At 41.0% G+C, this 56746-nt stretch carries 59 protein-coding genes and 2 tRNA genes (2 of these 61 running past the window's edge); 31 read left to right on the top strand and 30 right to left on the bottom strand.

From position 1 onward, the window contains the following. Both SOI84_RS04910 and SOI84_RS04905 read left to right on the top strand, forming a co-directional pair. Nucleotides 1–989, top strand: partial view of a glycosyltransferase family A protein gene (locus tag SOI84_RS04910; RefSeq protein WP_320675297.1) — the 3' portion only. 109 nt of this gene lie to the left of the window's left edge; 989 of the gene's 1098 nt are visible here — the last part of the coding sequence; its start codon lies off the left edge, out of view; its stop codon occupies nt 987–989. A gap of 331 nt (nt 990–1320) precedes the next feature. Next, nucleotides 1321–1902 (top strand): peptidoglycan recognition family protein, encoded by a 582-nt coding sequence (locus tag SOI84_RS04905; protein ID WP_320675295.1) that lies wholly within the window; start codon nt 1321–1323, stop codon nt 1900–1902. Nucleotides 1903–1908: 6 nt separating this feature from the next. On the opposite strand, the gene SOI84_RS04900 is transcribed toward SOI84_RS04905, so the two are convergent. Further along, the gene (locus tag SOI84_RS04900) at nt 1909–2964 is read right to left on the bottom strand and encodes a hypothetical protein (protein WP_320675294.1); all 1056 of its coding nucleotides are present in this window, start codon (nt 2962–2964) and stop codon (nt 1909–1911) included. 429 nt (nt 2965–3393) lie between these two features. Here SOI84_RS04900 and SOI84_RS04895 point away from each other — a divergent pair, with 429 nt between their 5' ends. Continuing rightward, entirely contained in the window at nt 3394–3537 is a 144-nt protein-coding gene (locus tag SOI84_RS04895; protein WP_320675293.1) for a hypothetical protein, read from the top strand. A gap of 329 nt (nt 3538–3866) precedes the next feature. Then, a complete protein-coding gene (locus SOI84_RS04890; RefSeq protein ID WP_320675291.1) occupies nt 3867–4823 on the top strand; it encodes an NAD(P)/FAD-dependent oxidoreductase in 957 nt (318 codons plus the stop codon). Between the two features lie 54 nt (nt 4824–4877). Here the strand turns inward: SOI84_RS04890 and SOI84_RS04885 are convergent, their stop codons facing one another. The 3 genes from SOI84_RS04885 to SOI84_RS04875 form a co-directional block, all read right to left on the bottom strand. Then, nucleotides 4878–5159: a P-II family nitrogen regulator gene (locus SOI84_RS04885; protein WP_320675289.1), complete on the bottom strand. Its 282-nt coding sequence runs from the start codon at nt 5157–5159 to the stop codon at nt 4878–4880. Between the two features lie 2 nt (nt 5160–5161). Continuing rightward, nucleotides 5162–6157, bottom strand: a complete 996-nt coding sequence (locus SOI84_RS04880) for a sodium-dependent bicarbonate transport family permease (protein WP_320675288.1) — start codon at nt 6155–6157, stop codon at nt 5162–5164. Between the two features lie 148 nt (nt 6158–6305). Further along, complete coding sequence (locus SOI84_RS04875; RefSeq protein WP_320675284.1) at nt 6306–7997, bottom strand: SulP family inorganic anion transporter; 1692 nt, start codon at nt 7995–7997, stop codon at nt 6306–6308. Nucleotides 7998–8183: 186 nt separating this feature from the next. On the opposite strand from SOI84_RS04875, the gene SOI84_RS04870 reads away from it, so the two are divergent. The 6 genes from SOI84_RS04870 (at nt 8184) to SOI84_RS04845 (ending at nt 14507) form a co-directional block, all read left to right on the top strand. Further along, the gene (locus SOI84_RS04870; RefSeq protein WP_320675280.1) at nt 8184–9137 is read left to right on the top strand and encodes a J domain-containing protein; all 954 of its coding nucleotides are present in this window, start codon (nt 8184–8186) and stop codon (nt 9135–9137) included. Between the two features lie 35 nt (nt 9138–9172). After that, nucleotides 9173–10180: a porphobilinogen synthase gene (gene hemB, locus SOI84_RS04865; RefSeq protein ID WP_320675278.1), complete on the top strand. Its 1008-nt coding sequence runs from the start codon at nt 9173–9175 to the stop codon at nt 10178–10180. A 112-nt stretch (nt 10181–10292) separates the two neighbouring features. Beyond that, nucleotides 10293–10691 carry a VOC family protein gene (locus tag SOI84_RS04860; protein WP_414153620.1) on the top strand — a complete coding sequence of 133 codons (399 nt, stop codon included), beginning with the start codon at nt 10293–10295 and terminating at the stop codon, nt 10689–10691. Nucleotides 10692–10723: 32 nt separating this feature from the next. Next, entirely contained in the window at nt 10724–13117 is a 2394-nt protein-coding gene (locus SOI84_RS04855; protein ID WP_414153619.1) for an endonuclease MutS2, read from the top strand. Nucleotides 13118–13265: 148 nt separating this feature from the next. Then, a complete protein-coding gene (gene obgE, locus SOI84_RS04850; RefSeq protein ID WP_320675275.1) occupies nt 13266–14255 on the top strand; it encodes an Obg family GTPase CgtA in 990 nt (329 codons plus the stop codon). 69 nt (nt 14256–14324) lie between these two features. Continuing rightward, nucleotides 14325–14507: a hypothetical protein gene (locus SOI84_RS04845; protein ID WP_320675363.1), complete on the top strand. Its 183-nt coding sequence runs from the start codon at nt 14325–14327 to the stop codon at nt 14505–14507. Between the two features lie 95 nt (nt 14508–14602). Here SOI84_RS04845 and SOI84_RS04840 read toward each other — a convergent pair whose 3' ends face one another. Beyond that, complete coding sequence (locus SOI84_RS04840) at nt 14603–14821, bottom strand: CP12 domain-containing protein (protein WP_320675274.1); 219 nt, start codon at nt 14819–14821, stop codon at nt 14603–14605. Nucleotides 14822–14832: 11 nt separating this feature from the next. On the opposite strand from SOI84_RS04840, the gene SOI84_RS04835 reads away from it, so the two are divergent. Then, entirely contained in the window at nt 14833–15000 is a 168-nt protein-coding gene (locus SOI84_RS04835) for a hypothetical protein (protein WP_320675273.1), read from the top strand. Nucleotides 15001–15503: 503 nt separating this feature from the next. Here the strand turns inward: SOI84_RS04835 and SOI84_RS04830 are convergent. After that, complete coding sequence (locus tag SOI84_RS04830) at nt 15504–16157, bottom strand: DUF2301 domain-containing membrane protein (RefSeq protein WP_414153613.1); 654 nt, start codon at nt 16155–16157, stop codon at nt 15504–15506. A gap of 17 nt (nt 16158–16174) precedes the next feature. Beyond that, nucleotides 16175–17167 (bottom strand): glutathione S-transferase family protein, encoded by a 993-nt coding sequence (locus SOI84_RS04825; RefSeq protein WP_320675271.1) that lies wholly within the window; start codon nt 17165–17167, stop codon nt 16175–16177. A gap of 59 nt (nt 17168–17226) precedes the next feature. On the opposite strand from SOI84_RS04825, the gene SOI84_RS04820 reads away from it, so the two are divergent. Next, nucleotides 17227–18141 carry an aspartoacylase gene (locus SOI84_RS04820; RefSeq protein WP_320675361.1) on the top strand — a complete coding sequence of 305 codons (915 nt, stop codon included), beginning with the start codon at nt 17227–17229 and terminating at the stop codon, nt 18139–18141. 12 nt (nt 18142–18153) lie between these two features. On the opposite strand, the gene SOI84_RS04815 is transcribed toward SOI84_RS04820, so the two are convergent. Then, nucleotides 18154–18588, bottom strand: a complete 435-nt coding sequence (locus tag SOI84_RS04815) for a hypothetical protein (protein ID WP_320675270.1) — start codon at nt 18586–18588, stop codon at nt 18154–18156. Between the two features lie 617 nt (nt 18589–19205). On the opposite strand from SOI84_RS04815, the gene aroC reads away from it, so the two are divergent. Beyond that, nucleotides 19206–20294, top strand: a complete 1089-nt coding sequence (aroC, locus tag SOI84_RS04810; protein WP_320675269.1) for a chorismate synthase — start codon at nt 19206–19208, stop codon at nt 20292–20294. Nucleotides 20295–20421: 127 nt separating this feature from the next. Here aroC and SOI84_RS04805 read toward each other — a convergent pair whose 3' ends face one another. The 6 genes from SOI84_RS04805 to SOI84_RS04780 form a co-directional block, all read right to left on the bottom strand. Next, the gene (locus SOI84_RS04805; RefSeq protein ID WP_320675268.1) at nt 20422–21072 is read right to left on the bottom strand and encodes a bifunctional 4-hydroxy-2-oxoglutarate aldolase/2-dehydro-3-deoxy-phosphogluconate aldolase; all 651 of its coding nucleotides are present in this window, start codon (nt 21070–21072) and stop codon (nt 20422–20424) included. Between the two features lie 21 nt (nt 21073–21093). Beyond that, on the bottom strand, nt 21094–22941 hold the full coding sequence (gene ftsH3 / locus SOI84_RS04800; protein WP_320675267.1) for an ATP-dependent zinc metalloprotease FtsH3: 1848 nt from the start codon (nt 22939–22941) through the stop codon (nt 21094–21096). 46 nt (nt 22942–22987) lie between these two features. Further along, nucleotides 22988–24160: a sulfate adenylyltransferase gene (gene sat / locus SOI84_RS04795; RefSeq protein ID WP_320675265.1), complete on the bottom strand. Its 1173-nt coding sequence runs from the start codon at nt 24158–24160 to the stop codon at nt 22988–22990. Nucleotides 24161–24303: 143 nt separating this feature from the next. Next, on the bottom strand, nt 24304–25104 hold the full coding sequence (psbO, locus tag SOI84_RS04790; RefSeq protein WP_320675264.1) for a photosystem II manganese-stabilizing polypeptide: 801 nt from the start codon (nt 25102–25104) through the stop codon (nt 24304–24306). 422 nt (nt 25105–25526) lie between these two features. Further along, nucleotides 25527–26801 carry a bifunctional phosphopantothenoylcysteine decarboxylase/phosphopantothenate--cysteine ligase CoaBC gene (gene coaBC, locus SOI84_RS04785; RefSeq protein ID WP_320675263.1) on the bottom strand — a complete coding sequence of 425 codons (1275 nt, stop codon included), beginning with the start codon at nt 26799–26801 and terminating at the stop codon, nt 25527–25529. Further along, nucleotides 26791–27030, bottom strand: a complete 240-nt coding sequence (locus SOI84_RS04780; RefSeq protein ID WP_320675262.1) for a DUF2555 domain-containing protein — start codon at nt 27028–27030, stop codon at nt 26791–26793. Before SOI84_RS04780 ends, coaBC begins: the two co-directional genes overlap by 11 nt. 61 nt (nt 27031–27091) lie before the next feature. Here SOI84_RS04780 and SOI84_RS04775 point away from each other — a divergent pair. The 4 genes from SOI84_RS04775 (at nt 27092) to SOI84_RS04760 (ending at nt 28181) form a co-directional block, all read left to right on the top strand. Beyond that, nucleotides 27092–27164, top strand: a tRNA-Ala gene (locus SOI84_RS04775). A 131-nt stretch (nt 27165–27295) separates the two neighbouring features. After that, complete coding sequence (locus SOI84_RS04770) at nt 27296–27493, top strand: hypothetical protein (RefSeq protein WP_320675261.1); 198 nt, start codon at nt 27296–27298, stop codon at nt 27491–27493. 9 nt (nt 27494–27502) lie between these two features. Further along, nucleotides 27503–27703 carry a hypothetical protein gene (locus tag SOI84_RS04765; RefSeq protein WP_320675260.1) on the top strand — a complete coding sequence of 67 codons (201 nt, stop codon included), beginning with the start codon at nt 27503–27505 and terminating at the stop codon, nt 27701–27703. A gap of 136 nt (nt 27704–27839) precedes the next feature. Then, a complete protein-coding gene (locus SOI84_RS04760) occupies nt 27840–28181 on the top strand; it encodes a DUF565 domain-containing protein (protein WP_320675259.1) in 342 nt (113 codons plus the stop codon). Nucleotides 28182–28294: 113 nt separating this feature from the next. Here the strand turns inward: SOI84_RS04760 and SOI84_RS04755 are convergent, their stop codons facing one another. Next, entirely contained in the window at nt 28295–29302 is a 1008-nt protein-coding gene (locus tag SOI84_RS04755) for an aspartate carbamoyltransferase catalytic subunit (protein ID WP_320675258.1), read from the bottom strand. After that, complete coding sequence (locus SOI84_RS04750) at nt 29295–29951, bottom strand: DNA-3-methyladenine glycosylase (RefSeq protein WP_320675257.1); 657 nt, start codon at nt 29949–29951, stop codon at nt 29295–29297. Before SOI84_RS04750 ends, SOI84_RS04755 begins: the two co-directional genes overlap by 8 nt. Before the next feature lie 160 nt (nt 29952–30111). On the opposite strand from SOI84_RS04750, the gene SOI84_RS04745 reads away from it, so the two are divergent. After that, nucleotides 30112–30903, top strand: coding sequence for a creatininase family protein (locus SOI84_RS04745; RefSeq protein WP_414153618.1), 792 nt, complete (start codon nt 30112–30114; stop codon nt 30901–30903). After that, the gene (gene gatC, locus SOI84_RS04740; RefSeq protein WP_320675255.1) at nt 30896–31189 is read left to right on the top strand and encodes an Asp-tRNA(Asn)/Glu-tRNA(Gln) amidotransferase subunit GatC; all 294 of its coding nucleotides are present in this window, start codon (nt 30896–30898) and stop codon (nt 31187–31189) included. Before SOI84_RS04745 ends, gatC begins: the two co-directional genes overlap by 8 nt. On the opposite strand, the gene crtR is transcribed toward gatC, so the two are convergent. Continuing rightward, the gene (crtR, locus tag SOI84_RS04735) at nt 31186–32235 is read right to left on the bottom strand and encodes a beta-carotene hydroxylase (protein ID WP_320675254.1); all 1050 of its coding nucleotides are present in this window, start codon (nt 32233–32235) and stop codon (nt 31186–31188) included. The genes gatC and crtR overlap by 4 nt on opposite strands. Before the next feature lie 46 nt (nt 32236–32281). Beyond that, nucleotides 32282–32363 (bottom strand) — tRNA-Leu (locus SOI84_RS04730). A 425-nt stretch (nt 32364–32788) separates the two neighbouring features. Here SOI84_RS04730 and ileS point away from each other — a divergent pair. Further along, a complete protein-coding gene (ileS, locus tag SOI84_RS04725; protein WP_320675252.1) occupies nt 32789–35695 on the top strand; it encodes an isoleucine--tRNA ligase in 2907 nt (968 codons plus the stop codon). Nucleotides 35696–35816: 121 nt separating this feature from the next. On the opposite strand, the gene SOI84_RS04720 is transcribed toward ileS, so the two are convergent. After that, nucleotides 35817–36428 carry a DUF3177 family protein gene (locus SOI84_RS04720; protein ID WP_320675251.1) on the bottom strand — a complete coding sequence of 204 codons (612 nt, stop codon included), beginning with the start codon at nt 36426–36428 and terminating at the stop codon, nt 35817–35819. 460 nt (nt 36429–36888) lie between these two features. Here SOI84_RS04720 and trmB point away from each other — a divergent pair, with 460 nt between their 5' ends. Then, complete coding sequence (gene trmB / locus SOI84_RS04715; RefSeq protein WP_320675250.1) at nt 36889–37590, top strand: tRNA (guanosine(46)-N7)-methyltransferase TrmB; 702 nt, start codon at nt 36889–36891, stop codon at nt 37588–37590. A gap of 3 nt (nt 37591–37593) precedes the next feature. Beyond that, nucleotides 37594–38904 carry an IctB family putative bicarbonate transporter gene (locus SOI84_RS04710; RefSeq protein WP_320675249.1) on the top strand — a complete coding sequence of 437 codons (1311 nt, stop codon included), beginning with the start codon at nt 37594–37596 and terminating at the stop codon, nt 38902–38904. Nucleotides 38905–38924: 20 nt separating this feature from the next. Here SOI84_RS04710 and glmM read toward each other — a convergent pair whose 3' ends face one another. Continuing rightward, nucleotides 38925–40322: a phosphoglucosamine mutase gene (gene glmM, locus SOI84_RS04705; RefSeq protein WP_320675248.1), complete on the bottom strand. Its 1398-nt coding sequence runs from the start codon at nt 40320–40322 to the stop codon at nt 38925–38927. Nucleotides 40323–40633: 311 nt separating this feature from the next. On the opposite strand from glmM, the gene SOI84_RS04700 reads away from it, so the two are divergent. Together SOI84_RS04700 and SOI84_RS04695 are read left to right on the top strand one after the other, a co-directional pair. Continuing rightward, nucleotides 40634–42673, top strand: a complete 2040-nt coding sequence (locus SOI84_RS04700) for a lytic transglycosylase domain-containing protein (protein WP_320675247.1) — start codon at nt 40634–40636, stop codon at nt 42671–42673. A 114-nt stretch (nt 42674–42787) separates the two neighbouring features. Then, complete coding sequence (locus SOI84_RS04695; protein WP_320675246.1) at nt 42788–43348, top strand: thioredoxin domain-containing protein; 561 nt, start codon at nt 42788–42790, stop codon at nt 43346–43348. Between the two features lie 14 nt (nt 43349–43362). On the opposite strand, the gene thyX is transcribed toward SOI84_RS04695, so the two are convergent. The 3 genes from thyX to SOI84_RS04680 all read right to left on the bottom strand — a co-directional run bounded on the left by thyX (nt 43363) and on the right by SOI84_RS04680 (nt 45346). After that, nucleotides 43363–43998 carry an FAD-dependent thymidylate synthase gene (gene thyX / locus SOI84_RS04690; protein ID WP_320675245.1) on the bottom strand — a complete coding sequence of 212 codons (636 nt, stop codon included), beginning with the start codon at nt 43996–43998 and terminating at the stop codon, nt 43363–43365. A 131-nt stretch (nt 43999–44129) separates the two neighbouring features. After that, nucleotides 44130–44723, bottom strand: coding sequence for a dCTP deaminase (gene dcd, locus SOI84_RS04685; protein WP_320675244.1), 594 nt, complete (start codon nt 44721–44723; stop codon nt 44130–44132). Then, complete coding sequence (locus SOI84_RS04680; RefSeq protein WP_320675243.1) at nt 44723–45346, bottom strand: cob(I)yrinic acid a,c-diamide adenosyltransferase; 624 nt, start codon at nt 45344–45346, stop codon at nt 44723–44725. Before SOI84_RS04680 ends, dcd begins: the two co-directional genes overlap by 1 nt. 121 nt (nt 45347–45467) lie before the next feature. Here SOI84_RS04680 and rph point away from each other — a divergent pair, with 121 nt between their 5' ends. The 4 genes from rph (at nt 45468) to SOI84_RS04660 (ending at nt 48537) form a co-directional block, all read left to right on the top strand. Next, nucleotides 45468–46196, top strand: a complete 729-nt coding sequence (rph, locus tag SOI84_RS04675; protein WP_320675242.1) for a ribonuclease PH — start codon at nt 45468–45470, stop codon at nt 46194–46196. Nucleotides 46197–46270: 74 nt separating this feature from the next. Further along, nucleotides 46271–47005 carry a global nitrogen regulator NtcA gene (ntcA, locus tag SOI84_RS04670; protein ID WP_320675241.1) on the top strand — a complete coding sequence of 245 codons (735 nt, stop codon included), beginning with the start codon at nt 46271–46273 and terminating at the stop codon, nt 47003–47005. Nucleotides 47006–47065: 60 nt separating this feature from the next. After that, the gene (locus tag SOI84_RS04665; protein ID WP_320675240.1) at nt 47066–48094 is read left to right on the top strand and encodes a DUF3084 domain-containing protein; all 1029 of its coding nucleotides are present in this window, start codon (nt 47066–47068) and stop codon (nt 48092–48094) included. A 5-nt stretch (nt 48095–48099) separates the two neighbouring features. Then, a complete protein-coding gene (locus SOI84_RS04660) occupies nt 48100–48537 on the top strand; it encodes a resolvase (protein WP_320675239.1) in 438 nt (145 codons plus the stop codon). Here SOI84_RS04660 and SOI84_RS04655 read toward each other — a convergent pair. Genes SOI84_RS04655 through psbH form a run of 4 tightly spaced genes read right to left on the bottom strand, consistent with a single transcriptional unit; the run spans nt 48515 to nt 49890 of the window. Then, a complete protein-coding gene (locus SOI84_RS04655) occupies nt 48515–48772 on the bottom strand; it encodes a DUF3146 family protein (RefSeq protein ID WP_320675237.1) in 258 nt (85 codons plus the stop codon). The two genes, SOI84_RS04660 and SOI84_RS04655, sit on opposite strands and share 23 nt — an antisense overlap. Then, nucleotides 48772–49389 carry an aminoacyl-tRNA hydrolase gene (pth, locus tag SOI84_RS04650; protein ID WP_320675236.1) on the bottom strand — a complete coding sequence of 206 codons (618 nt, stop codon included), beginning with the start codon at nt 49387–49389 and terminating at the stop codon, nt 48772–48774. The genes SOI84_RS04655 and pth overlap by 1 nt, the downstream gene beginning before the upstream one ends. Before the next feature lie 15 nt (nt 49390–49404). Further along, nucleotides 49405–49668: a TatA/E family twin arginine-targeting protein translocase gene (locus SOI84_RS04645; RefSeq protein ID WP_320675235.1), complete on the bottom strand. Its 264-nt coding sequence runs from the start codon at nt 49666–49668 to the stop codon at nt 49405–49407. Nucleotides 49669–49692: 24 nt separating this feature from the next. Beyond that, nucleotides 49693–49890, bottom strand: a complete 198-nt coding sequence (gene psbH, locus SOI84_RS04640; protein ID WP_320675234.1) for a photosystem II reaction center phosphoprotein PsbH — start codon at nt 49888–49890, stop codon at nt 49693–49695. 85 nt (nt 49891–49975) lie between these two features. Between psbH and psbN the strand changes: the two genes are divergently transcribed. The 3 genes from psbN to SOI84_RS04625 all read left to right on the top strand — a co-directional run bounded on the left by psbN (nt 49976) and on the right by SOI84_RS04625 (nt 53970). After that, the gene (gene psbN, locus SOI84_RS04635; protein WP_320675233.1) at nt 49976–50116 is read left to right on the top strand and encodes a photosystem II reaction center protein PsbN; all 141 of its coding nucleotides are present in this window, start codon (nt 49976–49978) and stop codon (nt 50114–50116) included. A gap of 543 nt (nt 50117–50659) precedes the next feature. Continuing rightward, nucleotides 50660–50788 (top strand): photosystem II reaction center protein I, encoded by a 129-nt coding sequence (locus SOI84_RS04630; protein ID WP_320675232.1) that lies wholly within the window; start codon nt 50660–50662, stop codon nt 50786–50788. 107 nt (nt 50789–50895) lie between these two features. Continuing rightward, entirely contained in the window at nt 50896–53970 is a 3075-nt protein-coding gene (locus tag SOI84_RS04625) for a DUF3769 domain-containing protein (protein WP_320675231.1), read from the top strand. 30 nt (nt 53971–54000) lie between these two features. Here the strand turns inward: SOI84_RS04625 and SOI84_RS04620 are convergent, their stop codons facing one another. The 3 genes in view from SOI84_RS04620 to SOI84_RS04610 are tightly spaced (at most 24 nt apart) and all read right to left on the bottom strand, a layout consistent with a single transcriptional unit that may run on beyond the window. Continuing rightward, complete coding sequence (locus SOI84_RS04620) at nt 54001–54636, bottom strand: 3-isopropylmalate dehydratase small subunit (protein WP_320675230.1); 636 nt, start codon at nt 54634–54636, stop codon at nt 54001–54003. Further along, the gene (gene leuC / locus SOI84_RS04615; RefSeq protein WP_320675229.1) at nt 54636–56072 is read right to left on the bottom strand and encodes a 3-isopropylmalate dehydratase large subunit; all 1437 of its coding nucleotides are present in this window, start codon (nt 56070–56072) and stop codon (nt 54636–54638) included. Before leuC ends, SOI84_RS04620 begins: the two co-directional genes overlap by 1 nt. A gap of 24 nt (nt 56073–56096) precedes the next feature. Continuing rightward, nucleotides 56097–56746, bottom strand: partial view of a competence/damage-inducible protein A gene (locus SOI84_RS04610; protein ID WP_320675228.1) — the 3' portion only. It continues 619 nt past the right edge of the window; only the last 650 of its 1269 coding nucleotides appear in the window; the start codon falls outside the window, past its right edge; its stop codon occupies nt 56097–56099.

Here is a 56746-nt window from a genome sequence, read left to right as displayed (position 1 = left end):
TGGCAGATGATCTGGATAAATGTCGTTCTTTAATGCTTGGCCTTAAAGACAACCGAAAATATATCAAAGAGATAGTGTGTGTGGTAAGTAATCTCTCGAAGAAATATTTGCACAAGGCATCCGAATTGGAGAAACTTATAGACACTCCCACTAATATGCTTTTCTTTGAGAGCATTATACTGCCTGGTGAAGCTAGAAATATTGGAGTTAAGTTATCCAAATGTTCTTATATTGCTTTTCTTGATGTTAATACAGTGCCAGAAGTTGATTGGTTGGAGATAGCACTTACTCATTTAGATAAGTCGGATAACCAGGGTATATTAGGTAGAACCAGATACATTGGGGAAACTATATTTGAGAAATCATTTATAGCTTCTACATATGGTTCAAACCCACTTTATACAGTTCCAGGAACGCTAATCAGTAGATCATTGTTAAATGAGATAGGCTATTTTATCCCATCAGCTAGATGTGGAGAAGATGGTGAGTGGATTAATAGAGCATTATATTTTCAACGTTCAATAAAGGTTGCTTCTGCTTCACCTCTAAAATACCGAAATCTCATAGGCCGAAATTTCCCAGAGCTATGTAAAAAATGGTTTACAAACTATTATTTAGCAAGCTATGGTGATTTGCTCATTTACCAAAAGCAAAGATATATATATATAATATTCTTTGCTGTTCTATCGCTTGGGCTTGCTTCTTGCTGGAACCCGAGCTTTGCAGGCTGGGATACAGATGCGGTTCTTTATATTCCTCATGTCTCCAAAATTACAGTCTTTACATTACTTACCATCTACTTTATTCTAAGAGGGATCTTATTACCAAAGAACAAAGGAGTTCCGATAATTAGGAATGGTTTTATTCCTTTTTTCCTCACATTATTGATTAGCATTAGTTTAGATCTAGTTAAAACATTTGCTTTTATTATTTCTACAATAGATCGGAATTTAATATCCAAATATAAAACCAAGCCTAGGATTCGGTAGACTCGAACTCCTATAAATTATTGACAGATATCAAGGTGTAAGGTAAGACGAAAATCTTGAGAACTTAGAATCAGGATGTTAAATCTGTTGCTTTAATTTATCCTCTAATATACTATTTGATAATGAATACCTTTTTCTCAGAAAATACTTAATTATCTCTTGATTTATGAACGAACTTTTCATTAGAAACCTTCTAATTACTCTTTTTCTCAGTTTCCTCCCTTTTCATTTGAGTAGCCCTGCTGCTAATACTAGAACCAACCTTTTAAACAGGCAGTGTAATATTCCTAGTAAGCACTTGACAAATAGGCTCAATAGGCTTAACAGAAGAATGAGTAAATTTGTTTTATATGAGGATATACATCCTACTAATTATGATACACGCTCAACAAAAGACGTTTTTGGAAACCCTTTAGAACCTCTTCCTTCCCTTATCGTCCTGCATGAAACTGTTTATGGTGTTGGCTCAGCCTTAGCAACATTTAAGACTAAACATACCGACCTATTAAAGCAAGCAAGTTACCATGTTTTGATTGCAGAGGATGGAAGGATTATTAAGATTCTCGATCCCCTCAAAAGGGCTTTTGGAGCAGGGAACTCTTCTTTTAGAGGTAATTCTGTTCAAACTAATTTAAGATTGCCACCTTCTGTTAACAACTTTGCACTACATATTAGTTTGGAGACACCATTAGACGGCGAGGATAATGACCCTACTCACAGTGGATACAGTTCAAAACAATATGATTCACTTTCCTTGATTTTAACCGATTGGATGAAAAAGTATCATATCCCCTATTATCAAATAACTACTCACAAGATAGTAGATAGATCAGGAGAGAGAATCGACCCTCGATCATTTAATTGGCGAGCCCTTCAAGATCGATTAGGAGCTTTAGGAATGTTATGCCCTTGAATAAAACTATTTAATTCTTACCGGTATAGTAATTGAGTAATCTTTCACATACCTAAACTCTCTTTTTAGGATCAGGTCCACTAATTCGGATTTTCTCAGCCTTGAGATTCGCTTTACCCCATTCAGTTTATTCCTTAGCTGATTATTTGTAAGCTTCATTAGCTTCCTTCTCCTTTCCTTATAAACATCACTATTTAGTGAATTTAATGTTGCATGATCTTCAATAAAATTGATACCTCCTTTGTATCCATTAGAGCCGTTTAGTGTTGATGATTCACTTGTACCAATTGTTATGTCTTTTTTTGGAGGTTGTTGTTTTTTTATGTACTGCTTTGGTGAATATGATTCCATCACTTGCAAAATTAAGCCATAGATATGCTGTACTAAGTCTGAGAGAAAAAGTCCAACGAGTATTACATGTATGATTATAGTGTCGGTGTTTATTATTGTTAGTTTGTACAGATCAATCAGCTCATTTGATAATCCTTTATTATTCACAGAATTCTTTTCTCTTCGAGGAGGATTCTTTTCGTCAGGTATGGTAATTGCTTTTTTCTTACTTTTGAGAATTGAAGATAAGGGCTGAATTACCTCAGCATTTTCTATTTCAACAGCCTTTTCTAACTCAACAGCCTTTTCTAACTCAACAGCTTTTTCTAACTCAACAGCTTTTTCTAACTCAACAGCTTTTTCTATTTCTTTGACATTAGTGCTTGCATTCTTTTTAGCTAATATTTTTTTGAGGATATAAATAGCCAACCCAGAAAATATCAATATACCTATTGCAATTGGGACATCCAGGTCAATACTTAGATCTAAGCCTGAATACCAACCTTTAAGAAACGTTCTTTCTACCTGAATCCATTCAATAATGGAATTTAAATTTTCGAAGATAACATTGATGTTTTCTTTTACTTTTATATCGCTAATTACTTCTTCCGGTAGGAGATAGACGCTTCCATCTGCATGTCTTACTAGAGTGCTCAAGAAGTAATTTAAGTCAGTACCCACTCTTGATTGCCTTGTTTCCTTAAACTTAACTAATGATTCTTTTTGAAGCACTGCAAATGTTACGTTATAAAGTTAATTCGTGTTTCTCTTTATAATTCCGCTTCAGAGGCGCTTGTATATTCTTTTTTATAAGTATTTAAAAATTGATTTTTGATTAGTTGAAATATATAGAGTCTTTTGGTAAATTTAAATTTGGTTTAGTTGGAAGAACTCAATAATGTTCAAATACAGTCTCTAATTTTTTAATTACATCACCATTCCATAGGCCTTTTCACTTGGTTTTCCCCAGCCAAGCATGGGACGCTTTCAATATGCTGGTTACACTCTTGGCTCATAATAATTTCTAATATCATTAAAAGCCTTGCACCGCAGTACTTTTGCGATTGCGCAGACTTTTTAAACTCTATTTAAGCGTTTTTCCAGTTGCCAGGGTAAGTAGCTAGTGGCTAGTTCTAGAGAAAGAGATGAGGGAGGTGGGCGATGCCCCCATTAGTCACCCTATTGGTTTATCTTTCAATTGCTCAAGTTGGTTTTGTTGCGGTTATTGCTGCACTGGCACTATTTAGTGTTCCCAGGGATTCTGCTCGGGAAGAGAAGGGTGGCACTCCCTTGCCTTCTCATTGAGATTAATTCAACAAACTATGATGACACCCTTTAGAGGTACTAGCAAAATTCATATCCCAACAAGCTTTTACCCTTATTAGGGAGATTTCAAATACCTGAAATGAATCAGCTAATTGAGACCTGAACAAGGGATAGGTACAGTCCCTCTTAGTGCAAATACTTAACCTAATGTTTCTGCTCGCTATCAGATCAGGAGAATATTCGCTCATAAGCTTATTGAATTCAGTATGGTGTCTATGAAAACGGTGCTTTGCTAAGGCTATGAAATCGCCAGAGCTTGCATCTCAATATTGCTTTGCAACCCTATTTATTAAGGAGAAGGTAACCAGTTGGAATTAATCGAAGCTGATGTAGTCATAGTCGGAGGAGGCCCAGCAGGTTGTACCTGTGCCCTTTATACCTCTCGGGCTGATCTGAAAACAGTGATTCTTGATAAAAACCCGTCAGTTGGAGCATTGGCTATTACTCATCAGATTGCTAATTATCCAGGCGTTTCCAGCGAGATTAGCGGTGATGATCTTTTGACTTTGATGCGCAATCAATGTATTCAATATGGAACTGACTACAGACGGGCACAGGTTTTTAGTGTTGATATAGCCGAGGATTTCAAGACCGTTTATACCCCTGAGGGGACTTTTAAGGCAAAGGCTCTTGTTTTGGCTACTGGAGCTATGGGTCGGCCCGCATCATTTGAAGGAGAAGCTGATTTCCTTGGGCGAGGGGTGAGTTATTGCGCTACTTGTGATGGGGCTTTTTACAAAGGCCGTCAAGTTGCCGTAGTAGGAGTAAATCAAGAGGCTGTAGAAGAAGCTCAGGTTTTGACAAAGTTCGCAGAAACGGTGCATTGGATTACATCTAATGACCCGAAGGGAGATGACCATCATGCGCAGTCTTTACTTCAACAATCAAACATTAAGCATTGGAGTAAAACTCGTCTTCTTTCTATAGAAGGTAATGAAGGTGGAGTTACTGGAATAGAAATTAAATCTAGAGGAGCGGAACACTCGCAGAATATTCCTTTAGAAGGAGTTTTTGTGTATATGAGCGGGTCAAAACCTATTACTGATTTTTTAGGAGATCAAGTTGCATTTAGAGAAGATGGAGGAGTTCTCGTGGATGATTTTATGTCAACTACTGTAGAGGGTGTTTGGGCAATAGGTGATATTAGAAACACCCCTTTTAAACAGGCAGTGGTTGCTGCATCTGATGGTTGTATAGCTGCAATGGCAATTGATAGATTTTTAAATAGTAGGAAGATAATTAGGGTTGATTGGGTCCATTCTTGATGGATTTACTGGTGTATATGCAAAGCTGAAATAAGCTAGTTAAAATTTCCCCGTTTATAATGGTATAGCATCTGAAACATACCCAATCCCTCCGTAATAGTTAAGAATTGGCTTTATTTTTTCTTTCAGACTGGCTAGCGTTGTCTCATCACAAAACACAATTAAATGTGCATTAGCTCCTAGATCAGTGAATTCCATATCCTCTGAAACTGCCCCTTGAGGACCTTTACCCGTTACATGTTTAGTAATTGTGTAACCAGGGGCTCCACCTTCGTCAAGGGCATTGAGCATAGTATCGAGTTCGCGATCACTGAAAATTAGATCTAGTCTTTTCATTTCTAGGAAGCTAGAGGGATGAACTTGTTAACCATCCCCATATATAAAGGTATTCCAAAAACTATATTAAATGGGAAGGTAAGTCCAAGAGCAGTCGATATGTAATAACTTGATTTCGCTTCAGGAACTGTCATGCGCATTGCAGCAGGTACAGCTATATAAGATGCGCTTGCACATAAGACAACGAATAACAGTGCGTTTCCTGTGGATAACGCAAGAAGTCTGGCAACTTGTACCCCTAAAAAGGCATTTAATAATGGCATCGCGATTGCGAATCCAATGAGAAAAGAGCCAGCTTTTAAAAGTCTTGGGAGCCTTTTGGCCGCAACAATACCCATATCAAGTAAAAAGAAGCATTCAGCACCATAAAAAAGATTTCCTGTGAAAGGCTGCATCTTTGCAACACCAGATGGATTATGGGCTGCTGTTAAGTAACCAATAAGTAGGCTGCCAATCAGTAAATATACCGAACCATTTAACATTGCCTCATGCAAGATTGACTTCCAACGAATTTTTTTTGCATTAGCTCTTGGTTTTGGAGCGCAAATTTTGACTAGTAGGAGACCAACGATAATTGCAGGGGATTCCATCAATGCAAGTGCAGCAACCATAAATCCATCAAAATGAAGATTCAGGTTTTCTAAAAAACTTTCCGCAGTGATAAATGTTACTGCGCTAATTGAACCATAGGCTGCTGCAATTGCAGCAGAATTGAATACATCAAGTTTTATCCTAAGTATCAAGAAGCAAATTATTGGTAAAACCAGAGACATTAATACTGCTGCGCCAACAGTCTGAACAACTTGTATGCCAAAGCCACTCCCCTCAAGCTCTAAACCTCCTTTAAATCCAATTGCTAAAAGCAAGTAGAAGGAAAAAAGTTTTGGCAGTGGCGCAGGTATCTCGAGATCAGAGCGCAAGACAACTGCAATTGTTCCCAGGAAAAAGAATAGAACTGGGGGGGTTAAGACATTTTGCAGAACAAGGCTAGTGTCCATAAAATATTATGTAAAATTAGGATTCTTTTGTCGGGTTTTTTACCTTCATATCCTAACCATAGGACGACTAGTTTTGTAAGGCTTTGTTTTTATTTTGTTTGGTATTTTCATTTTCCCTAGACCTTGTTAAGGGTCTCTCGAACGAACTTTAGTTTTTTAAATCCTCCACTGCTTTCTCAAGAGCCTCTTTGCGACTGCCTACAACTTCTTCTACCCCAAACTTCGACAGTCTTTCTCTTACTTTTTCACTTGAACTTGCTACATAGGCTTTTCTTGCATTCGTTTTTGCTTCCTGGACCATGTCCTCAAGGGCTAGGGTTGCAGTGACTCCTAGGCGGGGAACTTCTGTTATATCAAGAATGAGAACCTTGTAATTTCTTACGAGCATCATTCTCTCGGAAATACCTTTAGCTGCTCCAAAACTGAGAGGACCTTTTAATCTGAAAAGCATAACCTCACCTTTGCACTTGTCCATTAGGAGTTGTTCATCAGAAGGCAATGAGGTGGAGTCAGGGCCAATAATGTTGCTTTCACCATTAATTGGATTGTCAGCTTCCATTCCCTCAAGCTGTGTTTCAGTGATGGAGTCAATGGTGAGCATATTGGCTACAAAGACCCCAACTAGAACAGCCCAAATAAGGTCCCAGAAAACTGTCATTAGTAGTACGCCATACATTACTGAGGCTGTCTTTGCTGAAAGTTTATGTGCTCTTAAGAGAAATCCCCAGTCAATAATATCTAGACCAACTTTTATAAGAATTCCAGCTAAAAGTGCAGTTGGGATTTCTGCAGCAAGTGGGCCAGCTCCTAGTAGAACAATTAAAAGAACAAGAGAATGAACCATTCCAGATATTGGCGTACTCCCACCTGATTTGATGTTAATTACTGTGCGCATTGTTGCGCCTGCACCTGGTAAGCCAGTTACTAGTCCTGCCAAGCTATTTCCTAGCCCTTGACCTATTAACTCTCTATCAGAATCATGACGAGTTTGTGAGATATTGTCTGCGACTAATGAAGTTAGTAGAGAATCTATTGCACCTAAAACAGCTAGGACTAAACCAGCTTTAAAAATAACTGGAAAATGTTCATTCCAGTTGGGCATGCTGAATGTGAGTCCACCTTCAGGGATTGTTCCAATTCTTGGTAAGGGTTCTATCCCTCGAGCTTCTAAGTTCGCGTCCCCAAATAGGATTACAGACAATGGAGTAACTATTAGAAGGGCAAGAAGAGGGGATGGAATCCACTGGCTTATGCGACGAGGAGTTAGGAAGACAATTGCCAGAGTCATTACAGCAACGGCAATTGCTGCTCCATTGGGTTCAAAATTGCTTGCCAAGCCATGTAATGAATCAATAACACCCCCTCTAGTTGTTATGCCTATTAATGGTCCAAGTTGGAGAGCAAGGATAATTACCCCGATCCCGGACATGAAACCAGATACGACCGAATAGGGAACTAAAGTTATATATTTACCAAGCTTCAGGATTCCAAATAAAACCTGAAATAGTCCGCCAATTACTACCGCAGCCATTACAAGAGGGAGGATTTCCCCTGCTGCTAGATCTCTAGATACTCCTACAGATGCCAAACTAGCTACTACCCCAGCGACAGTCACGCTCATAGGCCCCGTTGGACCACTGACTTGTGAGGGTGTCCCGCCAAATAAAGCAGCTATAAAGCCAACTACAACTGCTCCATAAAGGCCATAAATTGCCCCTCCTGGGCCTAAAGCTGCATTTCCGAAGGCAAGGGCTAAAGGGAGTGCAACTACAGCAGCGGTTAATCCACCTAATAAGTCACCTCTTAGATTCTTTAGGTGCAATCCATGAATTAATGCCAAGTCTCTTCTCCTGTTCAGAACAACTTCAGAAAAGCCTATCTTCTGAATAGCCCAAGTTGAAGTTGTTTTGCAAAAAACTCTTACTTAATTGTTGCGTTCGGGCTTCACTACATTTTTTTTAGCCCATGAAAGCAGTTCTACTGGGAAACTAACCTTAACGAAGGCTTTAAGCCTATTTTTGAGTCAATGGGTGCGAGTGGGTACAAAGATTATTTCAATGTGCTTGGGCTTCAAAGGGATGCAAGCACCGCAGATGTGAAGGATGCTTTTAGGAAGTTAGCAAGGAAGTTTCATCCTGATTTGAATTCTGATGATCCAATGGCAGAAGAAAATTTTAAAGAAGTCAATGAGGCATATGAAGTCTTATCTGACCCTGCTAAACGGCGAAAATATGAACAGTTTGGCCAGTATTGGAATCAAGCAGGTGTAATGCCAGGAAATGGCACTGGTTTTGATGTTGATTTTGGAAGATATGGAAATTTTGATGATTTCATAAATGAACTGTTGGGACGATTTGGTGGCGCTCAGGCAGCGTCAACAGGCTTCCCTGGAGGGTTTTCTGGTTCTGGAGGGTTTCCACGGTCACAGGCAAGATCACCAGCGAATCTTGATGCAGAAGTAGTTGTAAAAATTTCCTTTAAGGAGGCTTTTCGAGGTGCGCAAAGAACTCTTTCAGTAAATGAAGAACGTGTTCAGGTGGTTATACCAAAAGGGATCAAAACAGGTTCTCGATTGCGACTGAAAGGTAAGGGTAACTCTCAGCCTGGAACTGGAAGAAGAGGAGATCTTTATTTAAAACTTAAAGTAGAAACTCATCCAATTTGGCATTTGGATGGAGATCAATTATGTGCTGAATTCCCTGTTTCTTTGGAAGAATTGGTTCTTGGCGCAGTCGTTACAGTCATCACTCCGGATGGGGAGGTTGAATTAACTATTCCGGCTAGAACTGCATTGGGAAAAAGCTTTCGATTAAAGGGGAAGGGATGGCCTTCTGCTAATGGCTATGGTGATTTACTCCTTAAAACTGCGCTTAAATTACCTTCTTCATGGACGGAAAAGGAGCTTGAATTGCTCCAAGAGATAAAATCTCTACGTAAAGAGGATCCTCGAGCATCTTGGCTTGTTGATGCTTGTTTATGAGCGGGATTACGATTAGACCAACAAATTTAATTTAGATGGATTTAACTTATCGCCCTCGTCGTCTTCGTAGGACACATTCCCTGCGAGCAATGGTTAGAGAGAACTTACTAAGTCCTTCAGACTTTATATATCCATTATTTGTTCATCAAGGCTCTCAAGAAGAGGAAATAGGTGCCATGCCTGGTGCAAAGCGTTGGAGCTTGGACAATGTTTTGAATGAGGTGCACAGAGCTTGGGGGTTAGGTATTCGCTGCATAGTTCTTTTCCCAAAGATCTCTGAAGATTTAAAATCTGAGGATGGTTCTGAATGCTTTAACGAGAATGGACTCATACCCCGGGCCATAAGCCTTATTAAAAAGGAGTTGCCAGATATGACTGTTATGACTGACGTAGCCTTAGACCCTTATTCATGTGATGGCCATGATGGAATAGTCAGTAAAGAAGGGATCGTTTTAAATGATGAAACAATTGAACAGCTATGTCGGCAGGCTGTTGTTCAAGCACAGGCTGGAGCAGATTTAATTGGACCTAGCGACATGATGGATGGTCGTGTTGGTGCCATTCGTGAAGCGTTAGATGATGAAGGTTTTGCTCCTGTAGGAATCATTAGCTATACAGCAAAGTATTCATCTGCGTATTACGGACCCTTTAGAGAAGCTCTTGATTCGGCCCCCCGTTTAGACACTCGCAAGGTCATCCCTAAAGATAAAAGTACTTATCAGATGGACCCAGCGAATTCTCGTGAAGCGATTATTGAGGCTCAGCTGGATGAGCAAGAGGGAGCAGATATCTTGATGGTTAAACCTGGGCTCGCATATTTGGATATTATTTATCGCCTGCGGGAAGAGTCTGAACTACCCATAGCGGCATATAACGTAAGCGGAGAATATGCAATGGTGAAGGCGGCAGCACAAAAAGGTTGGATTGATGAACGTTCAGTGGTCCTTGAAACTTTATTGAGCTTTAAGCGAGCCGGAGCCGATTTGATACTCACATACCATGCCTGTGATGCAGCAGGTTGGTTGAGGAATCAACTGGATTAGTGAGTGGAATTGTTCGATTAGAATTTATTGAGAGTGATATTCCAGTTTGCTTGAGATTGAAGTAAAGACTCAGATCTTCACTGATTTCATCGCAAAATGGTCTAATAGTTTCATAACTAGAATCTTGGATGTTCAAAAGCTAGGCCACGTAGCTATTCGTGTTAAAGACATGGCCAGGGCTAAGTGCTTTTATGTTGGTCTTGGCATGAAAATGGTATGGGAGGCTGAGGATTGGTGCTATTTAGAGACCAGATCAGGTGAAGATGGACTTGCTTTATTAGGGCCTGGGTATACCTCAGCAGGGCCTCATTTTGCATTCCATTTCAACAGGCGATCAGAAGTAGATGCTTTCCATTCACGATTACAGGCGGAAGGTGTGCAAGTGGGAGAAGTACATGATCATCGCGATGGAACGGCATCTTTCTATCTAAAGGACCCAGAAGGTAACTGGCTAGAGATGCTTTATCAGCCTCCAGGAGGGATTCCTAAAAATCAACAGGAGTTTCAATAATCATTCCCGTAGGAGAAAGCCCGATGACCTCAATGGAGAAATTAGCCATTGAAGCTCATGAGGAAACACTTGAATTATTGGAATGGCATATTCTTTGTAAACACCTATCAAGTTTTGCTAGCACTGTTAAAGGTCGTAATTATTGCCTATCTTTACCGGTCCTAAGCAATATATCTACATGTAGGTTGCTTTTAGAGGAAACCAAAGAGATAGATTTTTTAGATCAAGACATTGAAGGCGGTCTTTCATTTCATGGTGTTCATGATATTAGCCATGTTTTAGCTTTATGTAGAAAGGGCGGGATTGCTTCTGGTGAGGAGTTGTTAGCAATTGCAGAGACTCTTGGATCCGTAAGAAATCTACGTCGACAGATTGATAATGCAGAGTTAAGACCGACGTTGACTGATCGCTTAATTAATTTAGTTACACACCCTCAACTAGAAAGAACTCTTAAGCGTGGTTTAGAACATGGGGGTCGTGTTTCTGATCAAGCAAGTAGTGATTTAGCTGCTTTTAGAAAGCAAATTCAATGCTTGAGAAAGGAAAGAAGTGATTTGATTAGTGAGTTATTAAAGAGCTATGGCAACCTTTTAAACGATAATGTGGTTTCAGAGCGTAATGGTAGACCTGTTGTAGCAGTAAAGATTGGGGCGGCAGCACAATTTCCAGGGTTGGTTTTGGATAGTTCCTCTTCTGGAAACACTTTGTTCATGGAGCCCAAGGGAACTATCCAACTTACCAATGAGATAAGTGAATTAGAGGTACGAACTTTCAAAGAGGAGCAGCGCCTTTTAGGCCTATGGAGTAGAGAGATTGCTAATAATGCCGATTCACTCGAAGATCTTATTGAGATCTTTATGCAATTTGATGTTGCTTTAGCCCGCGCACGTTACAGCAGATTTTTAGGAGGTTTACCCCCAGACCTTAAAGAGAATGCAGAAGCTCCTTTTGTTTTGAGGGGGTTTAGGCATCCACTTTTGATTTGGAAACAAAAGCGAGAAGAGGCCCAACCTGTTGTACCTATAACTGTAGATGTTTCTTCTAACTTGAGAGTAGTTGCTATAACTGGCCCAAATACAGGAGGGAAGACAGTTACGCTGAAGTCTATAGGCTTAGCGGTTCTTATGGCACGCTCAGGTCTTTTCCTACCGTGTAAAGGGCCTCCGATCTTGCCCTGCTTTACAAGTGTTTTCGCTGATATTGGAGATGATCAGTCTCTTCAGCAGAATTTGTCTACCTTCAGTGGACATATAAGGCGAATCTGTCGCATTCTCCAGATTTTGTCTCATCAACCTGGGATTTTTTTAGTTCTTCTGGATGAGATTGGAGCAGGTACTGATCCTAGTGAAGGGAGTGCACTGGCAATGTCGTTGTTACGCACCTTGGCAGATAAAGCACGTTTAACTATTGCAACAACTCATTTTGGTGAGCTTAAAGCTCTTAAGTATTTTGATGCGCGCTTCGAAAATGCTTCTGTGGCATTTAATGGAGAGACTTTGACCCCTACTTATCAGTTGCAATGGGGCATCCCCGGGAGAAGTAATGCTTTAAATATTGCTTCTCGCCTTGGTTGCCCAGCTGAGGTTATCACTCACGCTCAAGAGCTTTTAAATTCTAAGAGCGAAGGAGAGGTGAATATTGTTATTAAAGGACTAGAGGAACAACGAAAGCGTCAGCACGAAGCGGCTGAAAATGCTGCTTTGCTTTTAGCACGTACTGAATTGCTTCATGAGCAGTTGCTAAACCACTGGCAGAAGCAGTCCAAGAAAAGTGCTGAGATTAAGGAAAATGAGCGCCGAAAGTTATCAGCTTCAATACAAAAAGGACAACAGGAGGTCCGCAGATTAATTAGGCAGCTAAGAAATACTGATGCTAGTGGTGAAACAGCCAGGGTTGTTGGACAACGCCTTCGTCGCATTGAGGCTGAACATGTTGAGAAGGTTAACGAGAAAATTTCCCCTGGTTGGAGACCAGAGATTGGTGAACGCATAAGGCTACTTGCACTTGGTAAACCAGGAGAAATTTTAGATATCTCTGAGGATGGACTGCATTTGACAGTGCGTTGTGGTGTTTTGAGGAGCAAAGTCAACTTGCATGCGGTGGAAAGCCTTGATGGCCGAAAGCCAAATTTGACCGAACAAGTTGTAGTAGTAAAGACGCCTTTAACTCTTTCTAGAGCTAATGAAATTAAGACGTCTAAAAATACTGTTGATGTCAGAGGTTTGCGAGTTCACGAGGCAGAGGTTGTCGTAGAAGAATTTATGCGTAAAAGCACTGGACCAATATGGATCATGCATGGCATTGGTAGTGGGAAACTAAAGCATGGATTAAGACATTGGCTAGATTCAGTTCCTTATGTTGAGAGAGTTACTGATGCTTCCAAGGAGGATGGAGGAGGAGCTTGCAGTATCGTTTGGCCAAAATAATTGAGACGTAATTGCTAGTTATGTTTTTGAGGTAAAGCCATTTACCTTTTGCAAGTTGCCATTACTTTAGAGATATTTTTTAAAGGGTTGGGTTAGTTAATTAAGGGTTAAGGCCTAGTCTGTGTATTGATCAAAGATAGTTGCGACTGTGCAGTTCATTGATCATGCATCTATAAGTGTTTTTGGAGGTCGTGGAGGTGACGGTATAGTTGCCTTTCGAAGGGAGAAGTATGTGCCTGCTGGTGGCCCATCGGGAGGGGATGGTGGACACGGTGGCAGAGTTTTGTTTCAGGCTGATGCCAATCTTCAGACCCTTTTGGATTTTAAATATAAAAGGTCTTTTATTGCACAGGATGGACGCCGTGGAGGTCCAAATCGATCAACTGGTGCTACAGGGAAAGATTTAGTAGTTAAAGTTCCCTGTGGAACAGAAGTGAGACATTTTAATACTGGTATTTTGCTAGGAGATTTGACTAACCCCGGACAGACTCTAATAGCCGCATATGGTGGAAGAGGTGGTTTGGGTAATGCTCATTATTTAAGTAATAGGAATCGGGCTCCTGAAAAATTCACCGAAGGGCGTGACGGTGAGGAATGGAAATTGCAATTAGAACTGAAATTGCTTGCTGAGGTAGGAATCATTGGATTGCCTAATGCTGGTAAGAGTACTTTGATAGCTGTTCTTTCTGAAGCTCGTCCAAAGATCGCAGATTATCCATTTACTACTCTTATCCCGAATTTAGGAGTAGTACGTAGACCTACTGGGGATGGAACAGTCTTTGCTGATATTCCTGGTTTGATAGCTGGTGCAGCGCAAGGGGCAGGATTAGGCCACGAGTTCTTAAGGCACATAGAGCGCACAAAATTATTAATCCATTTGATTGACGGAGGTTCAGATGATCCTTTGAAAGACCTAAGTGTTGTTCAAAATGAGCTTATTTCATATGGCCATGGATTAATTGAACGTCCGAGATTAGTGGTGATTAATAAACAAGAGTTAATTGGGAAAGAAAAACAGAAGCAGCTTTTAGATGAATTTCGAATTCAAACTGGTAGGGAAGTATTTCTGATTTCTGCTGCAATGTCAGTTGGTCTTCAGAACCTTTTGGATCGGATTTGGGAAGAGCTAGGCATTTAATGACTATATTTGCGGGGACTTGTCCATTTGCCATTTATTAGTCATAAATGGTGGAGAGTTAGAACAAACATGGAGTTTTACAGCTGCTTTGACAAAAAGGGGAAGGTAATAGCCCGATGTCAAACATCTCAGGAAATAGAAGTCTTGCGCAGTATGGGCAGACCTATAGCTCAAGTAAGGGCTATGAAGCAAGAAGAAGCAGTTGTTTGTTCTTTAACCAGTAGCCCTTGCGACTTTAAAGAAGATATTTGAAGTCTTTGTCATAATTTAATAACCAATAAATGACATGATTAGGTTTCTTCGAGCCTAATCATGTCATTTATTGGTTAGAGATTGCTTGCCCTTGATTAATCGTCGTAAACGAGACACTCTGGCTCATCAGGATTTGCATCACAAAACAATTCCAGGGCATTAGGGTCATGCTTGTCATCTGGATGATGTTCTTTGTATTCCTCAAGAGAATGAAGCTCATCTGTAAGGTGACGCACTTTGGCTTGGTCCCCTTGGGCTTTTGCTGACTGGATCTCTGATTGATCCTTTTTAATGTGTTCGTCGATGGAGTTCATGAAGCTTGCTAGTGACCTCTAAGGTCTTGTTCGACACAAATACTTTAGTGCCCTTGACCGATGATGCCATGGGGGTAAATGTCATTTGGTTTGCGTTACAACACCATTCCCAAGAATGGGTATCGGTTGCTACTGGCTGCAAAAAGCGAGATAGGTCTCTTTATGGGGCAATGCAATAAAGGTATGTCGGATATTTTTGGGATGGATCCAAAGTGTTTTTAGTTGTGGGATCTACGAAGAAACTTTATTTTGCAGATTCAATCCAAGGCGCATCGGTATTGGAACGCTTAGACCCTTGAAGAGCATGAATAAGTTGTTCTGCTCTTGTTAGATAAAGATTGACAAGTCTTCGCCTCGCCAGTTTTTAGAGTGCGATTTTTGTCTTTGAGGGCTAATGGGGTTTGCCTTTGACAATAAGCTGATCAGATGGAAATTCATCGGTTCCTAAGGGCTGCCTTTCATTGCGATGGAATTAGCTTTGAAAAAATTAGAAAGGTCCCTTTTAATAAAAGGTATGATTATGTTTTAGGAAAAATAAAATCTTTTGGGTAGGACCTAACTTTCTCTTTCTAATGTAACTTTTAGAATGGTAAATTAGTTGGTATTTAGCATATATGAATAGTTTGCCTTTGAAAAGGTTGTTGGTAATTTCAACTTTATATTCGCCTGAAAGAAATTGTCCTTATGAAGCGTTTGCAGATTTTCTTTGGGCTAGATAGTCGAAAATGCTTTTATCTCCGATGTCAGAAGCAGCATCCATTCCAAATTTTCTTATAGATAAGATGAGTAAAAGAAGGGCTGCTGTAAACAACATTCCTGAAGTTAATGAATGATTTAGAAATTGGCTGAGATGACCTATTAAGGCCATTGGTATTAAAAGGGTTAACCCAATTGCCTCAGGTCTTCGAAAGCAAAAGAATTCTTTAAAACCTACTCCTGTTAGTGCTGCAAAAAAAGGCCCTATAACTAAAATTAAAAGTGGTTGAACCTCAAGGCTAGGTAGCAGGTTAGTTACTCCAACTTTTATAGATAACCATATAATTCCAATTGTTCCAGTTAGCCATAAGGCCTGAAGTAATCTATGAAGTGGTTCTAGATAAATATGAATCCAATTCAAGGCTAGCCCTAAGCTGATTGATAGAGGAATCATCCAAAGAACAGCCCAATTAGAATGAAGGAGCAGCCATTGAACAAGACCTGCAACAAGAGAAATCCCACAAGTTAGTAATGCTAGGCGATAATATTTGACCTCAATTGCATCTTGGAGAGTAATTCGATAACTTCCATAAACACCTTCAAGCTCTTTCTCCTCAAAATCTGGGTTTTTGGTGTTCAAGGCTTGTGAGTTTTCTTTCATTGGAGATGGGGAGCCGATACATTAATAATTTGCATTAGATCAGGACCTGCTGGGACAATGTTGCTTGGATTCAAGGGAAATAGCGCTCCAAAGTAGTCATTACGCCATGCTTGTGCATCGCATGTGCTTGAGACAGATTGGAGGGCCATGAAGCGCTGTCTCCATTGCCAGATATTCCTGAATGACCAGAGTGGTCGTTGGCTGCATCCAAATAGTGGCATATAGATCATTTCCCATCTGATAAGTGTTGGGAAAAGACGAATATCTGCAAGGGTAATTTTTTTGCCGCATAGCCATGGTCCTTTGCGGGAAAGACTTTTATCCACCATCTCTAAAGAAGAGAAGAGTTCTTGGGATGCTTTGTTGTATGCAGCTTGATTGCGCGCAAAACCACACCTATACACTCCATCATTAACGGAATGTTTCAGCTTTCTGTCCCAATTGTTTATTTCATCTTTTAGTTTTGCTGGGGCAAGGTCATCTGACTTTTTTGAAGTAGGCCATTGGTTTAGTACCTTGATCAGTTGAGTGCTCTCATTGCCAATTAAAGAGGGGTTTTCCTCTTGATTTTTACCTGGGTCAACAAGTGCAGGAACTGTTGCTCTATGGCTAGGAGGGCTTCCACAGCGTTTGTAGATATCTAGAAGTGATTCGCATCCCATCCAAGGAGTTTCAAGTTCCCATCTCCCAGCCGAATGGTTCGCATATACAAGTTGAATAGTGAGGGTATCTTTAAGGTCTCTAAGTTGATGGACTAACCAAGTCCTATGCGCCCAAGGGCAGCTTCTGCCAATTAGCAGTCTTGGGAGAAGCTCAGAGGACCTTTGTTCTAGCTCGCAAACTTCAGTTAACTTTGCTTTGCGATGCTGACTTTGAGGACGCTGATAATTTCCTTCTACATCGGCTGGTGCCAGCCCATTCATTAGTTGATTCCATTGCCAATTCCATCCCATGCGGGCTGTTGCTACTACAACTGGTGGAATTGACATGGTGAGGCCTTCCTTTTAAAGCAAATTTCCGCCAATCTGAAGATAGCTATTTAAAAATGATGTCAAGCCTTCAGGTGCTTTTGGTGGCGGGTACCCATGGCAATGAAATTAATGCTCCGTGGCTTTTTGAACAGTGGTTAAAAAGACCAGACCTGATCGATGTATTTGGTCTTAGGACCGTAAAAGTTCTTGGCAATCCAATTGCCTGTCAGAAGGGGAAAAGATATTTAGATCGTGATCTGAATCGTAGCTTTTCTCAAGACCTGTTGAGTGATTCTCAGTGCAAAGACATTGAGGTTCGGCGGGCAAATGAACTTTTACACCTCTATGGAAAAGATGGAGTGAATCCTTGTCAGTTAGTTCTTGATTGCCATAGCACTACTGCTTCTATGGGAACCAGCTTGGTTGTTTATGGGCGGAGGCCTTCTGATTTGGCATTAGCGTCACTGATTCAGTTTCGTCTTGGTCTCCCTATTTACTTGCATGAAGATGACTCTTCTCAACAAGGGTTTTTAGTCGAGAGCTGGCCATGTGGCTTAGTCCTTGAGATTGGACCAGTTGCTCAGAATCTTTTGGACCCACTAATTATTAAGCAAACAATTCTAGCTTTGGAAGTTTGTCTAGAGGAAATTTCAAAGAATCTATCTGGTCAAGAAACTTTTCCTGACCAAATTGTTGTTCATCGCCATTTAGGAAGCTTAGATCTACCAAGAGATTCTGAAGGATCTCCAACTGCATGCTTGCATGAATGTTTGCACGGTAATGATTGGCGACCAATTAAGAAAGGTACTCCTTTGTTTTTGCATTCAGATGGTTTTGTGGAGAGATTTTCCGATGACGAAACTGTTGTTCCAGTATTTATTAATGAAGCAGCATATGCGGAGAAAAGAATATCTATGAGCCTTACACGAAAAGAATCTTGGGATATTAAAGAACCCTGGAAGAGATCCCTTCAGTCTCTGCTTTCGGGTTAGCAATCTATTTGATCATCCACAGACCCAAATAGATTGTTCTTTTGTGCAGGGCAAGTCACTGTTAGAACCATCGGCCCAGTAAATCCTTAGCCGATCATCCTTGGTACCTAGCCTAAAGGTCATTGATGTTATTGGTCCTGCAGGAGCTTTACTTTGAGAGGCTTCATGCTTATTGATGCTTTTCCCAAGCTGAGATTCCAGCTTGGAGATACGTTTATCTAACTCGGTTATAGCCCTAGAGCTCGTGCTTAATTCTATTTTTGAAGCGGACTCCTTTTGGGAACATCCATTTGCATTAAAAAAAACTATACCAATGGCTAAGGATTTAATCAGCTTCGATACAGACCTGTTCATAGGAGATAAGGAGTCTCTTAAAAGCTTTGCCTTATTCGGAAGGTAACACTCTTTCGCTCCAGTAAATGACAGCCCCCTGGGCTTCAAGTTCATTGCGGCGATATTTCGCCATTGCAATAGGCACGGTTTCTTGTAAGTGCTGCCCTGCGTATAACCAACGAATTAATACCAAAGTTAGCGCTGAAGAGATGCCACGAAATCTTAAGGCTTTCTTAGCCTTTAAGTCTAGTGTCTTTTGGGGTGGCTTTTGGTTAAGGCGTTTTTCATTGCTTTTAACCCCAAAGTTGTGAATCCTGGTTCTATGGTTTTTGATGATTTCTTCATGAATTCATCAGACTATTTGAATTGAGTTATCAACTATGGGTATCAGTTTTACGACGACGAGGAAACCTGCACCATTGAGGGTGCTCACGGTTAGGTTTGGTCGGCTGAACTGCAAATAGGATTCTTTCACAAAGCCCGCAGTCCTAACTTTTCCTTGGCAATGCTTTTTGCTCTAGTTCTTCAAGTCATTCGCTCCATTTCAATGCATTGCCTTGGGCTAAAATTAACTAGCACAACAGGATAATTGCTCAAAACCTCCGCTTTTACGGTGGTTTTTTGAGATGGCGTTTGTCAATGCGAACAGCTAATTGGGGTTAAATGTTGGGTTGAAGGGCAAGATAAAGGTCGGCTGATTCTTTATTCTTTTAGGCATTACAGATTGATTTATGGGCAGTACTTTTGGCGAGATGTTTCGAATAAGCACCTTTGGCGAGTCACATGGAGGGGCTGTTGGGGTTGTTATAGAAGGTTGTCCTCCTAGGTTAGAGCTTGATCTACAGAAGATTCAAGCTGAACTTGATAGGCGTAAACCTGGGCAAAGTAAAATCACTACTCCTAGGAAAGAAGATGATTATGTAGAGATTTTGAGCGGGTTAATAGAGAACACGACTCTAGGTACTCCAATTGCAATGATGGTTAGGAATAAGGATCAACGACCAGCAGACTATAAGGACATTAACAATGCTTTTAGACCCTCACATGCTGATGCAACTTATCAAATTAAGTATGGAATTCAGGCTAGCAGTGGTGGGGGAAGAGCTTCGGCGAGAGAGACAATCGGACGTGTAGCGGCTGGAGCAATTGCTAAGCAATTGCTGAAAAAGGTTAATTGTACAAATATATTGGCTTGGGTAAAAAGGATTCATACTATTGAAGCTGAAATAGACCCAAACCATGTCTCCTTAGAAGATGTTGAGGCAAATATTGTTCGCTGTCCCAATAGTGAGGTCGCTCAGCAAATGATTAAACATATAGAAGAGATAAATCGAGAAGGAGATTCATGTGGAGGTGTTATCGAGTGTGTTGTTACGAATCCTCCTGTTGGGCTTGGTATGCCTGTATTTGACAAGTTGGAGGCTGACTTGGCTAAGGCTGTAATGTCGTTACCTGCCAGTAAGGGATTTGAAGTTGGATCTGGATTCGCAGGTACCTTTGCTAAAGGGAGTGAACATAATGATGCTTTTTTGCCAAGCGAAGGCGACCGATTTAGAACGGCGACTAATAATTCAGGTGGAATCCAGGGAGGTATTAGTAACGGAGAACCGATTGTTATAAGAGTGGCCTTTAAGCCAACAGCGACAATACGCAAAGAGCAATCTACGGTTGATTCCTTAGGGAATCCAACCGTTTTAAAAAGTAAAGGACGTCATGATCCTTGTGTGTTGCCTAGAGCAGTGCCAATGGTGGAAGCAATGGTTGCAATCACGCTTGCTGACCATCTTTTGCGTCAACGCGGACAGTGTTCACTATGGTAGACAAGTGGTAATAAGGTTTGACACTAGAATTAGTTATTATTTTGCCGTTCTATTTTTATATTCGCGATTTCATTTCCTCTCTTTATCTGTTAACAAATTTGATTGTCATCCTTCTTAAATTGTGAGATCAGGCTAAGCATTTTATTTGTTTGACAACCTGCTTAAAGTTTGGCTCAATTTTTCCATTATCAATTAGATTTCTTCCTATAACAATTGCATCATACCCTTTTGATAACCATAGGGTTATATCTTCAACTTTTATCCCGCCAGCTGCAATTACAAATGGTGGAGATGTGAAGGTTGTTTTAATTTGAGACCAATAAGAAAACCCTAGTGTAGTCGCAGGGAAAAGTTTAATTAACTTACAACCAAAGGTATAGGCATCGCAGATTTCACTAGGGCTGAAAGCACCTGGGATTAACAGTTGGTTTAATTCTTCTGCGTTTTTTTGGAGAGTTGGATTCCAAAAAGGTGACATTGCATAGTTAAGGCCAAGTTCCGAAACAGTTTCAAGAGCCACTGGATTAGTAATTGACGCAGCTCCTAATATTATTTCCGGGAAAGATTTCTGGATATCTTTTATTAGGTTGGCCCAACCGGGATGTTCGGACCAGGCTATTTCTATATGTTGTATATCGATATCAACAAGTTGTTTGATTAGATCAAAAAATGGCCTGTAGGAACTAATGGCTTCTAGATCTTCTTTTCGAGGTCTTATTATCACTACAATAGGTAGCTTTCTTAGTGAGGATAAAAAGGTGTCTTCTTTAGCCTTCAAGTGATTATTTTTTTGTGTGAATTAGACGTACTCTGCAACCTTTACATCACGACGAATTAGAAGTTCTTGTAGTCCTTCCGAATCAACTGTTTCTTGTTCAACAAGCATTTCAGCTAATTCATCGAGAATAGAACGATTATCCGTCAATACTTTGGTAGCACGAGAATACGCTATCTCAACAAGTTCTGAGACTTCAGCATCGATTGTTGCTGCAGTGTCTTCTGAAAAATCACGTTCTGCTGCGATATCTCTTCCTAAAAACATTCCCCCCTGCGAGCGCCCTAGTGCTACTGGCCCAAGTTTGTCACTCATACCAAAACGTGTGATCATTTGCCGAGCAACCTGAGCCACTTGTTGAAGGTCATTTGATGCACCAGTGGTTACTTCATCTTCTCCATATACGATTTCCTCAGCCACACGACCTCCTAGTGCAACTGCCATTTGGTTTTGCAAATAGGATCTGGAATAAAGACCTGATTCCATTCTTTCCTCACTAGGAGTGAAAAATGTAAGGCCACCAGCTTGACCTCGAGGAATAATAGATATCTTTTGAACAGGATCATAGTCAGGCATGAGTGCTCCTACTAGTGCATGACCGGCTTCGTGGTAGGCCACGAGACGTTTTCGGCGATCACTAATTACACGATCTTTTTTCTCAGGCCCTGCCATAACCCTTTCAATTGCGTCGCTGATTTCGTCATTGCTAACTTCAGTTAATTCTCTCCTTGCGGCAAGGATGGCCGCTTCATTAAGCAAGTTGGCAAGATCTGCACCTGTGAAACCAGGAGTTCTTCTTGCAACCTTGTCCAAGTCAACATCTTTTGAAAGGGTTTTATCGCGAGCATGTACCTTCAGGATTTGCAATCTGCCAAGGTAGTCAGGACGGTCAACAACAACTTGCCTGTCAAAGCGACCTGGACGCATTAGAGCTGCATCAAGAACATCAGGTCTATTCGTTGCGGCAACAATAATTATCCCGGTATTACTTTCGAATCCATCCATTTCTGTGAGCAGTTGATTTAGCGTTTGCTCTCTTTCATCATTCCCGCCTCCTAGTCCTGCTCCTCTTTGTCTGCCAACAGCATCGATTTCATCAATGAAGACAATGCATGGTGAGTTCTTTTTTGCTTGTTCAAACAAATCTCTCACTCTGCTTGCGCCAACACCCACAAACATTTCTACAAATTCGGATCCAGAGATTGAGAAAAAAGGTACATCAGCTTCTCCAGCAACAGCCTTTGCTAAAAGAGTTTTTCCAGTCCCAGGAGGTCCAACCAAAAGAACTCCTTTTGGGATTTTTGCTCCAACAGCTGTAAAACGATCTGGACTTTTAAGGAAGTCCACAACTTCGGTTAACTCAAGTTTTGCCCCTTCAATGCCGGCTACATCTCCAAATGTGACTTGAGTGGAAGGTTCCATTTGGAGCCTTGCTTTGCTCTTGCCAAAATTCATTGCTGGATTCCCTCCACTACCTCCTTGGGCGCGACGGAATAAGAAGAAAAGTCCTCCTAAGAGCAAAATTGGAAAGAACAAGCTGCTAGCTGCTTGTTGCCAGGGACTGGGCTGCCTTGTTGGTTGAACTGCAATATCAACATCATGTTCACTTAAGAGTTTCAAGAGGTCCTGATCAGGTGCCAGATTTACTTCTGAACGTTGACCATCATTTTCTACGATTTGAGCAGTCCCTTGATCTGGAGAAAGTAAAACTCGACTGATTTGGTTCTCTTCTACAGCTTCAATGAAATCGCTATAACGCAATAATCGAGATGCATTGGAGGCTGTTGGTTTGTCTAGGAAAGCAGTTCCCACAAAGATTACAGACACTACCAGCAGCACATAAATGCCTACATTGCGCCATCGTTTGTTCAAGGTTCTTCTGCTGCTAATTACTGAATGTTAATAGGGCTACCCCTCTTTACGCGTTTCTGAGTACTTCCACCACACTCCTGAATGCAAACCATTCTGGTATTTCTTCACCACTCCTAAGCATTTTTCGGAATTGTGTTCCACTCAGTTTCTTTACATGAAGCCCCCGTGCTTCGGCATGTTCGGCTGTTACATAACCTTCCTCCTCTGTAAAAACTAGATTTAAGGAGGGAACAGTTTCCATGGCTAGTTCTGGAGCAAAATCTCTGGCGAAATTTTGAGCATCATATGCTCCATAGAAGTCTTCCCCACTTAGAGAGGATTTGCAGCCAGCCATGTCTCGGCCAATTATGAAATGAGTGCAACCATAGTTTCGTCGGATGATCATATGCTGCAAGGCTTCTCTAGGACCTGCCATATGCATCGCATATGGCAGGTAAGCCCATCGAATTCGAGAATTATTTACTTCTGCGGCTAATCGTTCATAGGTTTGGAATCTGATAGACCCAGGGATATCGTCCTGCTGTGTAGGCCCACAGGTTGGGTGAACTAGAACAACAGCGTTTTTACTTACGTTGCTCGCATTAAGGGCCCTAGTGAATAGTTCGTAGTGGGCACGATGAATAGGATTGCGACATTGAAAGGCGACTACATCTTCGCCGAGAGGAAGCTCATTCCTAACTTCTTTAGGGGTTTTACAGGGAAAAACTCTTTTTGGTAGTTCCAGACCTTGCAAACCTCCTCCTAAGTAAAACCTCTTGCGTTCTGACGCAATCATTCTCACAGCAGGATGTTCTAAGGATGTAGTGCCATAACAACCTTTAGCCTCAACTACTTTGTCAGGCTCCCATTTTTCTTCAACAGTTAGAACTGCAATGTTTTGCTCTTTATAAGTAAGCAGTACCTTGTCACCTACCAATAGGTCTTCGCGGTCTGTATCCATGACTACAGGTAAACCAAATAAATATCCAGATGTAGTGCGATTTGTTTTAACGACGGCTTCATAGTCAGCTTTGAGCATGAAACCTCTTTCTGGAGAGAATCCTCCTATTACCAGTAGTTCCACATCACATGCATTTCGGTCCGAGCATTCCAATGTCTTTGTTGCAGAGTCTTTTAATGCTTCTTTCTGATCTTCAGGGACCATTAAATCAACCAGTTTTCCTCCATAAGGAGTAATTATTTCGTTAGACAGATTTGATTTATTTGTTTGGTCGCCCATTTTGGTGTTTGGATTGCGACAAAATTCTCCCAGATCGGGTGCAATAAAGCATCTAATCTGCATTAAAAAAGGGGGGTTGGCCCCCCTTTTTTAATGCAGATTAGATGGATCTATTGAATTTCTGGCTGGTTAGCTTGTTCTGATCAAGCTTTACGGCCGTAGAGGGTTCCGGTGATCTTGACGTCTACCGGATCTCTTGATCCAAGGTCATTGTCTGAGGGTTGAATGGCAACGAAGGAGCCAGCAAATTCATTTGTTGATGAATCAACGCTTTCGATTGAAAGAGTTATTTCTCCATTGCCGGTGAGGTCTCTTTTGATGTTTTCTCTTTCAAGATCTTCATCATCACCACCTAGAGCTATTAGGCCCTGTGCATATTCAACACCGGTATCTTTAGCTCGGCTTTTTGGATCAAGGAAGTCACCAGTCCGATAACTAGGAGTCAGTGTTGTACCTGAAAAATCTGCTCCAGAAGCGATTGATTTATCGCCACTAGCAACCATGTCTTTTACAGAGAAGACCAACGGGTATTCCACTCCACTTGGAGCGAGAACAGTTATGAGGGCGAAGTCAATTCCACCCTTTGCTGCGAATTTCCCGCCTGACAGGTCACCATAAACCTGATCAATTGCTGTGTTGTTTGCTGGGCTGATGATTTTGGCAGGAACAAAATCAGCTTTTTTGCGCTTGCTTGAAGCAACCTTTACAAAGATCTCAGTTGGTTGAAGGCAAAGATCTGTAAAGCCTCCATCTGCGCTGATGGAACCTGTAGAGCCAGAACTGATGCTTTTACATGAATTAGCTTGGCCCGAATTTACAACTTTGCCAAATTGAGCATTACCTCTTTCGTTCCCTAGAACGAATGCGGCTGAGGCACTGCTAGGAGCAGTTATAAAGGTTAGACAGAAAGCCAGCACCAAGGCCAGCATGGGACGAAACAGCATGGGAGAAAGCCTGATGGCAGATTACTGCGGGTATTACCACCCAATGGGTCTTTGGGATCTTACAGGGGTCAAATGACAGTTAGGTAATGACCTTTGTAGCTCTCAACAACCCGTCGCTTAGTAAAAGGGGTAATAATGACCCTCTCAAACTAAGCTCAAGGCCTTCTAATACTTGATTAATGGCCGTTTTGAACAGCTAAGAGTCTGGCAAGAGAGTCTCGATGCTCTAGAAACTTAATTTTATAAATCAAGGGATCTAGGGTTTTGATTTTGGCTTTTAGGCCCGCCGAAATCGATTTTTTTCTGTTCTTAGATTCTCTTTCTCTTTTAGGTTGGAACGAACCAATGCTTGAAATGGGGGTTCTTATGTAGTTAATTTTGTGATCTTTGGGAATTTGCGAAAAGATGAGGTCCTGATCCCTTTAATTTTTTAATCCGGAAAGCAATAACGCATCTAACAATTTATGTGCAAGCTGAAGTTTGGGTTGAACGGGCATCAATTGAACCAACCCATTTTTTCCTAGTAACCACCCTCCGTTTGTATCGACCTCAAATCCTTGCCCATCACGATCGATTGGATTTGCCATTAATAGGTCGCAATCTTTTTGCGCTCGTTTCATCTCTCCAAGTTTTTGAATCTCGCTGTCTTCACCGGAAAGGGCTGCAAAACCTAGTAGAACTTGTCCAGGTAGGCGTTTTGTCGCCATCTCTTTTAAAAGGTCTGGAACTTGCTCTAAATCTTCTTGAATAGTTGAAAGAAGCTCTTCTTTTCTGACTTTTTTATTATTTTGACCTCTCTGAAGTCGTAAATCCGCAACTGCTGCAGCCATTACGACTGCATTGGCGCTTCTCTGGAGCTCATTCAGCAGCTCTTTCATTTGATTTGCATTTGTTATCGGATAAGTGGTTAAACCTTCTAAAAAGCCTTCTGGTGTTTGTAGCGGACCATGTATCAGGTCTACTTTTGCTCCTCTTAGCTTGGCTGCTTGAGCTAGGAGTACACCCATCTTTCCGCTGCTTCGATTAGTTAGTAGCCTTGCTGGATCTAAAGGTTCAACTGTGGGACCGGAAGTTGTTAATAGTCTTAGTCCAGTCCAATCTTTCGTGATTTTGCCTTCAGAGCTTGCTTGCAAAAAGGCACTCTCTATTGCAAGTTGAATCAGTTCATTTGAAACCATTCGACCTTCACCTACCCGGTCACAAGCGAGCAAGCCTTCTGAAGGTTCTAGGCAAAGGAGATTGTTGAATGTTTTTAGCCTTTCCCAGTTACCCTTAATCGCTTGATTGCCCCACATACCTGTATTCATTGCGGCAGCTGCCACAATTGGCTTTTCAAAGGCCAGCAAAACACTAGCCAAAAGACCTTCTGCTAGGCCTTGCGACCATCTTGCAAGTGAAGATGCACTAAGTGGCGCTACAACTATTAGATCAGCCCATTCAGCAAGGGCAATATGCAAAGGTTTTGCTTGTTGTGGACTCCACTGATCCTCTTCTTGAAAACATTTGTTTCTGCTAAGGCTTGCAAGGGATAGCGGACTGACAAGTCGCGCCGCGCTCGGCGTAATTAAACATCTAACTTCTGCACCTGATTTAATTAGGGAGCTAACTAGCAGTGGGGTTTTTACAGCTGCAATACTTCCACTAGCTGCAACAAGTATCTTTCGTCCCTTTAGAAGATTCGTTGATTTACTCCTCATCGAAAAGTTCCTGGTCTAAAAGATGCAGATAAGGCTCCGCAAGTTCTGGGTGATGGATGGCTATAGCCCTTAGCAGATGCCAATCGTTTAAACCGTCAAAAGGGGTTGGATAGTCATCATCTTCTAATCGCTTGGCAAGAAGAGCCACTGATTCTTCATCAAACTCTTGAAGATCTTCTGTGATGATCAGTTTTGAGGCCTTCCCCAATAATCCTTTGGGATTCTCCATGGAACTCGTTTATCATTCTCATCAATCTCATTTTGCCTTGAAAGTTAGGCTTCTGGAAGATGGGGAATTAGCTCAGTTGGTAGAGCGCTGTGATCGCACCGCAGAGGCCAGGGGTTCGAATCCCCTATTCTCCATAACTGTTAACTTGATGTGCTTGTTTTATATCACTAGCTTAAAAAAAAACCAGTTGTTTCTGAATAGCAAATGAGATTAAGAACCTACTTAACTATCTTGCTCTATGTGTGAACCTTGGCACAATAAGTTTATGAGAGGCTCAACACTGCTAAAAATATCTAACAGGATTCCACTATTGATTGGTCTAGGAGCCACTGTATTCTTGTGCGTTGTTCAACGCCCAAGTTCCCTTCTTACATTTGGCTTTATTGCCTTGGCAGGGATACTTACTCTTCCTAGCCCAAAAGGTTATCCCACTTCGTTGATATGGGATTCAAGAGCTGTTTGATCAATTGTTATGTCTCAGTCGAAGCGTGAGCAGGTGGTGAGCCACCTTAGGTATATCCGTCAGGAGCTTCGTGAGATGCACCAAGGTGTTTTAGAAGAAGGGATGTTGCCTGAAGCTGGAGAAATAAGAGGTGTAATGGCGCAAATGGAGGCATTACTTGAGTTGCTAGAGGGTAAGTTAGCTAAAAAGGCAGATGCCAAAGCTGGTTAAAAGAATCTTTCTTCTGAAATTGAACTTACAAGAAGAACTTTTTTGAAAAACTTTCCAGATGATGTATAAATCCTAATTATTTCCACTTGTTTAATTCACTGTTGATTAAGTCGTTTATTTTTGGATATAAAAGCTGATGGTCAGGAAACTACAGGACACCGGTTTATATAGAAACATTGGTATGGCCATTGATCGCTTAGAAAGTTGGACTATTAATCCATGGAGGAGATTCTCGTTACTATTAATAGTATTATTTTCAGCTTTTCTAATAGGCAGTTCAATCGGAATGATCAATGGCGTCTTGGCCTTAATGGATCCAATAGGAGCATTTTTTACAGTATTGATTTTGGAAATAATGGTTAGAGCCCGTGGAGTTTGGATCTTTGAGAAACGAGGGAGAATTTCGGGACAGTTAATTGACGTTGCGCGTATTGGTTTGCTTTACGGACTTTTACTAGAAGGCTTTAAGCTTCTGTAGTTTCTGTACTTGTTTGAAGAACCTTATATATTACACTTAACCGTCGAATAATAAGGAAAACCTTAGAGGCATTTTTAATTTATTAAAAGAATAAAGTAGTACTTAATACTTTCTTACGTCGAGATTAGGTATAGCAAGGCCATCCTAATTGGTATGCCATTACGCACCTGTTCTTCTACAAGACAAATTGATTTATCATTAAGAAGTTGGCTGCTAATTTCCACGCCTCTATTAACTGGGCCAGGATGTAGTACAGGAATGGGTCTTTTACATAATTTAAGACACTCATGAGTTAATCCATAATCACGATGAAATCTATCAAGACTCGAAAGCAGGTTCTCACGCATTCTTTCTTTTTGTAGTCTTAATGCCATTACAGCATCTGCTGGTGCCAAGGCGTCCGAAAGTTTTCTGGTTACAGATATTTCACCACGATTTAGCACAGGATCAGATACTTGCCCTGGAGGAGGCTCTTTTACAAAATCTTGAAATTCTTCCGGAAGAAGACTTGGTGGACCACAAAGAATTACATTTGCACCACAGGCTGTTAAGGCCCAGAGATTAGAACGTGCAACTCGAGAATGAAGAATATCGCCTACAATCGCAATTGTTTTTCCTTTAAGAACTTCAGGTTCTGGTTTCTTTTGGTTGAAATACTTTGCCAAAGTATAAAGATCAAGAAGCCCTTGACTTGGATGACTATGTAGGCCATCTCCTGCATTTAGAACCCCTGTATTTTCACCAGCTTTTTCAAGATCATGTGCTAATTGTGCTGCTACATTAGTTGCCTTATGTCTGACCACAAGTACATCTGCTCCCATTGCAACATATGTAAGAGAAGTATCTAACAAGCTTTCCCCTTTACCAAGAGAGCTACTTGTTGGTGTGAAACTTTGAACATCTGCAGAAAGACGCCTTGCAGCTAGTTCAAAACTACTTTTTGTTCTTGTGCTTGGCTCAAAGAACAAAGTTGTAATTAAGTGTCCTTGCAATGCAGGTAATCTTCTTGCTCCAGTGGATGGCGTTTCCCTAAATCGGTCAGCTAATGCTAAGACTTCTCGGTAATCCTCTAAGGAGAAGCTGGCTAAATCAATTACGTGTCTATGTCTCCAATTAGTCATGAGATATTCCTAGACTAGGTTTCCATGAAATAGATTTGTTAGGACAATGATCACCCTTTGCACGTTTGCTAACACTCCGACTTTCTTTTAGATACCAACGGTAAGGTAACGATTCGGCTTTAGAAATTCCGATTCTTGTTGTTCTCACAATAGTATTTTTTTCATTAGTTAGGGATTGAAATGCTATCCATATATTATTTTCACTTAATAGAGGCAAATTGTCATGTGATCTATTTAATTCAAAGCGTTTTGCAAGTAGGCCAGGGCCAGAAGCAATCCTTTCGTCTTCGTTTGGCAATGCAAGCGCACGTAGAAGCACGCCACTAGCCCAATTCGGTTTATCGGTTACTACATTTACGCAGTGATAGATCCCATAAGTTAGATATATGTACAAGTGACCAGGTAGACCAAATAGTGTTTCGTTACTAGCGCTTCTACGATTGAAGCCATGACAGGAAGGTTCAGATTGACAATATGCTTCTGTCTCGACAATGACTCCCCAAAGGATTTCACCATTGCTTTGTCGCTTCACTAATTTGCATCCGATTAAATCCGGAGCAACTATTTCGGCAGGTCTTGAAAAAAAAGAGAGGGGTATCACATTATCAACCTTTAGTCTCTCTTCTAGGGTTTTCGGATTAGCACTCATTTTCTTGCTTATTTGAACTGCGATTAGCAGGACTTCCCTTTCCCTAAACTATTCCACTAAGCAGTTTCAGCAACTGTTTTTTACTTGATTTTTGAAAGACTCTTGCTGTAATAGGAGTTGGAACTAAATTGGATTTATCGGTCAAGAGATAGAAATGACATTGACCATTAAGGTTCCAGGGCCAGTGGAAGATCCCGATCTAATTCGTCTTGACTTGCTTACATGGCCGGAGGTACAGGCTTATTTAGAGGAATGCAAGGGAATTATCTTGCCAATTGGGTCAACAGAACAGCATGGCCCCACAGGCGCTATCGGTACAGATTTACTTACAGCGGAGGCCGTAGCGATAGAGGTTGGGAGGCGCACGGGAGTCCTAGTGGCTCCCGCTCTTCCTTATGGAATGGCAGAACATCATCTAGGTTTTCCAGGCACAATGAGTTTAAAGCCGGAAACATTGATGACAGTTGTTCATGACTTGGTTATTTCGTTGGCCAGGCATGGATTTGAAAGGATTTTTGTCATTAATGGCCATGGAGGGAATATTGCTACAGCAAAGGCTGCATTTGCCCAAGCCTATGGGACCGCAGTTGACCGCGGGCTTTTAGTTGCTCCACGATTGCGTTGTAAATTGGCAAGCTGGTTTTTGGTGGCCCCGGTTTTTTCGCTGGCTAGGGAGCTTTATGGAGATAAGGAAGGTCAGCATGCAACTCCAAGTGAAATATCCCTTACACTTCACTTGAAACCTAGGCTAATTCAAAAACAACGCAAGCTAGACGATCCATCCCCTGTTGGACCTATTAATGGCTTTAAGGATTTTCGTCAAAGATATCCTGATGGTCGGATGGGTTCAGATCCGTTTTTAGCTAAGCCAGAACATGGCTCTTCATTGCTTAGCACTGCAGCCACTTCTCTAACTGAGGATCTAAAGCAATTTCTTATTTATCATGAGTAACATCACAAAAGAAGATGTAAAGAAAGTCGCAATCCTTGCACGACTTGCGCTTAAGGAAGAAGAGATTTCATCTTATACTGAGCAACTTGAAAAGATACTTGGATACGTAGCTCAACTACAGCAAATTGACACCCAAGATGTGCCTGCAACAACCAGGGCTGTAGAAGTTACCAATGTTACTAGAGATGACACTTCAAAGATTACCAATATAAGAGATAAACTTTTAGATTTAGGACCTCAGCGTGAGGGTGAATTCTTTCGGGTTCCTAAAATACTTTCTGACTAATTATAGTAATTTCTATTGTAATTAGGAGCAACTGCAGTTCGTCTTAAAAGTTTAATCCACTTTCTTTGTAATCCTAATGTTGGTAGTAGTTTTGCTAACGGCCTCATTTTGCTTCTGCGCTTTTTATGACTTCGTATGCCAATAAATACGTCATAAATGAAATTCATAGCATCTTCCTTAGTTTCAAATATACCCATTCTTTGAGGGGACCCTTTCTGGTCAAGTAACTTCTTCGTTGCATTATAGGCAGGTTGATACTCAAACCAGGGTATTGAAGGCCAAAGATGGTGAACTAGATGATAGTTTTGTCCCATTATTAATAAATTCATTACTCTACTTGGATATACTCTTGCATTTTTCCAGCGACTCTTAGAAAGAAAAGGCCTGTGAGGAAGGTAGTCGAAAAATATTCCTAATGTAACCCCCACCATAAGTGCAGGTCCAAACCATAAATTGTATATAACATTCATGAAATTGTAGTGAATACCAGCAAGGATAATTGTAATAAATAGACCTCTTTCTAGACCCCATTGAAGAAGCTCATAACGACGCCAGAGGCGACGTTTGAAGAAAAAGTATTCATGATAAAAAAATCTTGGTGCAATTAACCAAACCGGCCCAAAAGTACTGACGATGTGATCAGGATCGTTTTTGGGATCATTTACATGAGAATGGTGCTGAAGATGAACTCTCGTAAATACAGGAAAGCTAAAACCAAGCAATATGGCAGCACCATGCCCCATGGCTTGATTGACCCATCGATTTGGGTGTGCAGCGTTATGGCATGCATCGTGAATAACGGTCCCTTCCATGTGAAGAGAAAGGAATGCAAAGCCAACAAGCAGTGGTAGTGGCCAATTCCCTTGGTACCACTGCCAAATAGTTATTGCTGCTAAGGCATAGCCTCCTAGAAATAGCCCTAGAGTTGGATTCCATTGATTTGGTGGATCTACATATTTATTAAGAGCTTTTTGCCAGTTAAAAGAGGAATGCAAATGCTGCTCTGGCTCATCGGTCACAAGTTCATTAGATATTGTTTTTGTCATTGCATTTGATTAATGGAAAAGCAATACCAAATCAAGCTAAAACTAATGCCCACCGGGGGACTTGAACCCCCACGACCGAAGCCACTGGTACCTAAAACCAGCGCGTCTACCAATTCCGCCAGATGGGCCAATGGATCTCAGCGACTGCGAAGACCTAAATTCACCCTATCATTGCGTTAGTTCCTTGAGAATGATTAATGAGTAGATCTGTAGACCAATTTAGCCTGGAAATTATTTGAGATCCCTTTGGGGATTTTTCTATTTAGAGCTCTTAGCTATGGAAACAGGCCTATTTAAAGACATATGCTCACGATGGTAGTGGGAGATTTTTGCTTGCTGTGTGTAGTTTGGGACTGATGTTGCTCTTCCCTAGTTCTTCCTCAACCGAGTCGCCTCTGCGTTGTTATTTGGGGATCTCTTCTTATCTTTTTCGAACTTGGCTGTTAAACCTTTGCGTGTTGCTCATCAAGTTAATAGAGTCAGTATTGGAATTGAAGCTGAATCAACTGAAGAGAAGCCATAAGGCTCCTAATTCCTTTGCTATAGCACCATTGTGACTGAGAAGAAAGCTCAGGGCTCCAAAGCCCAATCCACATACAAGGAAACCTTGAATCTTTTAAAGACAGGGTTTGGAATGCGTGCTAACGCAATTGTGCGAGAACCTGAAATTCAGGAGTTTTGGAAGAAAAAAGGAGTCGATTTAAATCTTGGACTTTCTAATAAGGGGCCAATATTTACTCTTCATGATGGGCCTCCATATGCCAATGGTTCTCTGCATATGGGGCATGCCTTAAATAAAGTTCTTAAGGACATAATTAATAAATATCAGATTCTCAGAGGTAGGAAGGTTCGTTTTATTCCTGGTTGGGATTGCCATGGTCTTCCTATAGAACTTAAGGTTTTGCAAGGCCTAGATGAGCAGCAACGTAAATCATTAACTCCTTTAAAACTAAGAAAAAAAGCTGCTGGATATGCCAGGAAGCAGGTTCAACAGCAAATGAAAGGTTTTCGTAGATGGGGGGTTTGGGCTGATTGGGAGAACCCTTACTTAACTCTTAATAGGGAATATGAAGCTGCACAAATCGAACTCTTTGGAACAATGGCTTTGAAGGGCCATATTTACCGTGGTTTGAAACCGGTACATTGGAGTCCTAGCTCTCAGACAGCCCTTGCAGAGGCAGAGCTTGAATATCCAGATGGTCATGTTAGCCCAAGCATTTATGTTGCTTTTCCAGTAATAGAGCTCCCAGAAAACCTGAGAGCAATACTTCTCACTCAGGGAGTTGAGTTACCCAAGGAGGCTTCCGAGATTGCAAAAAAGGTGAAATTGGCAATTTGGACTACTACTCCATGGACTCTTCCAGCAAACCTTGCCATTTCTATTAATCAGAATCTTGATTATGCATTTGCTGAGGATAGTGACGGGAGGATTCTTATACTTGCGGCAAAACTTATGGAAGAACTAAGTGAGACAATTTCCTCCTCATTAAAGTTACTTGCCAATGTTAAAGGTCATCTTCTGCAGGGAATTCTCTATAACAATCCTATTGCTAACAGAAAAAGTCCAGTCGTAATAGGAGGTGACTATATAACTACTGAATCTGGAACGGGTCTTGTGCATACTGCTCCTGGTCATGGTCTTGATGATTTCAATACAGGAAAGAAGTATGGCTTGCCAGTTCTTTGCCCTGTTGATGAAACTGGGACACTTACAGCGGAAGCAGGAAAGTTTGCTGGTTTAAATGTTTTAGGAGAGGCTAATCAAGAGATTATTAAGGCGCTCCAGAATGAAAAAGCTCTTTTAAGGCATGTACCTTACGAACATAGATATCCATATGATTGGAGAACTAAAAAGCCAACAATTTTCAGAGCAACTGAACAATGGTTTGCTTCCGTAGAAGGTTTTCGAGCTGATGTTTTGAAGTCAATTAAGGCTGTTGAATGGTTACCTTCTTCAGGCCGAAATCGAATTGAATCAATGGTTCGTGAAAGAGGGGATTGGTGTATTTCACGGCAAAGGACTTGGGGAGTCCCAATCCCTGTGTTTTATGAGAGAGATGGGGATCAGGTGCTTCTGAACTCTGAGGTTATTTCACATGTCAAGGACTTGATAGAGGTTCATGGCGCAGATATTTGGTGGGAGAAAGAAGAGTCGGAACTCCTTCCAGAAAGGTATGCCTCTGAAGCTAATCGTTGGCGTAAGGGAACCGATACTATGGATGTTTGGTTTGATTCTGGATCAAGTTGGGCATCCGTTACTCAAAAAATGAGTGACCTTCATTGCCCTGCTGATCTTTATTTAGAAGGCTCAGATCAGCATCGTGGCTGGTTTCAATCTTCTTTGCTTACCTCAGTCGCCGTATTAGGGAGAGCTCCATATCGAAGAGTCTTGACTCATGGATTTGCGTTGGACGATAAAGGTAGAAAGATGAGCAAATCTCTTGGCAACATTGTCGATCCAGAAGTAATTATTGAAGGTGGTAGCAACCAGAAGAAAAACCCACCATATGGAGCTGATGTTCTAAGACTGTGGGTGAGTTCAGTTGATTATTCTGTAGATGTACCAATTGGGGAAAGTATTCTTAGACAACTTAGTGATGTTTATCGAAAAGTAAGAAATACTGCGCGTTATCTATTGGGAAATCTTCACGACTTTAATCCAGCGAGTGATGCTATCTCTCTGGAAGAGTTGCCGTTAATTGATCGTTGGATGTTGCACAGAACGTCCCAGATTATTGATGAAGTTAGTGATGCTTTTGACAAGTATGATTTCTCAAGGTTTTTTCAGATACTCCAGAGTTTCTGTGTTTCTGATCTCTCCAGTTTTTATTTAGATATATCTAAAGATAGGTTATATGTTAGTGCCCCATCTGACCGGCGTAGAAGGACTTGTCAAACAGTTCTTTCATTAGTGATAGAAAGTCTGGCGGGGCTTATATCTCCAGTGCTATGCCATATGGCAGAAGATATTTGGCAGAACCTTCCTTATGCAGTTAATGAAGAGTCTGTATTCCTAAGAGCTTGGCCTGTTCCCCCGGATTCATGGAGAGACTCTACATTGAATGTCCATGTGCTTCAGTTGCGTGAATTAAGAGGATTAATTAATAGGGTCTTAGAGGATTGCAGGTCCAAACAACAATTAGGGTCTGCACTAGATTCGGCAGTTAGAGTAGAACTTAAAAGTCAGAACTTGATAGATGCAATTAACTGGTTGAATACAAATGGGGATTCTGAAACTGATGTTTTAAGGGATTGGTTTTTGGTGTCACAATTGCAGCTAGGCGGGGAGCCATGGGCTGAATTAATTTCTAGTCAATCAGATCAGATTGCATTGATTGAGGTAGCAAGAGCTAGAGGAAAGAAATGTAATAGATGTTGGCACTATGAATTAGATATAGGGTCTAGTAATACTCATCCCGATTTATGTGGCAGGTGTATAAATATTTTAGAACGAATTTAGATTTTGGTTGATAAGTTCTTAAGAAGATGAGTTTGTCCTAAGACTTTTATGTTGTTGATTGCGATTGCCAAGTTTATGGTTGTGTTTCAGCGTAAGTTGAATTTATTACCCCTTTGGGAGCTCAGAATTCTCCGGCGATTCTCCCTTGCTTGGGTAGTCGTACTAGTAGCCATTGCAACAAGCCAACCGTATATGCGATTAGGGCTAGATATCCAATAAAAGCTGCCACTGGCTCTGTCCAGCTTCCTCCAAACAGGAAGGCAAAAACTTTTGCTAATAGTTGATGGAGGCCTTGGGGGCCATGAACCCAGGCCATGCAACGTGGTAGGGATGTTGCATGCATGCATGAAAGACTCATTGCACTAACTAAGGTGGCAATCAGTCCAAAACCAGTAAGTGCCCATCGCCAAATGCGTACAGTTAAGGGTAATGCTCTCCAAGGTGGTAGATCAGCAAGTTCCTCGTTCAAATCCACCCAGAACCATACTGATAGGACCATTAGTATTGGGGCCAGAAAGGTTATCAAATAGCCAATTGGCCGTTGGTTCGTTAGTAAGAGCATGCTTATTGCAAGAAGGCTAGATACCTTCCAATAGATTGACATCAATCTGATCATCGAAGCTTCTTTTTGGGCATAAGACCAGATCATTAGAACGCACGGAAGTCCTACGGCAAAGTAAGCAGCAAGGTGATATGTGAGGTTTACAAAAATGCTGTAACTGAGATTCTCCACGAAGTGATAACTCTAGAAGTGGCCATTATCAATGTATTTAGCCCACTTTGGAATGTTGATAAGGAAAAATTTGTGAGCTTGCTCTCATATTGTTAATGTTCATCAAGTGTGTTTGAATGAGACACTACGGAAAGAAGTAAAGGAATCGTTTTTAAGGTACAGGCCTTCTTGACCCTTGGATTCTTTCGTGCGTGGATCTATTAAGAAATGCCGCTTGTTGAGTAATGCTTCTTTAAGGAGATTTCTTAGGGCTAAGCATTGAGTTAGCCCTTCAAGAGTAGTTTTATATGAACAGGAGGATGGAGTAAAACTGGAAAGCTTGCGCATCCTTCAGCCAAGGGTTGCCTGTTTGATCTTGCTAGGTGCGATTATTAGGGCGTTTTAGTACAAGTGGTAATTGTGTCTTCTAGCTGCTTCTAAGCTAAGAGGCGAGGGGGATTAATTTTGCAACCAAGAGATAGTGCGTCAACATGTCAACCCACTAAGCCGTTTTTTTCAAGTCTCTAGGGTTTTTCCAGCGGTTAATCAATTGTTTGCTGACCCCACACTGCCCCTTCACCTTGATATAGGCTCGGCAAGAGGGCAGTACTTGTTAGGCCTGGCACCTTTGCACGATAATTGGAATTTTTTAGGAGTTGAGATTCGCCAAAAACTTGTAGATTTGGCAAAACGTGATTCTGAAGCTTTAGGAATAAAGAACCTGAATTTCTTTTTTTGTAATGCAAACGTTAACTTGGATGAGTGGCTATATCAGCTGCCTACAGACTTGATCCAAAGAGTATCTATTCAGTTCCCTGACCCTTGGTTTAAGAGACGACATTATAAACGAAGAGTATTACAGCCTTCACTTTTAATTGCTCTATCATCTGTACTTAATGAAGGGAGAGAGCTATTTATTAAGAGTGATATTTCTGAGTTAATTGACTCTATGGCAGAGCTTATAGAATTAAGTGATTGCTACACCTTAAGAGTAGAGACCTCTTCCCAAGAGAATTTAAGTGGTGTGATGAGTGTTCCGACAGAGAGAGAAACTTATGCGATCAAGAAAAAACTTCCTGTTTACTGTCTGATTTATCAAAGAAATAATAAGAAGGTACCACCTTTGTCAGTATTGGAGGAGAGTTGGCAAATGACTAGATCTAAATCAATACTTGGCGAATAAATAATGACTCAAGGAAGAAGTAAAAAGTCATTTCTTTTTAGGTATCAAGGCTTAAAGGAACTCTTGATAGATAAAGAAGAAAAGCTAAAGTTTTGGGCTGGCTTTTCGCTCATTTTATTACTATCTAGCCTGCCTTTCTTGGCAAGGGCAGGTTTTGGAATAATGATGGTTCTTATAGGGTTAATTTGGATCGTATGGTTGCGCCTGTCTCCTCCTAAAAAAATAGGTAAAACTGATAGTTGGATTTTTATTTTTCTAGTACTTTCTTTACTCTCAGTATGTTTTTCTCCTGTACCTTTTCTTGCCTCTAAAGGTTTGATTAAGTTGCTTGCTTATTTGATTATCTATTCCCTATTTAGGAAGCTTTTTCACTTGGAAAGCCGCTGGTGGGACAGGCTTCTTGCGGCACTGCTTTTCGGAGAAATCTTTGCATGTGTAGTTGGTTTGCGTCAGATTTATAACCCACTTCAGCAGATAAACTCTTGGTCTGATCAGGCTTTTTTATCAGAGGGAGCCTTTCGAATTTATGGATCATTTGGGAATCCGAACTTATTCGCGGGGTACTTGGTCCCAGTATTACCTTTGTCTATAGTCGCAATATTTAGGTGGACTGGAGTCGGAGGTAAATTGTTTGCATTTGTCTCATTCATATTAGGAATTTTTTCTATAATCTTTACCTACAGCAGAGGGGGTTGGTTGGGATCGTTTGCAGCTTTATTTGTCTTCCTTGCTGGTTTGTTTTTTTGTCGGCCTATTGCTTTTACTTTGAATAACAAACGTATATTGTCTATCTTGTTTGTATTTATAGTTGCCACTTCATTAGTTTTTCTGCATCACTATATTGAGCCTATAAGATTTAGACTTCTTAGTATCATCGCAGGTCGTGATGATAGTTCAAATAATTTCAGGATAAACGTATGGTCAGTTGTGATTGAGATGATAAGAGATAGGCCTTTACTGGGAATAGGACCAGGAAACTCTGCATTTATTAGCGTATATACCTCCTACCAGAAGGCAACTTTTAATGCATTAAGTGCTTACTCTGTTCCATTAGAGATACTTGTTGAGAATGGTTTCCTAGGATTCTGTGCAATTTTGCAGATAGTTACTTCTGCTTTTAAGGAATGTCTAAATAAGATGCTATTTTCTTCTTGGGCATTGCCTTGCTTAGGTGCACTTTCGTCCATTGTTGGGTTAATAGTTATGGGATTTACTGATACTGTTTTCTTTAGACCAGCAGTACAAATTGTTGTTTTTTTCTGTTTGGCTACTTTTAGTTTAGATTTGCCTGATTCGGTTGAAACTAAGGAGTAGATATTGCAAGAACATCCACTTTAGGCGGCATTTAGATGTTGGTCTGCAAGATCTGCAAGTTCAGATGTCCAGGAATCAACAGTATCTTGATTAGATGCTTCAACCATTAACCTAAGTAAGGGTTCTGTACCGCTAGCTCTTACTAATACTCTTCCATCAGCACCCATTTGTTCTTCTGCATTTGATATCGCCTCATTTAAGGGTTCACAATTATTCCAACTCTTGCGAACACAACTGTTCTGTATATGAATGTTCACAAGCTTCTGAGGGAAAGGTTTGAAACTTTCATCACGCCAATCTGCTAGTGATAGTCCTCTTTTAACACTAAGCGTTGCCATTTTGAGAGCAGAGAAGAGACCGTCACCTGAGAGCCCATTCTCTGTACAGAGGATGTGGCCTGATTGCTCACCACCTAATCCTGCTCCGTTTTGAATCATTGCTTTATGGACATGTTGATCCCCTACTGGTGTGCGCTCGAGTACTCCTCCGTTTGTTTTCCATGCTTGTTCAAAAGCTAAGTTTGACATTACTGTTGCGACAAGTTTGTTGCCAGGAAGCTTGCGCTGTTTTTTTAATTCAGAGCCCCATAAGTAGAGGATATGATCGCCATCTATCAACCTTCCTCTTTCATCTAATGCAAGCATCCTGTCTGCATCCCCATCAAAAGCAAAACCCATTGCAGCGTTTTCTTTCAGTACAGCAGCTCGAAGTTGTGCAAGATTTGTAGAACCACAATCAACATTGATGAGCTCTCCATTGGGCTCACCATTAATAACAGTTACATCAGCACCTAGATTTTGAAATAGTTCTAGGGCACATGATGTTGCTGACCCCCAACAGAGGTCAAGCACAATTCGGATTCCATCGAGCCTGTATGGCTCAAACAAATTTAATAGTGTTTGGCAATAGCTTTGAACTAGCTCAGGACGCTTAGTTGTTTTGCCTGATTTCCGGTAGTTAGAGCCAGAAGAATTCTTATATTCAGTATTTATCCCATTCTCAATAATTTTTTGACTGCTGTAGTCAAGTTTGTTTCCGTCGCAACCAAATATTTTGATCCCATTGTCTCCAGGTGGATTATGACTAGCTGAAATCATCAACCCTCCTGAAAGCCCAAATTTCTTAATTAGGCAAGGGATCGCAGGTGTTGTGCATAGACCTATCTCCCAAACGTCCTTACCTGAAGCAATTATTCCTGCTGCAAGTGCTGATGCAAGCATAGGTCCACTCGTTCGAGAGTCCATCCCAATCAGTATGGGAGCATCTCCATTGAGAACTTCCCCAGTAAGGAAACCAAGCTCAAGTGCTAGAGACGGAGTTAATACAGTCCCTATGGGACCCCTTATACCATCGGTACCGAAGCTGATATTTATTTTCCCTTGCTTTGGTTTCAAGGGATAGTTGTCAGCTTCGTCCATGAAGTTAAAAAGGAAAACGAAGGAGTAGGGGCTAATCATATATTGTCGCTATAGCTTTAGGGAAAATGTTTCAGGCCAATCTTTCCTCGAGAAGGGATTCATTACAGACAATTCTAAAAAGACTTTATTAGTTTTTCTAAACAGAAACTTCTATAAAGTTAAGACTTCTAGGGATCGTTAGATATTTTACGTTTATAAGTTATCTCGCAACCTTCTCTTAAAGTGAAGGAAAGGGTCGCGAGGTAGGCTAATTGAAAGATTTTTAAAATCAATCTTTATTTTCACCATACTCAAAACAAAACTTTGATCGAGTGAGAGGGCCTCTTGAACATCCATTTAAAGCGTTAGCAGCTATTGTCTTTCTGACTTTGTTAACCATCTTGGGAGGTCAGGCTCTTGTTAGATCTTTTCAGGAAAAGTTAAACCCTAATCTATCAAGTTCTCAATTATGGGAGAAATATAGGTGGTCCCTTGATCCTACCCAGCGGAGACATGCTGCATTACTCCTGGTTGCAGCTTCAGGAGATTCTCCACAAAGGCAATACACACTCTTGAAATCTCAAGGGTGGGGGAAGAATCCTTTGGCAGCTATTGTTTTAAAAAAACATGCAGAAACTGCAAGAAAGCTTGGTGGGGAACCTTTGGCAAAGGTTTTTTGGCTAGAACTTTTTAGAAGATTTCCTTTGTCGCCCATTAGTGCTGATGCTTATTACATTCTTGGTCGGGATGAGATAGATTTTCGTAAGAAAATAATGCAGCTCTACCCAGCCCATCCTGCTTCATTGGCAGCTGCATTGGAACTTAAAGGACAGGTTGCTAATCCTTATCAAGGTGTTAAACATTTAGCGAGATGGGGTGTTCGTTGGCATGGCGCTGAACAATTATTTAGGAAAACTTGTGATGAATTCTCAGGAAAACTTCATTTAGAAAAGGAACGTGAATTATTAGCCAATGCTCTCGCTCAGTTAGGTGATGGATTGGCAGCATGGAAATGCCTGAAAGAACCACCTAGTAAGCCAGCAATTACTTTTCTGATAGCGAAAAGTCTTGTTCAGGGCGATGAATTGAATAAAGAGTTAGCTAAGACCCTTTTAAAGAAGTTGTTTGTTAATCATCCAAATTCTAAAGAAAGTATCGCTGGGTTGAAGCTTCTTTTACGCTTGAAAAGATTATCAGTTGATGAGGTGGCTGGGTTGCCATCAGGCTTGACGAATGCTGCTAAAAGCATTGCAATGGCGAATGATCGATTGTCAATTGATAAAAAACCATTAGAAGGCTTTCAGGATTGGCGAGATGACTCTGAATTATGGGAATTGCACTGGGAATTAGCTCGTCAGGCGTTGCTATTAGAAGACTGGGATAAAGCTCAGTCTCTGCTGTCAAGTTTTCGCTATAAAAACCTCCCAGAAACAATTTTGGTAAGAATTAAGTTTTGGGAAGGTCTAATTCAGTTCAAAAAAGGTAAAACTTTTTTAGCGAACAATATATGGGTTGAATTAATTGAGAACCATCCGCCCAGTTATTACACCTGGAGAGCCCATCAACGGCTCGGACATATCACTTTCCCAAAGTTAAGAGAAATAGAGCCTTCTAATTATCTATTCTCACCAATCTCTTGGACTCCATTATTTAGTAAAGATAATTTAGTAAATCTTCTTTGGCGACTTGGGCTCGAAAAGACTGCTTGGGAAACTTGGCGTGCCTTATATTTTTCAGAAGTTGATCAGTTAAATCATGACTTTAGTGAAACTCTTGTAGAAGCCAGATTGAGGATAGCTGTTGGTGATTCTTGGATGGGCTTGGCAATGTTGTCCGAGTTGGCTTTTGAAAAAACTTTTGTGGATTGTTTTCAAAGAAATATTTTTCATAGAAGTCAATATCCCTATAGGTTTATGCAGGAAGTCAGTGATGCTTTTAAGCAAACGGGGGTTCGACCCGAATTGCTTTTAGCTATTGCCAACCAGGAGTCCCGATTCTCTCCTGGAGTTGAGTCATCACAAGGAGCAATAGGCTTAATGCAATTAATGCCTTTAACGGCTCAGAAATATATAGATTCCTCTTTCCAGGGCAAATATCTTGCTGAACCTTCTATCAATCTTGAAATAGGAGGTCACCATTTGGCAGCTCTACTTGAGATTTGGGAAGGTAATCCCTTTCTTGTTTTGGCAAGTTACAACGCTGGTTCATCGATCGTATACAGTTGGCTTTCAGAGGAAGCATATTTGGACCCGGAATTATGGGTAGAACGAATTCCATACCCTGAAACACGTTTTTATACTAAGAAAGTACTCGGGAATTTATGGAGTTATTTAACCCCCGACTGGACAGCTTGTCGGGTAAAGGTAGATTGATTGGAATTGTTTAAATATTGTATTCCTTTTTTTAGTGACCTCATACATAAACATAAATTTTCTAGTTTAAAAATATAAAATGTGTTGAAATATTGAATCTTATTAAGGCAGCTTATGAAGTCTCATCAGACCGCCACCAACCTGAGCCTTATGGAGAGATTTGTCTTGGCCTCTGTAGCGATAATTTTAGGAGTTCTTTTGTTCTTCCTAAAGGGACAAGTCAGCACAGATGCGACACTTTCTAATCTAGCGGATCGGTCTTTAGACCCTGAGGTGGCTTTGTCGAATGGTAGACCTACAATTTTTGAATTCTATGCTGATTGGTGTGAAGCTTGCCAAGAAATGTCATCAGATATGCTTGAATTAGAGGCCCAGAATCTTAACAAGCTAGATTTAGTACTTTTAAATGTTGATAATCCACGCTGGCTCGATTTGATTGAAAAATATAATGTTAAGGGCATACCCCAGTTAAACTTCTTTAGCTCTGAAGGGAAACTGTTGGGAGCATCAATTGGAATTAGATCTTTTTCTGAATTAAAAGTCGTAGCTAAAGCATTAATTATGGAAGAAACTTTACCAAACCTGCTTAATTCAGAAGAGTTGAAGCACTCTTCATTTGAGCTTGCTACCTCAAGATCAAATGAGAATAGCTCTAAACCTATGAGCCATTCATGAGCCTTCTGAGATAATTAAACCCATTCCAGAGCTTTTGATACTGTTGGAAAATTACTCGAGAAAATCTTCTTACATTCATTCGCAATATCCATATGTTCTTTTTGTGTGCCATGCCCAGAACGTAATTTGATGTAATGAATCCAAGAGCGACATGACCCAGACATATATATTTTTGTTGGAGTCGCCAAGGGGAGTACAAAACGAGCGCATTCTTTCGCTACCCCAGCGGCAAGCATTGCTTCATAAATTTCAAGTGAATTTTGAAAGTGAGTTTTTATTTTTTCTCTAAATAGTTCAGTTGTCTCAAGAGATAGGTCGTCAGTTGAGTTTTGCCTATTCTTTACATCTTGGCGGCGGAGATCAGGAATCGGTATTTCACCTAACTGCGTACTGTCAGCATATCTTTGAGAAAACTCTTGAAAGGTAAATGATCTATGCCTTAAGACTTGTGCTGCGATTCCTCTACTTGTTTCGATTTTGATTGTCATATAAGCCTGCTCAAAAACACTCCAATGTTCATTTTTTATGCAATATTTTAATAGTCCTGAATAATCTTTGTTTTCTTGGTTTTTGGGATTGCTAACTCTGGCAATATATGCCATAGTTTTTTCTGCGTCTGGAGTTATGGCTATAAGTTCAACGCGGGCCATCTTGGCAAGAATTTTTAATAATTATAGCATGAAATTTTCTTTGCTAGATTCAACTTTTTATTTGTACGAAGTTGTGATTGATCTTTCCCCTTTGAGTTAAACGATTGGGCTTGAAAAAATAGCCCCCCAGGCTAGATCTTTGCAAGAGTAACCTTTTCAGGCTGATGTTGATATTTGCCTTTCCTATCGCTATACGTTGTTTCGCAAGGGTCGCCTTCAAAAAAGAGGAGTTGGCAGATTCCTTCGTTAGCGTAGATCCTGCAGTCTGCTCCTGAACTATTACTAAATTCTAGGGTTAAGTGCCCTTCCCAACTGGCTTCAGCTGGTGTTGTGTTGACAATGATTCCAAGTCGCGCGTATGTACTTTTACCTAAGCAAACAACCGTAATGTTAGATGGAACTTTCATCTTTTCTAAAGCCACGCCCAATCCATAGGAATGTGCTGGAAGTATGAAATATTCTCCGTCTTCGTCTGTTTGCAGGGGAGTTGATTCCAGATTTGCGGGATTGAATCTTTTTGGGTTCATAACTGTTCCAGGTACGTGTCGGAATATCAAGAATTCTTTTGAGGAAAGACGAAGGTCATAGCCATAAGAAGAGCAACCAAAGCTCAATACAGGTTTTTGGCTTTTAGTCGGCTCTAGATGCCTAACAAGTCCTTTTTGAAAGGGAACAAGCATTCCTGCGGTTGCTTGTTCAGTAATCCAACGGTCGTTTTTAAGCATTAGATTCCAAAGCGCAATTCGGTAATTTGATCTGCCATCGTCATGATTGGCTCAGGGATGGATGGTCCAGTGAGGATGATATCCATCGTTCTAGGACGTTGCTCTAGAGCTTCCATCACAATCTCATTATTTAGATACCCCAACGAGATGGCTAGGCCGATTTCGTCCAGAACCAGTTGATCGAGATCGCCTTTTAATAAGTGTTTTCTGCAGATTTCCCATATTGTTTGGACTGCTTTCGTCTCAGGTTCGGAGTGGCTTCGCCTTTTGTTTGTGGGGGATTGCATCGGGATACAGCGTTCGATTGCAGGCCTTATCCATGAGAGCTTTCCGCAAAGATCTATAGATCCTTCAGGGCCTTGGTTGACCCCACCTTTTAAGAATTGGGCAATCATTACGCGACTCCCTAGTCCTGCAGTTCTTATTGCTGTACTTAGAACCATCGAAAAGCTTCCTCGGTATGGAGCTGTGTGGATGTGAAGTTGTCCTTCTGGTTTTACTAGATGGAGGGGGACTGCTTTGAATCTATCTTGATGGCTTTTAAGATCAAGACTTTCCAGGGCTGGAGAAGGGCTTGGTCGGTGTGTACGAAGACCATCATTGAGATTGGGACATGCGGACATTTATCGCGAGCGAATTCACTGTAATTGAACTAACAAGAAATCTAGCGGCGTAATCGTTTATAACAAGCACATCTACACTATAGGTAGTGTAGATGTGCTTGTTGAACTTTTAAGATCAAAAATGCCTATCACTACTGACAAAAGATCGGATGGTCGTTCACCTTCGGATTTGCGACCTTTCAAAGTGACATGGGAACCAATGGGCTTTGCTCTGAGCTCATTGATAGTTCAATCAGGTAAAACCTCTGTAATTTGCAGCATTAGCCTGAATGAGAACATTCCAAAATGGAGAGAAGGGGACGGAAAAGGATGGTTAAGTGCCGAATATCGTCTCTTGCCCGGATCAACTCCCCAAAGGCAGACCCGAGAGTTTTTGAAGTTGTCAGGAAGAACACAAGAGATTCAGCGACTTATAGGAAGAAGTTTGCGATCTGTTTTGGATATGAAAGTATTAGGGGAAAGGACTTTGTTGGTTGATTGTGATGTGATACAGGCTGATGCGGGGACTCGAACGACTGCAATTACTGGTGCCTGGATGGCTTTATACCGTGCTGGTGAGATCTTGACTCGGCAAGGTGTATTACAAAGGAACCCTGTAGTTAGACAGGTAGCAGCGGTGTCAGTTGGTTTGTTGGATGGAGAAGGGTTTTTGGATCTAAATTATTCTGAGGATGCAAATGCAGATGTAGATTTCAATGTAGTTATGTCCCCGGGTGGTCACCTTCTGGAATGTCAAGGAACTGCTGAGAGAGCTTCCTTTACTAGACCTCAGCTAAATGGCTTGTTAGATATGGCAGAAGTGGGCCTGGAAAGTTTGTTTGCTTCCCAGAAAGCATCATTAGAGCATTAAGACTGAAAACAGTGATTATTGCTACATGAGATTTCTCTCAAGCTGCTTAATTTCAACAAATATACGTTGCGTTTATGGCCGGCGTTACATCCGGCTTTAGTCGTTACTCCCCTCATCCTTCTAGGAAAGAAGCTTTAAAGTTGGGAAATTTAGTTCCATCAGAAGACAAAACTCTTCACCAGGTAATCCGTGGTTTAGATGGAGCATCTATTGAGATTGTTGCTAGATCAAAGACGATTTTTTTTCCAGGTGATCCAGCCGAGAGGGTTTATTTGATACGTCGTGGTGCAGTAAAGCTTTCAAGGGTTTATGAGTCTGGGGAGGAAATTACAGTGGCAATGCTCAGAGAGAACAGTCTTTTTGGAGTTCTGTCTTTGCTAACAGGCCATCGTTCAGATCGTTTTTATCACGCAGTAGCCTTTACTCGTGTTGAGATGACAACAGCGCCAGCAACCTCTGTCAAGCAGGCCATGGAGAATGATCCGAAGGTAGGATTATTGCTTTTACAGGGACTTTCGAGTCGGATATTACAAACCGAAACTATGATCGAGACTCTTACTCATCGAGATATGTCTTCGAGATTAGTGAGCTTTTTACTAGTTTTATGCAGAGATTTTGGGGTTCCAAAGAAGGAAGGCATAACTATTGACCTAAAACTGTCCCATCAAGCAATTGCTGAGGCGATAGGCTCCACTAGGGTCACAATTACTCGTCTATTGGGAGATTTAAGGAGCTCTGGCCTAGTGCAGATTGAGCGCAAGAAAATTACTGTTTTTGATCCAATTGCTCTTGCTAAGCGATTTAGCTAGGTCCTGCTCCGGACCAACTCATTAGGCCTAGAAAACCTTCTTTTTTGAATTACCTTTGATGTGACTGGTTGGCTGCTGATTTTTTCTTTGTTGATTCTTGGGGGTGTTCTGTCCACTCTTGGAGATCGTTTGGGAAGCCGCGTAGGCAAAGCAAGATTAAGCGTTTTTAATTTGCGGCCTAGGAGCACTGCTGTATTAATAACAGTATTAACTGGAAGTCTGATTAGTGCGGTTTCTTTTAGCTTCATGTTGCTTGTGAGCCGACAATTGCGTGTAGGACTTTTTGAACTTAGCGACTTGGAATTAAGACTTAAGAGTAGTAGAGAAGCTCTTAAGATAAGTCGGCTAGCGCAGGTGAAGAAAGACGAAGATATGAAAAACACAGAATTAGAATTAGGTAGAGTTCGTAGAAGAATTATTGCTGGAGAAAAGGAACTTAAAGAGCTTGAATCAAATTTGATTGCATTAAGAAGTGGCAACGTAGTTATAAGTAGTGGACAACCATTGGCAACAGCAACTCTTAGGTTGCAAAAACCTGAGCAAGCTAAGAGGGTTATTGATCGTCTATTGCAGCAGGCTAACTCTGAGGCCTTTAGTCTTGTTAGACCAGGGGAAAAGGCCAATAGGCAGATATTATTAGTCCCAAAAAATGATATTAAATTACTTGAGAAAGTAATACGTCAGGACGGGACATGGGTGGTTAACTTTCGTTCCGCAGCTAATGTTTTGCTAGGGGAAAATGTGGTATATGGTTTTCCAGAAGTTCGCCCGAATATAAAAGTTGTTGAAAAAGGCGAAGTTTTGGCAACAACAACAACAAAGGCAAATGAGCGCAATTCTTCATCTGTTCGTAATCGTTTAAAGCTTCTTTTAGCATCTGCATTGGCAGAAGCTAAAAGAAGAGGGTCACTTGCAACTGGATTAAGATATGACTCGAACTCACTTAATGAGCTTGGTCAAGTGATTATGGAAAGATCGGATGATATTGTTCAATTGGAAGCGATTGCTTTAAGAAACAGTAAGACGGCAGATCCGTTATATGTGAGGCTTAAGCTAGTAGAAAAAAAACAAAAAAAACGATTTAGATAACTCTTATGGAATGTCTTGTATCGATAGATCCCGGACGTCATAAATGTGGGCTTGTTTTGGTTGCCCCACAGCTTGGAATTGTCTTAGATGGGAAAATAGCTTCACCAAAAAGAGTCCGAGAGATAGTTCTCCAGTGGAAGGAGAAGGCAAAAATAGAAAGACTGATTTTAGGGAATGGAACATCTAGTTCAGAGGTGTATGGGATATTGAGAGAGATCTTGCCTGTGACACTCGTTAATGAAAAAGGTACAACTATTCGAGCAAGAAATCGTTATTACGAACTATGGCCAATAAGTAAGTTTTTAGGTTGGTTCCCAAAGGGACTGCTTCTTCCGCCAAATGATTTAGATGCTGTGGCTGCATTAGTTCTCCTTGAAGATTTTTTAGAAAAAAAATTTACTTGGCCAGGGCCTCAAAGAGTTAGAAACGAGCTCTCACAGTAAACACGTAATCTCCTCCAGGCTCAAGATTGTAGTCAGCTCTAATAAGGAAGCGCAGTAAGGCATCTTCTATTAGCGCTCTGCCAAGAGAAGGCTCAACAAGAAGCTTTCCTTTCCCAAAGGACCAGCTGAAATACCATTCGAACTCTCCAGCTGAGACGACTCCATTGAGGCATTGTTTCGTGAAACTTTGGCTAGTTACTCTTAAATGAGCTGTTGTCGCTGGGAGCGTTCCCATCAGGCCTGATTGTGGAGAGGCGAATAGCTGTTGAGATGATCAGAAGCTTTTGCGAAGCCATTTCGCTGAATTAAATCAGGTCCTAGCACTACCTCGTTAAGAATTTCTTCCAATAATGGTTTTTCTTCGGCGGTGAAATTGCCAAGCACATGAGATGTCGTTTTTGATTTCCGTAACACAGGCTCCCCTGGTGGCGCTCCAATTCCAATCCTTAAGCGGCAAAAATTCTCTGTTTTCAGATGTTGAATGGTGCTGCGAAGGCCATTATGCCCCCCAGAACCACCACTAGCTCTAAGTCTTAGGCGTCCGAGAGGCAGGTCCATGTCATCCACTATCACAAGGATTTGAGTAACTTCAATATCGAACCATTTCAAGCAAGCGTTTATTGCTTGGCCACTTTCATTCATATAGGTATCTGGAAGTAAAAGCTTTAGTTGTTTTTGCCTGTTTACTAGATCTGCGATTCGCCCATTAATATTTTTATGCGTTTTAAAGTTTACAGATTGCCTTTTGGCCAATCTCTCAATGGCCATAAATCCAATGTTATGCCGTGTAGAGGTGTATCTGGAGCCAGGGTTGCCAAGACCTACCAACAGGCGCAGATCCTCAAGACTCATCTTTTAATTCTGAGATCATTTTTTTGAATGATCGGAGTCAATAACTTTTTTACCCTCTTCAAATTCCGGTGAGTTTTGAAGATCAGAAGTGTTTACTGGCTCAGGATCAGCCATGGCTTTTTGAATTTCTTTTTCAAATTCACCTGAAGCTGCTTGAAAACTCTTCAGAGTTTTGCCAAGGCTTCTACCTAGTTCAGGCAAACGTTTTGGGCCAAATACTATGAGTGCCAAGGCACCGATAACCGCTATTTCGGGTAGACCGATGCCAAATACATTCATTTAGTAGACCTTTTTGGGTTGGAATTAACCGTTCCAATCAACAGAAATCCCTTGGAGTAAAAGAGATTGGTTGTATACCTGCAGCATGATCGTCAGAAAGACCAAGAGCATTACACCAATAAAAGCCATGGCAGGAGTGGTGCCCCATCCAGGGACGACTTTCCCTTGGCCGTTATTGCCAATCGATTTGAGTAGACTTCCGATTGCGGTTTTTTGTCCCATGGTGAAGGTTTTTCGCTTTTGAAGTTTAAGTTTCGATATTCTATGGGTAACACCCCTAAAGAGGCCTACTTCGTCGAGTGATTTGATGCAAACTACTTCTCCTGCTCTCTCCCTAATGCTAGGCCTGTTGGTTGCTTTATTTGGTTTAACAGGTTTTGGTATTTATACATCTTTTGGCCCTCCCTCTAAGAAACTCGACGATCCTTTTGATGAGCATGATGATTAATAGCTGAACCAAAAGCCCCCTAAAAAACAGTCATGTGGCAAAAAAAGAACTGTCACACGACCCTTTGAGGGGGCGAATCCAGTGAATTTCGATTTATAAATCGAAATACTTTGACTGCAAATTTTGCACTTTTTAGACGAGCGATTCATAGGCCTTCTTCAAAAATTGCCTTCAAATCTTTTATGAATGCATTTTTTATTTGTTTTGATGTGTTGACCTTTTGCTATTAACTCAATAAACCATTTACCAGAGAGCAGTTTGAGCTAAATAATCCTTTTTCTAGAACTTCTAGATTTGCTTATTAAGTTAATATAAAGTTAAATTCAACCCCTTTGCTAACAAGGCTTTATATTCATTTCTTACTTTCAATGCTTTTTAGATTCCTTTGGTTTTATATAGAGTCGGCCTTGGCTTCTGAGGGCTTTATTAAGCCTCGAAACATTTCAATCCGCGCCAATCATGGTGCTTCTACCCCCCTTCCCCTAGTGATTTCACCTCAATGCCTCATAAGATGTGAATGATTTTTAGTCGTGGTCGGACCCAATGCTCGCCCTCAAGATTTCCGTTTACACAATGGTCTTCTTCTTCGTAGGGGTTTTCCTATTCGGTTTCCTTGCGAGCGATCCAACAAGAACACCAGCCCGTAAGGACCTCGAAGGCCAGCAAGACTGAGCCTTTTATTGAGAGAACCTCTTAAGTCAGGCCTCACACTGGACTGGGGTTGATTCTTTTATTGCCAATGTCGTGGCAGTATCAGCGTCTTCAGCCCAGAGCTTTTGTTGGCGAGAAGCCCCTCAATATTTATTTTCGGACTTTTGGCCCCGATTGCGTTTTGGGGAGGTCCAAGTCCTTCGCATGCAGAGTCGAATAGCTCACCTGATGGACAATCAGCTCCTTCAGAGCCCGATTCGCCTGTGTCGGATCGGGCTAAACAAAATGTTTTCCCCAAAGTTTCTCCTCCTAAGTCATTAGAGCTGAAGGCTGATATACAGACCTATGACAGTAGGAAAAAGCTCTTTATTGCCCAGGGAAAGGTAGAGCTACTTGTAAATGGAGCTTTGCTATTTGCTGATCGGATTGAATTTGATAATGAATTCAAGACTTTGCATGCTTTTGGGAGTGTTCGTTTTAAACGTGGGCCGAATTACTTTCAGGCAAGCTCATTTATTTATGATTTCAGAAATAAAACCGGAGAGTTAGAAGATGTTTATGGACTATTAGAATTAGACTCTGTCTTGTTTGACTTCTCTAACTTAGAGAAAACTGACGAGGATATTATTATTAATAGCAATCCTGATACGGATAAGAAATCAGGGGAGTTAAGCATACTTGATAAGGAGAAGGTTATATCTGACCCTCAATCTTTTGTGGTTGAAACCAACTTCGACAAGCTCAATCATCCCTATAAAACTGATCAAGGGATGGCCTGTCCTCCAAGCCTGCCAAAACCTCCTGATTGGCAACCTCATCCATGGTCGCTAACACTTTGGGGTGGGCAGATGGTTGATTCAGGTTTTGGTGAGGCGTTTGTTTTTAAAGGGCGAAAAAGGCCAGAGTATCTTTTGGGAATTGGTTTGCAGAAGAGGATATATCGTTCTGGCGTTTTTTCCGTAGAGCTAGAAGGGGACATCTTTCATCATGAATCTTTTAAGCAAGATGGAGGTAAGTTCAATCAGGAAATACCTTATGCAGATCTTCCAGATCATAGTTTTGACGAGGGTATAGTTGGCATTGGTGCTAGATTGTGGGTGCAACCTTGGTTGAGTTTTGGAGTTATTGAAGGGGTTAGTTACTACACACAAACAGGTCAGTATGAAAATACTTTTAGGAGTAAATCATCTCAGCTATTAAATTATTTAGGTTTTGAAATTGAAGCAAGCTTGAATCGCAAATTTTCTCTTGTTGGCAGATTGCATCATCGATCAGGTGCATTTGGACTTTTTGATGGTGTTCATGGTGGAGGAAATGGCTATTTAGTTGGATTTAGATATCGATGGGGTCCTGAAAGACGTAAATCTTTGACTGATTTAGCTCCTATTCCTATTGGTTGTAATGATCAAGAAATAAGAGAAGTTTCTGATCATTCGCCTGATCAATCTGGAGAAGAATTTTCTGAGGAGATGCAGGGTGATTATGAATTTACTCTGGAGGATTTCTCTCCAGTATTGAAAACGAGCTCAGAGAAAAACCTGGTTTCAAAGTCTTCAAATGTGAACCTAACAAGATCCCAAGAAGAGGCTCTCAGAGAAAAAGCTATTTCTTCAATTGATCAACGTATTTATGATTTAAAGCTTAATAACTCTTTAACTATAGAAAAACGCATTGGGATACCTCGCACTTTACGGAACGTTGAAGATAAGAATGTCTTTGGTGGTATTCAGCCTCCACAGCTGACTCAGATTGGCAACACTAAATTCATCAAAGGGCGAATCAAACGCTGGCGAGTTCAAGCAACAAAGGTTTTTATCACCTCAGAGGGGTGGGAAGCCGAGCGTATGGGGTTTACTAATGATCCATATACCCCTTCACAAGCAAGAATAGATGCTGAGGATGTTGTTGCGAAAGAGGAAAAAGATGGCTCTACCAGTATTAAAACAGGTCGTAATCAGCTTGTTTTGGAGGAAAGGCTTTCAATTCCTGTAGCCAGGTCATATATGCTTGAGAAAGCCGAAGAGATAGAAAATAGATGGGTCTTTGGTATTGATAGAGATGATAGAGATGGATTTTTTATTGGACGTAATCTCAAGCCAATCAATCTATTTAAGAACAATCAACTGTTTTTACAGCCACAATTTAACTTTCAAAGAGCTGTTGATGGTAAAACTCGAAGCTATATTGCACCTGGGTCCTCTTCTGAGAGTAGTGAAGTCGTCCAATCAGCTTCTTTATCAGACCTTCTTGGTCTGGAAGCAGTTTTGGATGGAAAGATTTGGAACTGGAATCTTGAAGCTAATGCAGATATAAGTACTTTCAATACAACTAACTTAGTAAATGGGAGTCGTTATTGGGGTGCTCTTAGTAAAACAACAGAACTTCCAGTTGTTGGTGAAATTGATACGAGATTATTTAGTACTTATAGGTATAGGGCTTGGAACGGTTCTCTCGGTGAGACGGATATTTATTCAGCCTTTGGAACCTTCTTTCAAAAAAAAGGCGAGTGGGATTGGCAAAATACGACAAATAGTTATTTATTGAGAATTGGTGCTGGTAATTATCAGGCAGAAAATTATAGGGAAAAGAGTATTTCTGATTTATGGCGTGGAAATATATTTGGCTCACTAACAAATAAATATCAAATATTTGAAGGAAAGGCGGCCAAGCTTGATGCAAATCATGCGTATAGATATTCACCTGAGGCGATGATTCCTGGATTGACGTTTGATAGCAACATTAACTTTGCACTTTCAGGATATGGTGATGGCAGAAGACAATCTCTATTTGGAATAAGTGGTGGTCCTACGGCAACCTTAGGTAAATTTGATCAGAAAGCCTTTAGTTTTACTAGAATTTCGCTATCTTCAGGCGTAACGTTTAAGAGAGGCTCAAGCCCATTTGTATTTGATCAGGCAATTGACCTTGGAACTTTGGGAATTGGATTGACTCAGCAGATTTATGGCCCTTTATTGTTCAATGCTGGTTTTGAATATAATATTGACCCCGCATCAGATTACTATGGTGATGTAATTAACTCTAATATTGAATTGCGCTTACAAAGAAGGGCTTATGATTTTGGTATATATTTTAACCCTTATAAGAAAATAGGTGGTTTTCGTATTCGCTTGAATGATTTCGACTTTAATGGAACTGGCGTTCCATTTTTGCCAAGTGAAAAACAATCTGAACCTATTTTTTAATGAATTAATTCTTCGTTCTCAACCTTCATTCTAAAATTTTTCTTGACATATAAAGAAGTTATTTAGGTAAGGAAGGTTTTTTATTTTCTGATTTAGAGCTTTAGATTGTTTGATCAATTCTGATGTTGCATCCCAACTACCCTGGATAAGCATTTTCCGTGACATCTCTTCGATATCTATTTCCCAGCTTTTATTTTGTGATTCAAGCTTCTTTTTTGTTAGATCAAGTCTTAATGCTTTTTGAGAACCTAACTCGGTAGTCTCTTGGATATTTTTTATTGTTGAAGTGATTCCAGTTGCACATGGGATCCCAAGCGCTAGGCAATTTCCATAGAAGATTTCAGCAAAACTTTCTCCAATAATAGCTCTTATTCCCCATCGCATAAGAGCTTGAGGTGCATGCTCTCTGCTTGAACCACATCCAAAGTTTTTATTTACTATAAGAATTGAGCAGCATTTATTTTCTTTCCTGTCAAAAGGATGATTCCCTTGTAATTCATTACGGTCATCTGCAAAAACACTCTCTCCAAGATGTTCAAAGCTGATGCATTTAAGGTATCTAGCTGGAATTATTCGGTCAGTATCAATATCATCTCCTCTTAAGGAAATTGCTTGTCCTTCGACTCGTTCAATTATTCCTTTTGGGAAGTAAGGGTTGGTTCTCATCACTTATTAGAAGAGCTTTTAGTTGGATTGCTTTTTAATATGGTTCTAATATCTGTTACTTTCCCTGTAATTGCCGCGGCTGCGACCATTGCAGGACTCATTAATAATGTTCTACCGGTTGAGGAGCCTTGTCTGCCTTTGAAGTTCCTATTGCTTGAACTTGCACTAATTTGACGCCCTTCAAGGCGGTCTGGATTCATCGCCAAACACATTGAACACCCAGGTTCTCTCCATTCAAAACCTGCTTTTTCAAAGAGTTTGTTAAGCCCTTCATCTTTTGCTGCTCTTGCTACGGCTTCAGATCCTGGAACTACAAATGCTTTGACACCTTCTGCTACTTGTTGACCTTCGGCAATACTTGCTGCAGCCTTTAGATCGCTAAGGCGACCATTTGTGCAGCTTCCTATAAAACAAACATCAATAGGTAAGCCAGTAATATTTGAGCCGGGTTTGAGGCCCATATATTTATATGCTTCTTCAGCACTTTCACGTTCGTTTGGGCCTAGTGATTCTGGTGTAGGGATTGATTCATCAATCGAGATTCCCTGCCCTGGTGTGATGCCCCAGGTCACGGTTGGTGCGATTTCTGTGGCGTCAAAGGTAACTTCATCGTCGTAAATAGCCTCTGCCCCACTGGCTAGAGTGGACCACCATTTCAATGCATTTTCCCAGGCATTCCCTTTGGGTGAGTGGACTCTTCCCTGGAGATAAGCAAATGTGACTGAATCTGGATTGATGTAGCCACATCGCGCACCACCTTCTATTGCCATGTTGCAAACAGTCATTCTTTCTTCCATAGATAATGCTGTAATTGCCGGCCCGCCAAATTCATAGGCATAGCCGACTCCTGCTTTGACCCCTAAGGTCTTGATGATGTGAAGAATCAGGTCTTTGGCATATACGCCTTTTTGTAAGTTTCCACCAATCCAAAGCCGCCGCACTTTCAGTTTGTTCATTGACAAACTTTGAGTAGCCAAGACATCTCTTACTTGACTAGTGCCAATGCCGAAGGCGATTGCCCCAAAAGCCCCATGAGTAGAGGTGTGGGAATCTCCACAAGCAATTGTCATCCCAGGCTGACTAAGACCTAGTTCAGGAGCAATTACATGGACAATCCCTTGGTTCCCACTGTTTAAGCCATGCAATTTTATTTCTTGTTCCAAGCAGTTTCTTTCCAGGGTAGAAAGCATTTCTTCTGCTAAGGGATCGGAGAACGGACGTGCTTGGCTTGTTGTTGGGACTATGTGATCAACAGTCGCTACTGTTCTCTGAGGGCAAAAAACTGATAATCCCTTCTCTTTTAAAGCGGAAAATGCTTGAGGACTTGTTACCTCATGGATTAAATGAAGCCCTATAAATAATTGAGTTGGGCCAGTAGGTAACTCAGCCACTCGGTGCAAATCCCAAACCTTGTCGTAGAGGGTGTTGGAGCTCAAAGATCAGAGGCGATGTTGAAGACCCTAGCTCTGCGAATGCAAAGTTAAACGGAATAGGTCAAGGCTCCTTACAACGCTAAGCGTTTGAATGCCTTTTCTCCCAGTGTGCTCCCCAAATTTTTCTTGGCTTACCTGGCAGCAGTTAGGACCAATGATTGCTATGAATACTGTCCCGATCGGCTTGGATTGTGTGCCGCCATCAGGTCCAGCTATGCCAGTAATTGATATAGCCCAATCCGACTTAATCTTTTTCTTTAACCCTTTAGCCATTGAAAGGGCAACTTCTTTAGATACTGCTCCATGTTTTTCAAGCAGTTGATGGTGAACCCCAAGTAAATCCTTCTTAGTTTGATTTGAATATGCAATAATTCCGCCAACAAAATTTTCAGAAGCACCTTTAATCTCTGTTAATGCTGCGCCGAGTTTGCCCCCAGTACAAGACTCTGCCACCGATAGAGTTTGATCTCTGACTCTTAGAAGTTGTAGAGCCACAGAAGCCAGGGTTTCTTCTCCTTTTCCATAACAAAGAGAGCCTGTTCTAGATAAGATTTCTTTCTCAATAGGTAATAGTAGTTGTTGAGATTGCCCCGATGTTTGACTTCTTGCTGTGATGCGAAGCTTTATATCTCCTAAACTTGCATAAGGTGCAACAGATGGATTCTCTTGATCCATTA

The organism is Prochlorococcus sp. MIT 1341, from assembly GCF_034092415.1.
Lineage (GTDB): Bacteria > Cyanobacteriota > Cyanobacteriia > PCC-6307 > Cyanobiaceae > AG-363-P08.
The sequence above is the reverse complement of the archived record's forward strand: the minus strand, read 5'-3'. Positions and strand labels throughout refer to the sequence as shown.

What these genes read in the sequence shown, in the direction of transcription:
- SOI84_RS04630 (WP_320675232.1), top strand. Translation starts at nt 50,660, where the DNA reads ATGCTCGCCCTCAAGATTTCCGTTTACACAATGGTCTTCTTCTTCGTA.
- glmM (WP_320675248.1), bottom strand. Translation starts at nt 40,322, where the DNA reads ATGGACGAAGCTGACAACTATCCCTTGAAACCAAAGCAAGGGAAAATA.
- rph (WP_320675242.1), top strand. Translation starts at nt 45,468, where the DNA reads ATGCCTATCACTACTGACAAAAGATCGGATGGTCGTTCACCTTCGGAT.
- psbN (WP_320675233.1), top strand. Translation starts at nt 49,976, where the DNA reads ATGCAAACTACTTCTCCTGCTCTCTCCCTAATGCTAGGCCTGTTGGTT.
- SOI84_RS04885 (WP_320675289.1), bottom strand. Translation starts at nt 5,159, where the DNA reads ATGAAAAGACTAGATCTAATTTTCAGTGATCGCGAACTCGATACTATG.
- SOI84_RS04905 (WP_320675295.1), top strand. Translation starts at nt 1,321, where the DNA reads ATGAGTAAATTTGTTTTATATGAGGATATACATCCTACTAATTATGAT.
- psbO (WP_320675264.1), bottom strand. Translation starts at nt 25,104, where the DNA reads ATGCTGTTTCGTCCCATGCTGGCCTTGGTGCTGGCTTTCTGTCTAACC.
- SOI84_RS04855 (WP_414153619.1), top strand. Translation starts at nt 10,724, where the DNA reads ATGGAGAAATTAGCCATTGAAGCTCATGAGGAAACACTTGAATTATTG.
- SOI84_RS04645 (WP_320675235.1), bottom strand. Translation starts at nt 49,668, where the DNA reads ATGAATGTATTTGGCATCGGTCTACCCGAAATAGCGGTTATCGGTGCC.
- SOI84_RS04760 (WP_320675259.1), top strand. Translation starts at nt 27,840, where the DNA reads ATGGTCAGGAAACTACAGGACACCGGTTTATATAGAAACATTGGTATG.
- SOI84_RS04755 (WP_320675258.1), bottom strand. Translation starts at nt 29,302, where the DNA reads ATGACTAATTGGAGACATAGACACGTAATTGATTTAGCCAGCTTCTCC.
- sat (WP_320675265.1), bottom strand. Translation starts at nt 24,160, where the DNA reads ATGGGCGACCAAACAAATAAATCAAATCTGTCTAACGAAATAATTACT.
- crtR (WP_320675254.1), bottom strand. Translation starts at nt 32,235, where the DNA reads ATGACAAAAACAATATCTAATGAACTTGTGACCGATGAGCCAGAGCAG.
- SOI84_RS04825 (WP_320675271.1), bottom strand. Translation starts at nt 17,167, where the DNA reads ATGTCAATTCCACCAGTTGTAGTAGCAACAGCCCGCATGGGATGGAAT.
- SOI84_RS04620 (WP_320675230.1), bottom strand. Translation starts at nt 54,636, where the DNA reads ATGAGAACCAACCCTTACTTCCCAAAAGGAATAATTGAACGAGTCGAA.
- SOI84_RS04680 (WP_320675243.1), bottom strand. Translation starts at nt 45,346, where the DNA reads ATGTCCGCATGTCCCAATCTCAATGATGGTCTTCGTACACACCGACCA.
- SOI84_RS04870 (WP_320675280.1), top strand. Translation starts at nt 8,184, where the DNA reads ATGGGTGCGAGTGGGTACAAAGATTATTTCAATGTGCTTGGGCTTCAA.
- SOI84_RS04840 (WP_320675274.1), bottom strand. Translation starts at nt 14,821, where the DNA reads ATGAACTCCATCGACGAACACATTAAAAAGGATCAATCAGAGATCCAG.
- dcd (WP_320675244.1), bottom strand. Translation starts at nt 44,723, where the DNA reads ATGCTTAAAAACGACCGTTGGATTACTGAACAAGCAACCGCAGGAATG.
- SOI84_RS04765 (WP_320675260.1), top strand. Translation starts at nt 27,503, where the DNA reads ATGTCTCAGTCGAAGCGTGAGCAGGTGGTGAGCCACCTTAGGTATATC.
- SOI84_RS04815 (WP_320675270.1), bottom strand. Translation starts at nt 18,588, where the DNA reads ATGAACTTGAAGCCCAGGGGGCTGTCATTTACTGGAGCGAAAGAGTGT.
- ntcA (WP_320675241.1), top strand. Translation starts at nt 46,271, where the DNA reads ATGGCCGGCGTTACATCCGGCTTTAGTCGTTACTCCCCTCATCCTTCT.
- gatC (WP_320675255.1), top strand. Translation starts at nt 30,896, where the DNA reads ATGAGTAACATCACAAAAGAAGATGTAAAGAAAGTCGCAATCCTTGCA.
- SOI84_RS04780 (WP_320675262.1), bottom strand. Translation starts at nt 27,030, where the DNA reads ATGGAGAATCCCAAAGGATTATTGGGGAAGGCCTCAAAACTGATCATC.
- SOI84_RS04710 (WP_320675249.1), top strand. Translation starts at nt 37,594, where the DNA reads ATGACTCAAGGAAGAAGTAAAAAGTCATTTCTTTTTAGGTATCAAGGC.
- coaBC (WP_320675263.1), bottom strand. Translation starts at nt 26,801, where the DNA reads ATGAGGAGTAAATCAACGAATCTTCTAAAGGGACGAAAGATACTTGTT.
- SOI84_RS04695 (WP_320675246.1), top strand. Translation starts at nt 42,788, where the DNA reads ATGAAGTCTCATCAGACCGCCACCAACCTGAGCCTTATGGAGAGATTT.
- SOI84_RS04660 (WP_320675239.1), top strand. Translation starts at nt 48,100, where the DNA reads ATGGAATGTCTTGTATCGATAGATCCCGGACGTCATAAATGTGGGCTT.
- pth (WP_320675236.1), bottom strand. Translation starts at nt 49,389, where the DNA reads ATGAGTCTTGAGGATCTGCGCCTGTTGGTAGGTCTTGGCAACCCTGGC.
- SOI84_RS04655 (WP_320675237.1), bottom strand. Translation starts at nt 48,772, where the DNA reads ATGGGAACGCTCCCAGCGACAACAGCTCATTTAAGAGTAACTAGCCAA.
- SOI84_RS04845 (WP_320675363.1), top strand. Translation starts at nt 14,325, where the DNA reads ATGGAGTTTTACAGCTGCTTTGACAAAAAGGGGAAGGTAATAGCCCGA.
- SOI84_RS04895 (WP_320675293.1), top strand. Translation starts at nt 3,394, where the DNA reads ATGCCCCCATTAGTCACCCTATTGGTTTATCTTTCAATTGCTCAAGTT.
- SOI84_RS04770 (WP_320675261.1), top strand. Translation starts at nt 27,296, where the DNA reads ATGAGAGGCTCAACACTGCTAAAAATATCTAACAGGATTCCACTATTG.
- hemB (WP_320675278.1), top strand. Translation starts at nt 9,173, where the DNA reads ATGGATTTAACTTATCGCCCTCGTCGTCTTCGTAGGACACATTCCCTG.
- psbH (WP_320675234.1), bottom strand. Translation starts at nt 49,890, where the DNA reads ATGGGACAAAAAACCGCAATCGGAAGTCTACTCAAATCGATTGGCAAT.
- SOI84_RS04880 (WP_320675288.1), bottom strand. Translation starts at nt 6,157, where the DNA reads ATGGACACTAGCCTTGTTCTGCAAAATGTCTTAACCCCCCCAGTTCTA.
- SOI84_RS04820 (WP_320675361.1), top strand. Translation starts at nt 17,227, where the DNA reads ATGTCAAGCCTTCAGGTGCTTTTGGTGGCGGGTACCCATGGCAATGAA.
- aroC (WP_320675269.1), top strand. Translation starts at nt 19,206, where the DNA reads ATGGGCAGTACTTTTGGCGAGATGTTTCGAATAAGCACCTTTGGCGAG.
- SOI84_RS04750 (WP_320675257.1), bottom strand. Translation starts at nt 29,951, where the DNA reads ATGAGTGCTAATCCGAAAACCCTAGAAGAGAGACTAAAGGTTGATAAT.
- thyX (WP_320675245.1), bottom strand. Translation starts at nt 43,998, where the DNA reads ATGGCCCGCGTTGAACTTATAGCCATAACTCCAGACGCAGAAAAAACT.